Origin of the sequence: Hymenobacter lucidus, from assembly GCF_020447265.1 — a bacterium.
Taxonomy (GTDB): domain Bacteria; phylum Bacteroidota; class Bacteroidia; order Cytophagales; family Hymenobacteraceae; genus Hymenobacter; species Hymenobacter lucidus.
Map to the genome: position 1 here is coordinate 630,083 of NZ_JAJADR010000001.1, position 57,671 is coordinate 687,753.

The following is a 57,671-nucleotide window of genomic DNA, read 5'->3' on the forward strand; positions in this document are numbered from 1 at the left end:
GATGAACTCAGTTGAATGGGTTATTACAATAACCTGATTTTGCTTGTCGGGATTTATATCAACAAATTCACTTAATCTGTTGGAAATTACGCGCCTTGCTTGTGGGTGTAAATAAAGCTCTGGTTCTTCTATAGCTAATATTGTTGTGTTTTGATGAAATAGGCTGCAATAGTATGAGAACAGGCCTATAATAACTGCACTTTGGATACCTGATCCTTTGTTTTGTAGATTAGAGTTGAATCCATCATTGACAAAAACCTGTACTTGTTTGTATATTTCTTTAGTGTCATGGAAATATTGGAAATTTATAGAAGTGTCATTAAAAGCTACTTTGATCTTTTTGCTTATATCTCTAGCTAAGGCCTTGTAGACATTGTTGCCGATTGATTCGACTACGCCTAATGCTGTTTTTAATATATGTTCTAAGTTATTTTCGTTCTCCTGTTCTACTTTTTCCTCCTTCTTGTCATTCCATACTTTTTTTAGAAGCTTTCCATACCAAGACCAGTTATTGGGTTTTAGTTGATTTGCAGGCTCTCTAAATGCTGGTAAAATTGCGCTTGTTATAATAGCATCTCTGAATGCTGTGCTGGCGCCCCAAAGTACATACCAGGGGCTGTCCTTTATTTGTTCTCCTGATTCGTCAAATAAATCCTCTTGATAGAAGAATCTATATTCCTTGTCGTGTACATCTGGTTCTTCGCATATTTTTGCATAGAACAAAACTAATATGCATTTTGATTGTTTTAACGACTCAATTAAAATAGGTAAATTTGTTTTGGGTTTAAAGTATTGCTTGTCTATCCAGTTGTTGGAATAATAAGTGTCAGGATCGAATACAGAGTGCTCTGGTACAATGTCAATAATTCCACTTTTTATTTTAAAAGGCGAGGCCTTTAATTTTCCCCGATATATTCCCTTTATCTTTGATAATTCCTCTTCATTTATATTTGTTTCTCTTAATTGACTTAGTATCCAAAATTCCTCGCAATACTGACCTTCATGAGAATGAAAGTCAGTGAAATTTATATCGGCATAGGCAGGGTTTTTACTTCCAAAGCATATATCCAACGCTTTAACTATGTTGCTTTTGCCAGCATTATTTTTCCCAACAACTACATTTTTCCCTTTTGTTAACTTGAGATGTAAATAATCTATACTTCTAAAATTCTTGATGTAAAGTGATTCGATGTACATAAAAAGTAGTGTTTAACGACGTTGAAATAAGGATACAATATACTATAACTGTTCTTTTATGTATCTGTCATGCAAAAAAAAAGCCTGCCCAAACAAAGGGTAGGCTTTGAATAGGGTGTTAGTAAGTTACACCCCCACCTTCTCCTCACTCCCCAGCTCACTCAGAATCCGCTTGGCTATCTGCACGCTCTTCACGTCTTCGATGCTGATGATGAGCTGTTCCTTACGCTCCTTCATGGAGGCCGAGCGGGGGTGGGTCTGGATGTAGTTGAGGATGGTGCCGAAGGTGTCGCCCTGGAAGTAGGCCTCGTTGCCGGTGGCCGGGATGTAGCCTTTGAGCAGGTTCTTCTTGAGGGTGAGCTTCTCGAAGCCCACCTGGCAGGCCTGCCAGCGCAGGCGCACGATGTCGGCCAGCTGCTCGACCTCGGCGGGCAGGGGGCCGAACCGGTCGATGATGCCGGCCACGAGCTTGCGCAATTCCTCGGGGCCCTTTACTCTATCGAGCTTGCTGTAGAGCTGCAGGCGCTCGGAGACGTTGCTCACGTAGTGGTCGGGAATGAGGATTTGCAGGTCGGTTTCGATGTTGCACTCCTTGGGGCCGGCGGCTTTGGCGGCTTCCTGCAGGCGCTGGGTCGGGTCGCCGAGGAACAGGTCGCGGAACTCGGTTTCCTTGAGCTCGGTCACGGCCTCGTCCAAGATCTGGTGGTAGGTTTCGAAGCCCAGGTCGTTGATAAAGCCCGACTGCTCGCCGCCCAGCAGGTTGCCGGCCCCGCGAATGTCGAGGTCGCGCATGGCTACCTTGAAGCCGTCGCCGAGGTCGGAGAATTCTTCGAGGGTGCTCAGGCGCTTGCGGGCGTCGGAGGGCAGACCGGCCACGGGCGGGGTGAGCAGGTAGCAGTAGGCCTTTTTGTTGGAGCGGCCCACGCGGCCCCGCATCTGGTGCAAGTCGGATAGCCCGAAGAGGTGGGCGCGGTTGATGATGATGGTATTGGCGTTGGGAATATCCAGGCCACTCTCAATGAGGTTGGTGCTCACCAGCACGTCGTATTCGCCATCCACGAACTTCATCATGCGCTTTTCGAGCAGGTCGCCTTCCATCTGGCCGTGGATGTAGGTGATGCGGGCATCGGGCACAAGGCGCAGAATCATGTTGGCCAGCTCCTCAATGTCCTTCACGCGGTTGTGCACGAAAAACACCTGCCCGCCCCGCTTGATTTCGCGGGCCACCGCGTCGCGGATCAGCAGCTCGTCGAAGACGTGCAGCTCGGTTTGCACCGGCTGGCGGTTTGGGGGCGGGGTGGCAATGACGCTCAGGTCGCGGGCGCCCATGAGGGAGAAGTGCAGGGTGCGCGGAATGGGCGTGGCCGAGAGGGTGAGCGTGTCCACGTTCACCTTCAGCTCCTTGAGCTTGTCCTTGGTCTTGACCCCGAACTTCTGCTCCTCGTCGATGATGAGCAGGCCCAGGTCGCGGAACTTGATGTCTTTGTTGGTGAGGCGGTGAGTGCCGATGAGGATGTCGGTTTTGCCCTCGGCCACCCGGCCCAGCGTCTCCTTGATTTGCTTGGTGCTCTTGAAGCGGTTCACGTATTCCACCGTCACGGGTAGGGCCGACAGCCGCTCCCGGAAGGTTTTGTAGTGCTGCATGGCCAGAATGGTGGTGGGCACCAGCACGGCCACCTGTTTGCCATCGGCCACCGACTTAAACGCGGCACGAATGGCGACTTCGGTTTTGCCGAAGCCCACGTCGCCGCACACGAGGCGGTCCATGGGGTGGGGCTGCTCCATGTCGCGCTTCACGTCTTCGGTGGCCTTGCCCTGGTCGGGCGTGTCCTCATATATAAAGCTCGATTCGAGCTCGGCCTGCATAAACGAGTCGCGGGCGAAGGCGTGGCCAGGCGCGGTTTTGCGCTTGGCGTAGAGTCGGATCAGCTCGGCGGCAATGTCCTTGACCTTTTTCTTAACCGACTTCTTCTTGTTTTCCCACTCCGGCGAGCCCAGCTTGCTCATGGTGGGCGGCGTGCCCTCGGCCCCGCTATACTTGGCAATCTTGTGCAGGGCGTGGATGCTGACGGTCAGAATATCGTCGTCGCGGTACACGAGCCGGATGGCTTCCTGCAGGTGCCCGTTGATTTCGACCTGGGTGAGGCCGGCGAAGCGGGCAATGCCGTAGTCCTGGTGGGTCACGTAGTCGCCGGGCGAGAGGGTGCGCAGCTCCTTGAGGGTCAGGGCCTTTTTCTTGGAGAACTTGCGGCCTTCCTGGGCCCGGTAAAACCGCTCGAACAGCTGGTGGTCGGTGTACACCACGAGCTTGAGCACGTCGTCCACGTAGCCTTCGCGCAAGCCCAGCAGCAGGTGCTGAAACTGCACGTTGTTATCGAGCTCGTCGAAGATGGTGCGTAGCCGGTCGGCCTGCCGCACCGATTCGGCCGCAATGACGTTGGTAAAGCCCTTTTCCTGGTTGTCGTGCAGGTTCTTGACGAGCCGGTTGAAGTCCTTGTTGAAGCTGGGCTGGGGCTTAGAGCTGAACTGGAAATCCTCGCCGCCCTTGAAGTGGAAGCGTTTGCCGAACTCCACGATGGGGAAGTTTTCGAGCAGCTTCTTGAAGCTTTTCACGGTTTCGAAGAGGTCTTCGGGCTTGCTCACAATCTGCACGCCCCCGGCCGAGGCCAGCATTTCCTTGAAGCCCAGCTCGGCCCGGTCGAACGATTCCTCCACCACGTCCAGAATCTGGCGCATGTCCTTGGCCCAGATGGCGGTGTGGCGCGGAATGAAGTCGAGAAAAGCTTCCCGGGTTTCCTGGAGCAGCTTCGTCTGCACGTTGGGAATTATGCTCACCTGCTGCCGCTTTTCCACCGAGAGCTGTGTTTCGGGGTCGAAGGTGCGAATCGTCTCCACCTCGTCGCCGAACAGTTCGATGCGGTAGGGCAGCTCGTTGGCGTAGCTGAAGATATCCACGATGCCGCCGCGCACCGCGAATTGCCCCGCCTCGTACACAAAGTCGCTCCGCTCGAAGTCGTACTCGGCCAGCATGTCGCTGATGAAGTTCACGTCGAGCTTGTCGCCCATCTTGACGATAAACGTGTTGGCTACCAGGCTTTTCTTGTTGATAACCTTCTCAAACAGCGCCTCGGGGTAGGTCACAATCAGCGCCCCGGCCGTGTCCTTCACGCTGATTTTCTTGCCTTTGGCTTTGGCCGCGCCGTCGGGCAGCGCGTCGTTGGCGTCTTCGGCCGTCTGCTCGGCGGCGGTTTTGGGGCCCCGGTGGCTATTGAGCTTGTTGAGCACCTCGGCCCGCATCAGCACGTTGGCGTTTTCCGTCTCGTCGAAGGCGTAGGGGCGCTTGTAGGAGCTCGGAAACATCAGCGGCTCTTCGTCGGGCACCAGGTGCTGCAAGTCGGCCAGAAAATAGGCGGCCTCGTCCCGGTCGTGCAGAATAAAGAGGTGGTGCTGGTCCGGAAACTCCTGGTGCAGGGCGGCGGCCAGCACCGCGTCCTGGGAGCCGACGAGGCCACGCAGGTGCAGGCGCACGGGGGCTTCGGCCGGCTTGTCGGGCCGCAGCGAGTGGCGGGTGGCCGGGTTCAGGCGGGCCCCCACGGTCATGGCGGTGGGGTCGAGGGCGTAAAGCTGGAGGAAGTCGGTGACCTTCAAAACGGCGGGCGGCTAGGAGAAAGGCAAAAGGGAGCAGCCCGGCCGGAGACAAATCCGGTCGGGCCATACAGGGCACTGGTGGTGAATAATACCGCCCGCAAGGTCCGAAAGTTTCCGCAGCTGCCGAATGCTTGCGTTACGGCCGGGTTTCGTTACATTCGTCTTGTTACTGCCCTGATTACCCCGCTCCAATCCCCTAATTCCCCCGTTGCATATGGACCCCACCCGCAACCCCGCCGAGGATACCGATTTTGACTTTGACGCCTGGCAGCGTTGGCAAAACCTACGGCACGCCTGGGACCGGGTGCGCCAGGCCCGCCAGCAAAAGGCCCGCTACCAGCCCCTGGCCGCTCCTGAGCCCCCGGTTGAGCCCGAAATCGTATACTTGCTGCCCGTGCCGAACTAGCCGCGTACCTTCGCGCTTTAGGCTACCTGTTTTCCATTATCTGAAGTGCGCGGTTCTTCCCACCTGGCCATTGGCCTCATTACCGGCGTGGCCGTCGGCGGCCTCATTACGGGCGTACCTTTTTCGCCGGCCGGCATTGCCCTGGCCGGCTTCTCGGCCCTGGCTCCCGACCTCGACCACCCCAGCTCCCGGCTAAGTAAGAGGCTGAGCTTTTCGCAAAACTACGTGCGCTTTGCCTTTGCCCTGGTGGCGCTGGGCTTGGCTGGGTACACGCACTATATGCTGCCGCCCGGCCCCGAGCGGCGCATGGGCTTCACGGCGGCGCTGGCCTTTGGCCTTATTGGGGTGGCTATGCAGGGCGGCTCGGCCCGCAAGCTGGCCCTTATGTTTACCGGGGTGTGTACCGTGCTGGCGGGGTTGTATTTCGGGTTTCTGTGGCTGAGCCTGGTGGGAATTTTCGTGGCCCTGGCGCCCTACACCTCCCACCGCACCTGGACGCACACGCTCTGGGCCACCGCCCTCTGGACCTACATCGGCTACCTGGCCAACAACACCCTGGGCTGGCACGGCGTGGCCCACTTTGCCGGGGCCGGCTACGCGTCCCACCTCGTGGCCGACTCACTCACCAAGGCCGGCGTGAAGTGGTTTATGCCTTTGTCGGACTATGCCTTCAAGATTCCGCTGATCCGGACGGGCACCACTTCGGGCAACCTGCTGGAAGTTGGTATCTGCGTCGGTTATGCTGCCTTGGTGTTGGTACTTATAGTGGCCCGGATGAATTTCTGATAGAGGCTCCCTAGGCAATTGCGGCAGGGCGGCCACCGAAAGATATTGGCGTAGACAGGGCTGTAGAACAGTGCGCGTATCGGCCCGGAATTATGTGTAAATAGTATTTGTTGCTCAAAAAAAGCAGGAGTGCCAGGGCGAAAAGCAGATTAAAAAAAGCTGGGCGCTAAAATGGTTAAAATAGCCTTGTTTCTGTTTGTTAATTGTATTATATTGATAGGGCAACGGATAAATAAACAGAAGTTTAGGTGCAGTTGGCCTATGGATGAAAGGATAATTTTAATGCGCTTTTCAAGAACTATAGTAAGTATGCTTGCCGAGTAAAGGCGGAAAAGTTGCACTGATACGATTAAGCTATTAGCTTCGCACCTAACAGGGTGCTTCGTATGAAATTGCACTGAATGACAGGATTGAGAAAATGTATTTTCATTAATATTGATCTTGGCTTTCGTAACTTCATGGAGGGGAGACAGAATTGGATATAGGACTTTACAAGTGCCACTTTTGGCTGCCGAACTGAAACTTTTCAAACAAACTGGACTTTGCCGCCATTGCTCCATCACATGATGATGTGATCTGCGAAAGGTACCAGTCATGCGAGGGCGGACCTACGAACTCAGATTTGTATCTTTGATCATGGCTACCTTAGCACTTTCTAAATCTATTCTCACTTTCCTGCCCTGATTGCACACCTCTCGCATTAAAGCTTTTTTTGTATGAACCAGATGAATAGCCCACTGATAAGGATCGGCGTCTTCTACGACGGCAATTATTTCCTGAAGATCAGTGATTACTACTACTTCCAGCACGAGCGTAAGGCTCGCATCAGTTTAGAGGGCCTGCACGAGTATATCCGGCATCAGGTCGCCGAAGAAGAAGATGTGGACGTACGGCTGAGCCAGATTACGGACGCGCATTTCTTCCGGGGCCGCCTGTCGGCTACCGAAGCGCGCGACAAAGACCGGCTCTTCCACGACCGTCTGCTCGACGATATTCTGATGAATCTGAGCATTGCTACCCACTACATGCCGCTCAAAACGCGGGATGGGCGGTTGCAGGAGAAAGGTATCGACGTGTGGCTGGCCCTCGAAGCCCTGGAGCTAGCCCTGCACAAGAGCTTCGACGTCATCGTGCTCATCGCCGGCGACTCGGACTACGTGCCCCTGATCAAGAAGCTTAATACCATCGGCACCCGCGTGATGCTGCTGAACTGGGACTTCAAGTACGTAGATTTCAAGGGTGAAAACCGCGTAACCCGCGCCTCGCAGCAGCTGCTGGAGCACGTAACGTACCCCGTAGCGATGCACGACGTTATCGACAGCGGCCTGTCGAGCGCCGATGAGCTCATCGAGAGCCTGTTTGTAAGCCAGCCCGAGCCGGTTGCGTTTCCTTCCGTAAAGCCGGTACGCCCCACGGGCCCCACGGCGGCCGGTCCGGTGGGTACGGTGGGCATCAGCACTATCAAAAACCTCAAGAACGGCTTTGGCTTCGTGGTAATGCCACCGAACAACCTGTTCTTCAGCTACGCCGACATGGCCGAAGGCGACTTCAACGACCTGCGTGAAGGCGACTGGGTAGAGTTTACGGTAGGCCGCAACCACCGCGACGAAGACTGCGCCCGCAACGTGCGCAAAGTAGCCGCACCGGCGGAAGAAGGCGACGAGTACGAAGAGCACGAGCACGAATCGGCCTCTTCTGACCTGATATAGCCCGGCCCCAAGCCCCGCCAGCAGCTCATTGAAAAAGCCGGACCCTCCCAGTTGGAGGCGTCCGGCTTTCGTGCGTAAGGGCAGTAAGCAGCTGGGGTAATTTCTAGATGTCGAGCGGCTCGTTGTCGGCATCCGGGAAAAGCAGGCGGTGAAAGTCGCGCTTGTCGGCCGGGTAGCGGTTGAAGGTGCCCATGCCCCGGGCTACCACCAGCTCCCGGGTAGTGCAGGTGATTTCGGCGCTGGTGACGACCAGCGTTTTGCCCGAGTGGTCGACGCGGGCCCGGGCCACCAGTTGGTCGTGGAGGCGTACAGGGTGCAGGTAGTTGATCTTGAACTCGACAGTGGAAACCAGCTCGCCAGTCTGGAAGGACAGCGTAAGGGCTGCCGCACCCAGGGCCGAGTCCATGAGGCCGGCAATAACACCGCCGTGGCAGGTGCCGGGCGAGGAAAGGTGCTCGGGGCGCACACTCATGCTGTATTCTACCTGGCCGGGGCTGGCCACAGTGAGCTGCATGCCATTGGTGCGGCCGTAATGATTGATCTGGTTGTAAATACCCACCAGGGTAGCTACATCGAAGGATTGCTCCATAAGGAAAGAAAGGCTGGGCGGAAAAGCACTGGATATTGGCTGAAAAGTTAGGTTTCTTTACCCAATAACGCCACCGCTATGTCTGCCGCCCCGCTTTCCTTCGCCGAGTTTTATCCGCGCTACCTGCGTGAGCATAGCAAGCGCGGCACCCGCATTCTGCACTTCATCGGCACTACGCTATTTCTGGGGGCGGTAGGGCTGGCCGTTTTCTGGCAGCGCTTCAACCTGATTCCCTTGGGCATTGTGGCAGCTTACGGTTTTGCCTGGGTGGGGCACTTCTTTGTGGAGCGCAACCGCCCGGCCACGTTTCAGCATCCGTGGTATTCGTTGCTCGGCGACTTTCGCCTGTACTTCGACCTGCTGCGTGGCCGGGAACGGTTCTGAACCCCCGATTCGGCGGGTTTTTCGAATCAAACGGATTTGGTCGTTGGCGCCGACGCTTCCTGCTACCAAATACTACAGCTCCTTGCTCATCAGAAAGTGCGGAATGCTGCCGAAGAGCGTGTGCGACGGAGCCACGATGTGGTAGCCCTGGCGCTCATAAAACGCTACTGCTGCTGCGCGGGCGTGCAGCACGCACTCGGTGAGGTCAAGCTGGCGGGCCGCGTTTTCCAGGTATTCGAGTAACTGCCGACCCACGCCCTGGCCCTGGTAAGTCTCAGCCACGGCCATGTAGCGCACCTGCGCCTGGGCAGGGCCGGAGGGGTGCAGACGGGCCACGCCAGCTACGGTGCCATCGGGAGCGGCGAACAGGGCATGGATGGTGGTGGGCGCGTCATCATCATCGGCCCGTTCCGAGCCCAGGGGCTGCTGCCAGGGCTGGCGCAGCACCTGATAGCGAAGCTGGTAGTAGGCGGTGAAGTCAGCAGGCGAATGGGGGGCGCGAACGGGCATGGGGGAGCAGTAAGCGGGTAAGTTGGAGAATGTCGGCTGAAAATCTGCGCGGGTTGCGCCGGGCATTTGATACTTTTGCACGCCAGCGCCGTACGCAAGCTTTGGGCTCTGCCTGACCAGCCCACCGGCTGGCCAGCTGCTGCGGCCCCATTCTCACCCCAATTCAACCCCTATGCCTTCTTTCGACATTGTAAGCAAAGTAGATCCGCAAACTCTGGAAAACGCCGTGAATACGGCCAAAAAGGAGCTGCAGACGCGCTACGACCTGCGCGACACCAAGGGCGGCATGGAACTCGATAAGAAAGCCAACACGATTCTGCTCAGTTCCGAAAACTCAATGCGCGTGAAGGCGCTGGAAGATATTCTGCTGGGCCGCATCGTGAAGCAGGGCCTCGACGGTACCTGCCTCGACTTTTCGGCCGAAGAGCAGCCTTCCGGGGCTTTGGTGAAGAAAACCGTGAAAGTGCGGGCCGGTATCGACAAGGATACGAGCCGCAAAATCATGAAGCTCATCAAAGACAGCAAGATTAAGGTGGACGCCCAAACCCAGGATGAGCAAATCCGGGTGACAAGCAAGAAAATCGACGAATTGCAGCAGGTAATTGCCCTGCTGCGCCAAAATGCCACCGAAGTAGGCCAGCCCCTGCAGTTCGTGAATATGAAATGATTTTTAATGTGCTCAGGTGCTAATGTGTGGAATGTGCTAAATGCTTTACAGCACTAATTATTGGCATATTTTTCCACATTAGCACCTGAGCACATTAACCCACATTCCGGCATATTTTTCACATTAACACATTTCCCCCTGTGTTCGACTTTTCCATTTTTTCCAGCGCCCAGGCGTGGGTAAGCTTGCTTACTCTCACGTTCATGGAAATCGTGCTGGGCATCGACAATATTATCTTCATTTCCATCGTCGTCAACCGGCTGGACCCAGTGCAGCAGAAACGGGGCCGCACTATCGGCCTGATGCTGGCCCTGCTGATCCGCATTGGCCTGTTGATGAGTATTTCGTGGATTGTGGGTCTGAAGGCACCGCTCTTCACGTTGGATGTGCCGTGGGCGTCGCACGAGTTCGGCGTTACCGGCCGCGACATTATTCTGTTCCTGGGCGGCCTGTTTCTGCTGGGTAAAAGCACCACCGAAATCCACACCAAGCTACAGGGTGAGGAAGAGGATGCGGGCGGCAACAAAGTCTACAGCTCGATGGGCCGCATCATTTTCCAGATCGTGCTTATCGATATCGTGTTCAGCTTCGACTCCATCCTGACGGCTGTGGGCCTGGTCGACAGCGTGTTGATCATGATTATGGCCGTTATCCTGTCGATGGGCGTGATGCTGGCCTTCTCGGGCATGATCAGCGACTTTGTGAACCGCAACCCGACTATCAAGATGCTGGCCCTGTCGTTCCTGATCATGATTGGCGTGATGCTGGTGATGGAGGCTTTCCACAAGGAAATCGAGAAGGGCTATATCTACTTCGCCATGTTCTTCTCCCTGATTGTGGAGCTGCTCAACATGCGCCTGCGCAAAAAGACGCCGCCCGTGCAGCTGCGCGAGTCGCAGTTTGACTAAGCTGTTCTATGTCAGGTCAAACAAAGCCCGCTCAAGTAGTTGAGCGGGCTTTTTTGTGGTCGGGAAGTAGGGCTTTATACCCGGAAAATGAGCACAATGACTAACAGCGCAAACGATACAGCCAGTATGGCGGCATTCACCCGGCCGGCATCGCCCAGCAGCTTGCCCTGCGTGAGGCCCGCCGCCAACAGCAGTAGCCCGGTGAAGGTAAACAGGGCGTGATGCCTGAACAGAACGGGTAACGGCGGCCCCGAAGGTAAAATCCGGGCTTCGCGAATGAAGCGAAACAGCAGCGACACCCGCAGCTGGACCGCTTCGGTGGGGGGCGTGTGGCCACTGGTGTAGTCGCCGCTGGTCAGGAAACGACCTTTGCTGGTGCGTACAAGGTAGGTATCGGCCCCGCTGTTGTAGATGGTAGCGCTAAGGAAAGTAGCTGTGGTGGTATAGCGCGCCCCGTAGTAGTCGACCATAATCAACAGGCCCAGGAGCAGCAGCAGCTTACCCCACAACCGGATAGGCTTTTGGTATTTCCCGAAATCAATGCGCGGGGTAGTTCGGCGGCGGAAGGGGCTCCGGGCTGGCTGTCGGGCAAAGGCGGCGGGAGGAGGTGGCGCGGGTGGGGCCGGCCGCGGGGGGGTGCGGGAGGCCGCCAGCAGCGCATCGTAGCCCCGGCGGCGGGCCGGACTAATGAGCACGTCGTATGCCTCGTTGATGAGCAGAAACTGCTGGTGCGCGGCCGGGTCGGTGGTTCGGTCGGGGTGAGTGAGGAGCACCAGCTTGCGGTAGGCCCGCCGGATATCGTCGGCAGTAGCCTGCTCACTGACGCCCAGCGTGCGGTAGTGGTTTGGCATCATCAGACCGGCGCCTGAGTACCGATGTGCTCCTGCAAGGCGGGCAGCTGGCTTTGCACACGCTGGGTAGCCAGCTCCAGAATCCGCCGGTTTACCTCCGACCGGTGCTGGCGGTAAAACTGCTGCTCAGCCTGAGTAAACAGCCCGATAATGCTGCCGATAACTGTATAGCGCAGCTTCACGTTGCGGCCCAGCACTTCGGCTACAGTGCGCTGCCGGGCCGCCGCATCCTGGCCCGCAAAGGCTACGTGGTGCTCCCGCACGAAGTCGGCCACCAGCAGTAACAGCAACTCGTTTTGCAGCTTGAGTACCGGCCGCAGCGTGCGGTGCAGAAAGTCGCCGATGGTGGGCTCGGACGCAGCGGGCAAGGCCGTAGCCAGTTGGGGCCGCAGGGCCAGCAGGGCGGTATCGGGCGTAGTAGGCAGGTCGGGGAGAGTCATGAGCAAGGAAATTGGAGCCGGCAAGTAAGCGCAAAAACCCGCCCGGCGCGAGGCCAGACGGGTTTTTATATACGCAAACGGGAAGGAGCAGGACTTAGCGCTGCACACCACCTTTGGGGTAACCGTGCCTTCCGAAGTCGTCAGGCGCACTACGCAGCTACCAGAACGGGTTAGATCAAGCGTTAAGCTTATTTTCGAGCTTATTGATAAAGTCCCATAATACCACACCGGCCGCTACGCTCACGTTTAAAGAGTGCTTGGTGCCAAACTGCGGAATTTCCACGGCCGCGTCGCACAGGGCCAGCACCTCGTCGTCCACCCCAAACACCTCGTTGCCCATCACCAGGGCGTAGGGCCGGCCGGGTTCGGGCCGGAAGGCGGGCAGCAGCTGGCTGCCGTCGGTTTGCTCTACGGCCACCACCACGTAGCCGGCCGCCTTCAGCTGCTGCAAGGCCTCGATGGTAGTGGCAGCATACTCCCAGGCTACCGACTCGGTGCTGCCCAGGGCCGTCTTCGTGATTTCGCGCTGCGGGGGCCGCCCGGTTATACCGCAAAGCCAGATTTTCTCGATGGCAAAGGCGTCGGCGGTGCGGAAGGCCGAGCCCACGTTGTGCAGGCTGCGCACGTTGTCGAGCACCAGGGTAAGGGGGAATTTTTGCGTACTTTTGAAGTCTGCCACCGAGAGCCGGTTCAGCTCTTCCATTGTTCTTTTGCGCATTGCCGACGAGGTATTTTGCCCAAAGGTAGGACGCTCCGCCCGTTGCCGCATCCGGCCGCGGAACCACCGCTCCGCCCGTGCTTGTTGGCAGCTAGTCCTTTCTACTCCACACCTCCGCGCTTTCCGGCGCGCTCTATATTCAGCATTCCTTTGCGTACTGCCTCCACTCCGAAGAAGCCGGTGCCCATGCACGGCACGCTGGGGCCCGCCCCGGTGATTGATACGCCGCTGATGAAGCAGTATTATCAATTAAAAGAGCAGCACCCCGGCGCGCTGCTCCTGTTCCGCGTCGGCGACTTTTACGAAACCTTCGGCGAGGATGCCGTCACGGCTTCCCGCATTCTGGACATCACGCTCACCAAGCGCGGGGCTGGCACCAGCTCCGAAACCCCGCTGGCCGGCTTTCCCCACCATTCTCTCGATACGTATCTGCCCAAGCTGGTGCGGGCCGGGCAGCGCGTGGCCATTTGCGACCAGCTCGAAGACCCCAAGCAGGCCAAGGGCCTCGTGAAGCGCGGTATTACCGAGCTGGTCACGCCCGGCGTGTCGTTTAACGACAACGTGCTGGAGCGCCGCTCGAATAACTACCTGTCGGCCGTGCATTTCGGCAAGCAGGAGTGCGGCATTGCTTTCCTGGACATCAGCACCGGCGAATTCCTGGTAGCCCAGGGCGACCATGCCTACCTGGGCAAGCTGCTCCAGAACTTCTCCCCGGCCGAAGTGCTGTTCTGCAAGAAAAGCCGCCACGAGTTTGAGCAGCATTACGGCCCCGACTTTTGCCATTACGCCCTCGACGAGTGGGTTTTCGGGGCCGACTACACCTACGAAACCCTGACGCGCCACTTTAATACGGCTTCGCTCAAGGGCTTCGGCATCGACGGGCTGCGGGAAGGCATTACGGCCGCTGGCTGTATTATGCACTACTTGGCCGAAACCAAGCACACCGACATTGGCCACATTGCCAGCATCGGCCGCCTGGAGGAAGACAAGTACGTGTGGCTCGACCGGTTCACGGTGCGCAACCTGGAGCTGGTGCACGCCCAGCACCCGGGCGGCGTGCCCCTGATTGATATTCTGGATCAGACCGTGACGCCGATGGGAGCCCGCCTGCTGCGCAAGTGGGTGGTGCTGCCGCTCAAGGAGCCCGCCCAGATTCAGCGTCGCCTCGACACGGTAGAGGGCCTGCTCGACAATCCCGAGCTGCTGGGCGAATTGGTGCAGCATCTCAAGCAGATCAACGACCTAGAACGGTTGATTTCCAAGGTGGCCGTGCGCCGTATCAACCCCCGGGAACTGCTCCAGCTCAGCCGTGCCCTCGACGCCGTGGGGCCAATTCGGGAATTGCTGACCGGTTCGGGCATGCGGGCCTTGCAGAAGCTGGCCGAGCAGCTCAACGTGTGCGAAACCTTACGAGAGGAAATCAAGGCCAAAATCCGGCCCGACGCGCCCATTCTCACCAACCAGGGCAACGTGCTCAACGAGGGCATCGATAAGGAGCTGGATGAGTTGCGTAGCATTGCCTTTTCGGGCAAAGATTACCTGTTTCAGCTCCAGCAGCGGGAAATCCAGAACACCGGCATTTCGTCGCTGAAAGTGGCCTACAACAAGGTGTTCGGCTACTACCTCGAAGTCACCAACTCCCACAAGGACAAGGTGCCGGCCACCTGGATTCGGAAACAGACGCTGGTGAATGCCGAGCGGTATATTACTGAGGAGCTCAAAACCTACGAGGAGAAGATTCTGCACGCCGAGGAGCGTTTGTTCGTCATCGAGCAGAATATCTACAACGAGCTGGTGTTGTCGGCCATGGATTTCGTGCCCCAGATTCAGCAGAACGCCCGCGCCATTGGTATCATCGACTGCCTGGCTTCGTTTGCCGCCACGGCCCGGCAGCAGCGCTACGTGAAGCCTACAGTGAATGACTCCACGCTGCTCGATATCCGGGCGGGCCGCCACCCTGTTATCGAGCGGCAACTGCCGCCCGGTGAGTCCTACATTCCCAACGACATCCGCCTCGACCAGGACGAGCAGCAGATTGTCGTCATCACCGGGCCCAACATGGCCGGTAAGTCGGCTCTGCTGCGCCAAACGGCCCTGATTGTGCTGCTGGCCCAAATCGGCTCCTTCGTGCCCGCCGACGCGGCCACCATCGGTGTCATCGACAAGATTTTCACCCGCGTGGGTGCTTCTGATAACCTGAGTAAGGGCGAAAGTACCTTCATGGTGGAGATGACCGAAACGGCCAGCATCCTCAACAACCTCTCGGACCGCAGCCTGGTGCTGATGGATGAAATTGGGCGCGGTACCAGTACCTACGACGGCATCAGCATTGCCTGGGCTATTGTGGAACACCTGCACAACAACCCCAAGGCCCGGGCCAAAACCCTGTTTGCCACCCACTACCACGAGCTCAACCAACTGGCCGAAGACTGCCCGCGGGTGCGCAACTACAACGTGGCCGTGCGCGAAGCCGACGGCCGCATCCTGTTTATGCGCAAGCTTGTGGAAGGCGGTTCCGAGCACAGCTTTGGCATTCACGTGGCCCGCATGGCCGGTATGCCTATGGCCGTGGTGCTGCGGGCCAACGAAATCATGCACCATCTGGAGCAGGAGCGGGCCTCTACTGGCATTGAAGACGGCCCCACGGAGTTTGATGAGGTGCTGGCCGGCCTGGAAACCGCGCCCAAAAACGGCAAGGCCAACCGGGGGCCGGTGGCGCAGCCGGCTGCGGCGGTAGCCACCGCGCCCCGCCCCAGCCTGCAGCTCAGCATGTTCGAGCCCGCCGACCCGGTGCTGGAGCGCATCCGCGAGCAGCTCCAGCAGCTCGACGTGAACACGCTCACCCCCATTGATGCCCTGCTCAAGCTCAATGAGCTAAAGCTGGCACTGGGAGCCAAAGGCAAGTAAAAAGCAGGGGCAATATTTTCAGGGAGAAATATTATGAAAATTTTTCTCCCTGAAAATGAGCTAGAAAGCCCTTTTGCAGCGAAATTTTACGGATTATTTTTGGGGTAGCCCTTGACTCAAAGCAAATCAGTAGTACCTTTGTCACACCAAAACGCCACTACGGTGGCTGACTCAAGCGAGAGTAGCTCAGTTGGTAGAGCGCGACCTTGCCAAGGTCGAGGTCGCGAGTTCGAACCTCGTCTCCCGCTCAGAAAAAAGACCCTGCCCACCAGCAGGGTCTTTTTGCGTTATAGCCTATCTTCCAGCGGGGCCTGGCAGTTGGGATTTTAGCCGGCCCGCCAAGAATGAAAAGCAAGATATCAGATGAGCAGTTTGGGGTAGCCGTCGCCGGGTGCCTGTCGGTGGCGCAGGTTATCAAGCGGCTGGGCTTGGTGCCGGCGGGTGGCAACTACAAGACCGTGAAAGACCGGATTGCCGCTTTGGGCCTCGATACCAACCATTTTACCGGCAGCGGCTGGAACGTGGGTGAGCGGTACCGGAATTTCGGCCGGCAGTACCGTCTGGAAGATATTCTGATCGAAAACTCTCCCTATGCTTTCACGCATGGCTTGCGTAACCGGTTGCTGAAGGAGGGGTACAAAGCATATAAGTGCGAGCAGTGTGGCCTAACTGAGTGGCTGAGTCAGCCTATTCCGCTGGAGTTGCACCACATGAATGGCGTCAGTAATGACCACCGATTGGAAAATTTGCAGTTACTTTGCCCTAATTGCCACGCGCAGACGACTAGTTATCGGGGTAAAAACCAGTTAAGAGCCTCAGCCAGAGTGGTGTAATGGTAGCCACGAGGGACTTAAAATCCCTTGTCTTCACGGACGTACGGGTTCGAGTCCCGTCTCTGGTACAAGAAACCTCCTTTGCTGTATGCAAAGGGGGTTTTTTTCTTGGTTGCTACATTATCTTCCCTGCGTTTGGCCTTTGCTGGCTGGCACGTATGCCCCAACATATGTTTTGCGAGCCGCCGGCAGATACCAAAGCGCCGTGGCTACCGTTTAGGCACGGCCCCGTAGCGGAAAATAGCGTGCTTCGGGCTTACTTTGAGTATGGCGCCTAATTATTTGCTGCGGTTTTTGATATCGACTTTTTGCCTGCTGGGCGGTGCTGTGGCTACTGCCCAGGCGCAAGCCAGCTTGCAGGGCCGGCCGGCACAGACCACGCTGCGCGCCAGCCTGCAACGCGCCATAACGATGGCGGGCGTATGCGGCAACGCCTATGATGAGGCCCAGCGGACCCGGGATATTCAGGACCTCGACTCGGTGCAGGCCCGGTTTATTGGGCGGGCTACTGGCTGGTGGAATACTACCTACGATACACAGGAAGATTCTATTCACTTTGCCCGCACCTACCGCAACACCCACCGAATTCACACTACTGATTCGCTGGTAATCGTGCAGGGAGCTGTGTTTGAGTTTATCCGGGACCGGGGCGCCACGACCAGCAATGCCGACCGGATCCGGATTCCGGGCTGGGTGCTGCGGGCCTGGGGCGAGAAGGCCGATACCGTCCGCTACTTCGTGAGTGCCAACATTGCCTACGCTCCCGGTGACACGCTCGACCCCATCGTGCACGACAAGGCTCAGCCCTTCGAAGTACCCGACGTAACCCGCCTGGAGGCCCGCATGTGGCTCTACTACCGGGCCTGTAGCTACCTTGCCGCCGATATTGAGGCGCTGCACATGGGCCAGATGCGGCTGATAGCCAACAAGGACCGCTACAACGACTACGCCGCCACCCGGGAACTGTTCGACCGGATTCGGCACTTTGCGCAGTTTGGGGCGCCCGGTTTTGCGCAGCCCAATGGCCGGCAGGGGGCCCGGCGGCAGTGGGTGGCGCTCGACTGCCACTCCAAGCGTCTGCTCAAATCCCGGGGCCAGGATCTGTTCGATTTCTACTCGATGCCCATCAGCGCCATGAAGCTTTATACCAATGCCAATACCAAGAGCTTTTATGCTTCTGGGGTGTATGGCACCGAGCTATTGGTGAATACCTGCCAGAATCCAAACCTCAATATCTTTCAGGACCACGAGGGCCCGGGCCTGTTTCTGGTGGAGTTCGACAACAGCCGCAGCCTGAGCATAGCTCCCAATATCGGGGTTGAGCACACGATGTGGGGTTGGGACGAAATCAGCTGGTTTGGACAGCAACCGGCCGCCTACCGGGCCGACTGGCTGCGCTATGCCCACAACTGGTTGGCCTGCAACGATACCAACGTGTTTCTGCAGATGCCCGGGCAGCGGGAGCAGTCGATTGTGGACCGCAACAACCGGGAAGTAAAACCCCTGTACCGGTTCAATGACACCCAACTGGAAAAGCGGCGCATCCGCGAAATCTGGGACGGGATGTACGACAACTGGGTGCCTGCCTACGCCGTACCCGGTGCGGCCACGGCCAGCAATGTGGCCATCGAAACCGATGGGGTCGTGTACTGGGTCGATTCAACGTCGCACACCATCGTCGGGGCCCGTTGGGATGCTGCGGCCCCGGTGCCGGCCTGGGTGCGCTTTTCGGTGGGGGAGGTGCCCAATGCCGCCGGCGACCTGCGCTTCGAGTTTGCCGGCTCTTTGTTTTACCGCACCCTCGACCACCGCATCGACTACTATAAATACGAAGCCGATACCCGGCGCTGGGTGCACTACGCTACCAACGGCCCGGCCGATGTCGGCGGCAATCTGACGTTTGAAGGCTCCGGCCCGTTTCTGAATCGCCGGAACTACCCCACCATCTTCTACCGCAGCCTGAAAGGCCGGCTGGAGTGTCTGCGCTACGCAGACAGCACCGCCACCTGGACCCACGAAGCCGTGCGGCACGTGCGCGTCGATAATACTCCCGGCGCCATCGTATGCCCCACTGTTGGTCTGGTGGCCTGTATTTCGGGTGGCAACCTCAAAGCGTTTCAGCGTAATGGCTCACGCTGGCAAAATGTGTCGCCGCCGAATGGCAAAGGCGACGTGCGTAGCGACCTGATCTGGTCGAAAGCCGCCGAAGACGGCGCGCCGGACGGCTCCATTGGCCGCTTCTACTACTGTTCCTTCACAAACGACATCGGCACGACCCGCTACGACTACGCGTCGGGAAAATGGGATGATGAGGGTTTCAGCACCGTGGGAGTACGTAATGCGGCCGGCGACATTATTCTCAAAGACGCGGCCGAACTACTTTACCGCACTACCGACAAGCACATTGGCTCCATCCTCTGGGGCTGTCCGCAGGGCCCGGCCCGCCGGCAGGGCTGGCTGCAGACCGAGTATGTGGGCGTGCAGAACTGTTACCGGGGCCTAGTACGGCAGCGCGACAACAGCCTGTTCTATATTGGCCCCCAAAATACCGTGCGCTACCTGACCTGGGAAGGGCTCAAATGTATTCCGCCCGCCACCACTCTTGGCCGGCGGCCACTTCCCGAGGATGCTGCCGCTGGCCCATCACAACCGGCGCGGCAGCCAGACAAGGTGGAATAATCGGCGGAATACCAAGTAGCCCGTATACCGCGCAGATTACTGGTCGGCTCCCAAAGCCGGCCCTTCACGCCCTTCTCACTTCTCCCTATGAGCCAGCACCTGCTCTACGAAACGCCTCAGATCCGGATTTGCTACGACGAGCCGGCTGGCTGGCTGCATGCCGAATGGATTGGCAATCAGGACTATGAGTCGGTACGCTCGGGCGCAACCCGGATGCTGGAATGCCTGACGGAGTACCAGTGCCGCAAAGTGCTGAACGACAACACGCTGGTAAGCAGCATGTGGGCCGACGCGGCAGAGTGGGGCGGCAAGGAGTGGTTTCCGGCCATGCGGGCGGCCGGCTGCGAGTATTTTGCCTGGGTGTATTCGCCCAACGTCTACAGCCGCCTTTCCACCGACCTTACCCTACAGCACACGGCCGCTGGCATCGTCATCCTCACCTTCGACGACCTGGCTATTGCCCAGCTCTGGCTGCAGCAGGTGTAAAGCCTTATGACTGCCCGGCGGGCGGGGCCGGCACGTACCAGCGCAGCAGCGGCACGAGAATAATGACTGGTAGGGGCGACACGATAAAGTCGATGAGGCGGCGGGCGAGCTTGTAGGCCCAGGCGGCGTCGCCGGCCAGCTTGCCTACCACTACCAATGTGGCACAGATGACGAATACGGCGCCGTAGAGCACAAATACCAGCCGCATCCTTCTGGTGCTGCTCAGCGCCACGGTGAGTAGCAGCAAACAGGTGCTGGTGTAAATCAGCGAGTAGGTAACCACCGAAACCAAGCTGCGCTTGGTAACCAGCCCGCTGATGCCCTGCTGCACGGCGGTAGCGTGGCCGCCCAAGCCGACTAGCGTGAGCAAATGCTGCCAGAACTGGTCGATAGTGGCCAGCACCGTATCGGAGTAGATGCCGATGCAGAAAATGGCTAGTACTAACAACGCTGCGGCTGCCCCGCGGAGTAGAGTGCCCGGCCGCCAGGGCTGGGGCGCCAAAGCCGGTGGCAAGTGGGGCTGGCTAGCGGGCATCGGCAAAGACCGGAGTTGCCAGACGGCGCGCCCACAGCATCCAGAGCAGGAAAATGCAGGCGTACACGACGAAGGTGAACGTGTAGTGGTGGTTAAAATCGACGGTCTGGCGCGAGTAGAGGTGGTTCAGAGCCAGGGCGCCTACGCGCACGATGTTGATGAGGTAAATGGCCACGATGCCGAGCGGAATAAACCACAGCTTGCGCCGCCAGGGTCCGGGAAAGGCCAGCACGAAGCCCCCAAACAGCGCGTACAGTACCAAGCCATTGCAGGGGTTGCCCACGTGCACTACGGGCTGGCTGTTGAGTAGCAGTAAGTACGGGTCGAGGCCGTGCACGCTGCTGTCGAAGCCCAGCAGGCGCAGCCCGGCGGCGCTGGCCGTGGTAATGTTGGCCGACAGCGCCGCGTCGAGGCGGCCGTCGAGGGCCAGCCACTGCTCGTAGCCCACAAACCACAGCACATAGAGCCCGATGGCCAGCAAGAGAAAACGCCGCAGATCGGGCGGGAGAGCTAAGGAAGCAGCGGGCATAGCGGGGCCACGGAGAATAGAAGGTAAAAAAAGCCAACGAATATACCGGATATCTGCCAAAGCGCACGGCTGGCCCGCGGGAAAAAACCGGCGCAACGGCTCCCGAATCGACAAATGCGTTGAATGGGTCGGTAGGGTTTTACTACCTTTAACGGTGCCTACTCTACCTGCTTCTTATGTCGTTGCCTTCTTCTGACCTCGTGCCGCCGCTGCAAGCCGCTGACTATCAGCAAAAGATAAAGCAGGTTTTTGCCGAAGTGGGCAAAGTGGTGGTGGGCCAGCACTACATGGTGGGCCGCCTGCTGATCGGCCTTTGCACCGGGGGCCACATTCTGCTCGAAGGCGTGCCAGGCCTGGCCAAAACCCTGACCATTAGCACGCTCTCGAAAGTGCTGCACCTGCATTTCCAGCGCGTGCAGTTCACTCCCGACCTGCTGCCCTCCGACTTGGTGGGCACCATGATTTACAACCAGAATCAGTCGGTGTTCGAGGTGAAGAAGGGGCCGATTTTCGCCAACCTCGTGCTGGCCGACGAAATCAACCGGTCCCCGGCCAAGGTGCAGAGCGCCCTGCTCGAAGCCATGCAGGAAAAGCAAGTCACCATCGGCGAAACCACGTATCCGCTGGATCTGCCGTTTCTGGTGTTGGCCACCCAAAACCCCGTGGAGCAGGAAGGCACCTACCCGCTGCCCGAAGCCCAGGTCGACCGGTTTATGATGAAGGTGCATGTCGATTACCTCAAGAAGGCCGATGAGCTGGAGGTGATGCGCCGCATGGCCAACATGAGCTACGTGGGCGAGGTAAACCCGGTGCTGACCAAGGAAGACATCTTCGCCATCCGCTCCCTGATTAATCAGGTCCAGATTTCCGAGACGCTGGAGAAGTACATCATCGAGCTAGTATTTGCCACTCGTAAGCCCGCCGACTACGACCTAGCCGAGTTTGCCCAGTACGTGCAGTTTGGGGTGAGCCCCAGGGCCAGCATTGCCCTGCACCGCGCCGCCAAGGCCGTAGCCTTCTTCGACGACCGGGACTACGTGCTGCCCGAAGACATCAAGGACGTGGCCGGCGACGTGCTCAACCACCGCATTCTGCTCAACTACGAAGCCGAAGCTGACGGCATCCGCACCCAGGACCTGATTGATGCCATTCTGCGCAAAGTCCCGATTAGCTAACTGTGAAACTGCGAAAGGTGAAGTTGTGAGGTTGCTGTTCTGAGCGCGCCAGTCGCGCAGATAGTGCCAGCCAAACAACTCACAATCTCACAACTTCACCATCTCACCCCTCGTGTCGAAGATTTCCAAAACTCTGCGGGCGCTAGGCAGCCTCGTGCGCAATCCCTGGCTGCTGAACCACGTGCTGGCCGCCGATGAAACCACTTGGCAGGAGCGGGCCCGGGCGCATAGCCGCTTTCAACTCGGGGCGCAGGGTTTGCCGGCCGTGGCGCTGCAGCATTTCCTGTCGGCCGCCGATGATACCGTGCGGCCCTTTGCTTTCCGGGAAGGCGGCTCATTGCCCACCGATTTGCTGTTGCTGCGGGCCCTGGCCCGGCGCGTGCCCCAGGCCCGCTACTTCGAAATCGGGACGTGGCGGGGCGAAAGTGCCGCCAATGTGGCCGAGGTGGCCGCCTCAGTGCACACGCTGAATTTATCGGCCGAGGAAATGCGGCAGTTGGGGCTGTCTGAGCGCTACATTGAACTACACGGCTTCTTCTCCCGGCCCCTGCCCAACGTGACGCACCTACACGGCAACTCGGCCACCTACGACCTAGCCGGACTGCAGCAGAAGTTCGACGTGGTTTTCATCGACGGTGACCACCGCTACGAAGCCGTGCGCACCGACACGCGCCGCGTATTCGAATACTTGGTGGGTCCCGACACGGTAGTGGTGTGGCACGACGCCAGCCGACAGCCGGGGCAGCCGCGCTGGGAAGTGCTGGCCGGTATTCTGGATGGCCTGCCCGCTACGGCTCCGGGCCAGCTGGTGCAGGTCGAAAACACGCTCTGTGCCCTGTACTCGCCCCAGCCGCTGCCCGCGCACGTTCCCGATCCGCTGGCCGACCCTGCGCACTGGTTTGCCGTAACGGTGCGGCCAGTATCGTAGGCGTTAAACAGCCTTTTGCGCCAGCTGCCGGGCGTAGTCCAGATCCGCTTTGCTGGGCAGAAATGCCTCGGGGCCAGCGCCAGTAGCCCGCCGAAACCGGTGGAGCAGAAACCCGGTGGAAGCCAGATACGACAGCGAAGTAGCCACGGCCGCTCCATTGATGCCCCAGGCCGGAATCAGCAGGGAGCAGGCGGGCACGGTAACGAGCAGGCCCACGGTCGTCGCCAGGTTGTTGACGCGGTAGTGGCCCACGCCGGCGAAATAGGTACTGCAGATAACACTGACGGCAATAGCCACCACACCCGGCGCCAGCCGCAGAATAACCGGCCGGGCCGCCCCAAATTCGGCCCCGAATACGGTGGTAAGCACGGCCGGCGGCAGGGCGCACAGTACCAGCACGGCCAGCACGGTAGTGAGCAACGTGAGGCGGGCCACCCGCAGGGTAGGGGCAATCTGGGCGTGCTTGTCGGTGGCGTGCACTAAATCGACATATTGAATAAGGGCCGTGCTGCGCGGAATCAGCCAGATGGCCTCGGCCAGTGCCACGCCCACGCTGAGCACACCCACGGCGCGGGCATCGGCATAGTGGGCCACGAAATAATAGCTCAGGCGGTAGTTGGCGAAGGCCAGAATGTTGGACAAATGGGCCCCGCGGCTGTGCTGAGCCAACTCCCGCGCCGTCTCGCGCAGGCCGCGCCCGGCTTCCCACCGGTCGGGCAGGCGCAGCAGCAGCCCGAAGCTGAGCAGCAGCGGCAACCCATAAGCTACGTAGGTAGCGTAGTAGTACACCGGCACCACCCGCCATTGCAGCCCCACGAAAGCCAGCAGCAGGGTGCCCGCCAGCAGCGCCACCTGCAGCACCGTCAGGAAGTTGTAACCCGCTTCCTGCTTGCGGCCCAGCAGCAGTGAAGTATTGATGGAAAAATAAGCCTGTAACAGCGCCAGCGCCAGCAAGTGCGCCAGATACACCGGCGGCACGGCCCGTAGCGTGGCCACCACGGCCGTACCTACCACGCATACCACCGTAGCCCAGCCGTAGGCCGGCACCAGCAAATGCCACAGACTGCGTTTTGGGGCCAGGTAAATCAAAGAAGAGCCGCCCAGCAGCCCAATAAACAGCAGCAGGGCGGCGCAGTCGGTGACGAACAGGCTGACTTGCCCCCGGCCGGCGGCGCCCAGGTAGCGGGCCGTAAGCCACACAATGCCAAAGCTGAGCAGGGCCGTGAGCAGGCGGGTGGCGAAGTTCTGCAGAATGCGGCGAATCATCGGGAGCCGGGCAGCAGGATGGTAGAGTAAAGCTCCGCAAACTGCCGGCCCACTTCGGCGTAGCTGAAATGGGCCACCGCGTAGTGGCGCAACTGCTCGGCGCTGAAACGCTCCGGATGCCGCAGCACCGTTGACAAGGCCTGCTCCAAAGCCGCCTCATCCTGCGGGGCTACCAGCAGGCCGCGGGTGCCATCGGGGGGTAGCAATTCGGGCACGCCGCCCACGCTGGTAGCCACGGCCGGCAGCCCGCTGGCCTGGGCCTCGATGAGCACGCAGGGCAGGTTTTCGTAGTTGCTGAACAGCACGAAGCAGGTGGCTTGCCGCATTTGCTCGGCCACCTGCGCCTGGGTCAGCTTGCCCAGAAAAAACACGTGCGTATTCAGCAGCCCTAGCTCGGCGGCCAGCTCCTGCAGTGCGGTTTCGTGAAGGCCGTAGCCGGCAATGCGCAGCGTGAGAGCCGGCCAGCGCCCCACCAGCCGCGCCATTACCCGCAGAATCCCGCCCAGGTTTTTAGCTGGCTCGTTGAAGGCCGCCACGTGCAGCAAGTGTTGCCCCGCAGCAGTAGCTGACCTAGAAGCAGCCCGTAAAGAAGCCGGCTTGAACAGCTGAGTATCCACCACGTTCGGAATAACGACCGGCCGGGAATTTTCTAGCCCCAGCTGCTGCATGGCCTGCCGCAGGTTGTGCGACACCGTGTGCAGCGCCGCCGCCTTTCTGATAACCCGACTGCTCAGCCAGCGCCGCAGCTTGCCGATGCGGTGGGCATTCTGGGGCAGATACAGCGTCCAGTGTTCCGTAACGAGGTAGGGAATACCCCGCGTGAGTTGCAGCCACCACGCAAACAGGCCGGTGCGCAGCAGTACATGCACGTGTACCAGTTGTGGCAGAGCGCCCCAATGCCGTGCCACGCGCCGGTAGCCGCAGCCCAGGCACCAGAAGTACAGCAGCAGCTTAAGTAGCTTGTCGAGTGGGCCCAGCCCCGTGGGCCGGGCGCGGTAGTAGTAGCGCAGCGTGGGCACGGGCGCGGCCAGGTCGGCTTCGCACACGGTCAGGCTGGGCAACGGGCCCCGGGCAACGGCCGCGAAAAGCACCGCTACCTGGGCGTGCGGGGCAATGGCTGCCACGTGTCGGGCCACGAAGTCACCATCCTGGTCGTCGTAGCGGTGGGGGTACCACTTGGGCAGCATCAGCACGCGGGGCAGCTTCATAGTGGGTGCAAGCTACAGGCTTTTTTATTGGCCGCCGCACAAGCGGCGGCCAATAAAAAAGCCTGCCCCCAACCGGGAACAGGCTTTTCTCGCACACCTATTATTGTCAATAACAGTTCAATAAGTATTGGTAATGACTACTTACTTGGCTACCACGAAGCGCACCGTCCGGCTCGTTTCGTTGGTCGTAACGGTGGCCATATACACGCCGTTTTTCAGCGTAGCCGGCAAGGCCAGCTGCTGCAAGCCGGCCGTCAGCCGCCCGGCTTCGATAACGGCTACCTGCCGGCCCACCGCGTCTACGATGCGCACCGAGGCCACATCAGCCCGCTTCAGGTCGAAGGAGAGTAGGGCGCTGCCCACTACGGGGTTGGGGGCTACGCTCAGGCCCTGCAGCTGGTCGGAGGCGGGCTTGGCGGCCAGTGTCTGACCTACCAGATTGTAGCAGGTGGTCTGGGGGTTGAAGTTGGTCCAGCCGCTGGCCCAGTTGGTGTCCCCGAAAGCGCCCCGGAACGTGCCGGTTTTGTCGAAGAAGGCATCGGCCAGCTTGGCATCAGTGAAGGCGGCGCCGGTGCGCAGGGGCGAGGCGGCCGGTAGCTCGAAGCTCGGTACGCAGGCCGAGTTGGTGCACAGGCCCGTCGAGTTAAAGTTGTCGGCATTCAACCCCAGGTCCGAGGCATTGGTGTAGAGCGTGTTGGCCCGGGCAGCGGCGTTCCAGTAGCCGGCCACGTCGAAGCTGGTCACGCCGGCGGCTTCGAAGTTGGTGGTCGTCATGTTGGCCATGACGTTGTTTTTCAGCACCAGGCTGCCGTTGGTGGCGTTGGCCTGGGCCAGGGCGCCGTCCAGCGTTAGGCCCGTGGGCCAGCCCGACAGCACCGTGTTGAAGATGGAAATGGCCGTGTTGCGGCGCAGGTGCATGGCCCGCGTGAAGTTGGCCGAAGCCCCGATAGGGGTGCGCAGCAGCGCCGTCACGTTCGAAAACACCGGCGAGGTCTGGGGCGAGTTGGTCGAGCCACCCGCGTCGTTGTCCGATTCAAAGGCTGTGGAGCCCGATACGTCGCCCACGGTGGGCGTGCGCACGATCAGGCCGTACTGCACCTTGCCCGAGTAGCCGTTGTCGGTGTCGAAGTCATCGTCGGTAGCCGATACGGCCACCAGGTGCTTGGCATTCACGGTGCCGCCGAAGAACTCGAAGGAGTCGTCGCCGGAAGCATACACCTGCACGTAGTCGATGGTGGTGCCCGCACCCACGCCGCCCAGCGTCAGGCCGTTGATTTCGGAGTTAGGCTGGAAGGCAATGCCGGGAAACTCGATGCGCACGTAGCGCAGAATGCCCGAGTTGTCGTTGGCATCCGAGCCGCCGTAAGTCGAGCCCACGCCGCCTTCGATGATGGGCGTACCGCTTAGGTTCACCGGTGCCCGACCGCACAGGATCAGTCCGCCCCAGTCGCCGCGGCCCCGGCTGCCAGACGGCTCATTCGAGGTAAATACGATGGGCTGGGTGGCCGTGCCGTCGGCAATAATCCGGGCGCCCTGCTCGATGATGAGTGCGCCCTTCGACGACTTCTCGCCCTTGATAATGGTGCCGGGCTGAATGGTGAGCGTGGCACCCGCCTTCACGTACACGAAGCCCGAGAGCAGGTAGATGTTGGTGTTGCTCCAGGTGGTATTGGAGGTAATATTCCCGCTGACGGTAACGGCACTCGGGGCGGCCGGGCAGGTAGTTTGTGCCAGCACCGATACGGTGGGGGCAGCGGCCAGCGCAGCGGCCAGAAGTACGGGAAGTAGCAGCTTTTTCATAGATCAGAAAGACGGTGAAATGATGCTGCGAAGGTCCGAAACAACAACGCCCACCCGGCTAGGGTAGGCGTTATGGTTTCGTTAGCGGCGTGTTACCTTATTGTTGCTAGAAGTTATAGGTCAGGCCCAATGTGGAATAGCTGCCCCGGCGAAACTCGGCAAACGGGCCCCGTTCGTTGCTGTCGATTTTGCCGCTGCGGTCGAAGTCGTAGTACTGCCGCACTTTCTGGTTGAGCACGTCCTGCATGCCGGCCTTGATCTGCATATGCTGGCCGATGCCCTTGGTCACGGCCAGGTCAATCACGTGGCGGGGCATTTCGATAACGGAGTAGTTGAACTGCTTGTCGCCGGCGAACTGGATGCGCTGGCCCAGCACGTTGTACTGCGCCGAAATCTGCCAGTGGGTAGCATCATCCTGGTAGAATACGCCCGCATTCACCACGTAGGGCGACTGTCCCTGCAGCGCCCGGTCGGAAAGGGCAAAGTCCTTGTTTTCGCCATTCTCTTTCAGCTGCACCCGGCTCTTGATCAGCGAGGCATTCAGCACCAGCGAAAAGTGCTGCAGAAATGGGTTCTGGGTTAGCTCCACAAATGATTTGCGGGCTTCCACTTCCACGCCCACGTCATAGGCATTGTCGGCATTCTGGAAGGTCAGGTAGGTTTGCTCCGTCGATACCGACTGGGTCGACTGCTCGATGGCGTCGCGGAAGTACTTGTAGAACACGCCCACCGACAGCAGCTCCGAGCGCGAAGGGTAAAACTCGTAGCGCAGGTCGCCGTTGTAAATCGTGGCCGTCTTCAGGTCGCGGTTACCCGTAATGATGGCGTTGTTGGTGTAGTCGAAGTAAGCGTAGTTGGCCACTTCCCGGAACTCGGGGCGGTTTACGGTTACGCTACCGGCCAGGCGCAGCAAGGAGCGCTGGTTGAAGTTGAAGGTGGCGTTCAGCGAAGGCATCGGAATCACGCGCTTCTCCAGGTAAGCCGTATCAGTGGGGCTGCCGTTCACCAGCGACTTGCGGTTGTACTCCACCCGCACGCCGCCCGAAATGTTGAGCTGGTCAGATACCGTCACTACCCCGCTGATATAACCGGCTACCAGCGTATTCTGGGCCGTGTACCGGTCGCGCGGCACGGTGCCTTCGCTCAGCTTGAAGCCAGTCTGCGGGTCCAGGTTTTCCGGGGCGAAGATCTGGTCGATGGGCAACGACACCAGCCGGTTTACCCGCTCGGCATTGTCTTCGTTTTCGAAATAGGCCGAGTTGCCAATAACATAGGAGAAGTAGCGGTTCTCGAAGTTGCGTTTCTTCTGCTCGGTATAGAAGCCAACCCGGATCTTTTTCTGCGTGGCCTGGGTCGTGTCGCGGCCCATAATGCGCCGTTCCCACTGCCCGCTGGCCATGTAGGTGTTTTCCTTCAGGCTGGAGAAAAAGCGGCTGGCGTCGTAGGGGTTGCCGCCGTTGGGAATTACTACCAGAAACGGCCGGGGCGTGTCGCCTTCCCGGGGCGTAATCCGCTGGCTATTGTAACGGCTGTAGTCGGGTTCGTCTTTGTACACATAGTTGTAGCCGGCGGCCCAGGTCACGTTGGTGTGCTCACCGGCGCCCAGGTCGTGTGAGCCCTGCAGCTGCCCCGAGTAGATGGTGCGGCTCTGGTAATGCAGCGCGTTGCTTTGCCGGTCGAGGCCCTGGTCCAGGATCTGGCCCGTGCGGTGCGTTACTTCATCGGTCCCCAGTTGGTTGAGAAAATTGCGGAACTCGATGCGGTTACGGTCGTTCAGGCGGGCCTGCCAGTTGTGGATAATGCCCAGGCGGGTGCCCGTTACGGCCCGCTCGTCGTTGTAGAGGTATTGCTGGCGCGGCTGGTTGGTAGCCGGGTCGGTTTCAATCAGGTAGCGGCTGCGCGTAATGTTGGTCTGCTCGTGGGTGTTTGAGTACGAGAGCGAGGTAATGTTGCTTAGATACACGCTACCGATTTCGTAGCGCCGGCTCAGTCCCAGCGAGATGCGCAGGTCGGGGCGGGCCGTAATGCGGCTGGGCAGCCACTCGTTGCGAAACTGGGGCTGCGCCGCGTTGTCGAGCTTCTCGGGCGTGCCACCCGGCATCTGGCGCGTGCCGTTGTCGAAGCCCAGCCAGTCGGTGTTGCTGCGGCTGCTCACTTGGTAGCCACTCTTGAAGGTGGTGTTGCTGCGGGCCCAGCCCGAAACGCTCAGGCTGGTGGCGTTTTCCAGCACGCTGTTCTTGGTGTACACTTTCACCACGCCGCCGCCCATTTCGCCGGGCAGCTCCGGCGAGCCCGATTTGAAAATCAATACCCGGTCGATAACCGAGCTGGGCAGGATGTCAAACGAAAAGGAGCGGGTGTCTACTTCGGCCGAAGGCGTCAGCGCATCGTTCAGCAACACCGTGTTGTAGCGCTCGGCCAGGCCCCGGATGACGATGAAGTTGTTGCTCTGAATCGTGACGCCCGGAATGCGCTTTACTACTTCGGCCGCGTCACGGTCCAGCGTTTTCACAATCTGGTCGTTGCTCATGCCGCTCACCACCACCTCACTCTTCTTCAGGTCCTGAATCATGGCCACCTCGGTGCCCGTCTGCTTCTGGCCGGTCACGGTCACCTCTTTCAGGTTGGTCACGTTTTCTTCCATCGTGCCGTTGAGGGTGGTTTTGCCTCCACTCGTCACCACGATTCCAGCGAACGTCAGCGGCTTGTAGCCGATGTAGGTCATCGTGATATTATAGGTGCCCGGGTCGAGCTTCAGCTCGTATTTTCCCTCCACATCCACCGGGGCGGCCTGCACGGTACCCGTTACCAGCACGGTAGCACCAATCACACCTTCCCCCGTTTTCTTGTCAGTGACTTTTCCGATGATGGCTCCCTGCTGAGCGAAGGCAAAAGAGTTGACAGTCAGAAAAATAAGCAGTAGTCCTAGACGGCGCATAGAGCTGTGATTTTTTCGTTTCACAAAGCTACCGTGGCCCTATTATGCCAGTATTGCGACAACATTACCGTTATGTTATTCTCAAGGGGGTATACACATATTACCTTGGAAATCATTACTTTTGCACCCGCTTTCCTCCGACCCTCTTTTACTGCTCTCCATGCTTTTGTCCATGACCGGCTACGGAATCGCTCACCGTGAAACCGACCGTTATTCGGCCACGGTCGAAATCAAGTCCCTGAATTCCAAAACGCTGGATCTGACGTTGCGTCTGCCACGTTTCCTGCAGGATCGGGAGCTGGAACTCCGAAATCTTATAACCAAGACGCTGGTTCGGGGCAAAGTAAATCTTAGCTTCGACTTCGTGCGGCCCCGCAACAGTGTGCGTCCGGCGGCCGTGCTCAACCAGGAAGCCCTGCTGGCCTCTTACCGCGAACTGGAAAAAGCGGCCGAGTTAGTTGGGGCTCCCAAAGACCAGCTCTTTGCGCTGGCCCTGCACATGCCCGGCGTGCTACAGGCTCCTACCGAAGCGGCCGTAGCCGAGGAAGAGGAGGAAATAGGCTGGGACGAGCTGCTGCCGCTGGTAACCGAGGCCCTGGAGCGCGTCAACCAGTTTCGCAACGACGAAGGTCAGACCCTGACCACCGAAATTGTGGGCTACGTCAACCGCATTCAGGAGTTTCTGCTGGAAGTCGAGCAGCACGACCCAACGCGCATCGAGCAGGTCCGGCTCCGGCTGCAGCAGCACCTGGCCGAGCTGACCAGTCACGAGCAGTTCAACCCCATTCGCTTTGAGCAGGAGGTTCTTTACTATATTGAGAAGCTTGACATTGCCGAGGAAAAGGTTCGTTTGACCAGTCATTTGCAGTACTTCATCGAAACGGTAGGTATACCCGAGCCCAGCGGAAAGAAATTAGCGTTTATTTCGCAGGAAATTGGGCGTGAAATCAACACAATCGGTTCAAAAGCAAATGATTCCACGGTTCAGCATCTGGTCGTGGGAATGAAGGAAGAGCTGGAAAAAATCAAGGAGCAGATCAACAATATTCTTTGAGTACAAGCCTCTTCCACTAATGACTGTAAGTATGTAGAATTGAACTTTTGACATAAATTTTGGTATAGTTGATTCCCTATACCGAAGCCGGTAATTTTATGTTGACCCGGAGGACATCCAGAAATAGATATTTTTCGTAAATGCCCTCAGATAGCTTAAAACCACATTTTTCGGGTGCCCGGAGAGTGGTTTAGCCCAAGAAGCCAATTATTTTCAAACGAAAATTTGCAGCTTCAGATTTTCTGCGTAAATTGTGTTATCCGAACAGAGTGACTACTCTACATTCGGACTCTTACTTACCCTTGAATTCCACGTTTTTTTCAGCCACTACTATGAAAAAAGCCTTACTAGCTCCCGTACTCTGCCTGACGCTGTTGCTGACGGCATTCCGCCCTTTCGCCGAGGTGGAAATGATCAAAAAGCGCGTACTCAGCGAGCGGGTTGAGATCTTGATTCCCAAGGGTTTCGAGGTGATGAGCGAGCAGCAGATGGACTTCAACTATGCCAAAGCCCAGAGCCGTCCGAGCGTTATCTACACCAACAGCAAAGAGGCCAGCATCGCCTTTACCTACACCGACAACACGGCCGATCAGGATATGATCGATATGTATGCCGCCAACTTCTACAAGATGTACTCCAAGCAGTACAAGGAGGCGAAGTGGTTCAACAACGGTGTTAAAGAAATCAACGGCCGCAAAATTGGCTTCATGGAACTGATGAAGCCGGAGCTGGGCCACGAGGTGTACAACCTGGTTTTCTTCACCGATGTGGAAGGCAAACTGCTGATGTGCAACTTCACCTGCGCTGACCGTCAGAAGCCGGAGTGGGAGGCAGTAGCCAAGCAGATCATGTCTTCGTTCAAGTCGAACGGCTAAGCTTTTTCGCTACCGCAGAAGCCTAAATAATCCAACAATCCCGGAATTGTCTGCCTAATGGTAGATGATTCCGGGATTGTTTCGTTTTAGCTGGATTCAGGTGAATGCAGGTGCTAGGTCGTTTTAGTAATCGTACACGGCCGGAAGCGCAGGAGAATAACTATGTGGGTCTACTTCGTAATACTGCCGAAGAAATCGATAACCAACTGGAAGACGCCGGCAAAGGCAGTTAGGGGCAAGCCTTCGGCAACATCATGCACGTCATGGTAAGCTTTGCTACTGCCTCGGGTGTAGAAGAAGAAAGCCGGAACTCCTTGTTCAGAGAATGGGTAGTGGTCAGAATTGGCGGCCCGTCCCCGCGCCGCTATAGCAGTAACGTATTTGTGCTTGGTATTGAGCTGTTCGAGTTGCCGGAAGGGTTTCTCCAGGGTTCGGCCATTGACGACCGTAATTCCATCCTGTCCGGTACCTTCAAGATCCAGGTTTACCAAAAAATGGATGCGGGCAAGCGGAAAAAGGGGATGCTGCACAAAGTAAGAAGAACCCAGCAAGCCAGCCTCCTCCGCGCCGAAAGCCATAAACACGACAGAGTAAGCGGGCTGATTATCCGGCTTGGCATAATAGTCGGCCAGCTCTAACAGGAGGGCCGTGCCGCTGGCATTGTCGTTGGCACCCGGGAAGTAGGTGGCTTTTCCCATACGGCCCAGGTGGTCGTAGTGAGCCGAAACGACCAGGAATGAATCGGGCTGGATGCGGCCCGGCACGTAGCCAATAATGTTCTGGGCGCGGTAGCCGGCGGCCAGCCGTGCATCGACACGTAGTGTGGCTTGTTGGCTAGATAGTGGCCATCGGCTGGCCAGCACCTGCAGCCGGGGCTGCGCCTCCTGCCGATTAGCCAGTGAGGCCGTAAGCTTATCAGGTACTAGTGTAATGAGGGCCGCCGCTTTATTCAGGTGCTCGGCAAAGATGTTGGGTAGGGTGCGGATACGGTCGGCATCCCGCTGCCGCATTACCAAAACTCGTCCTTGCAGGCTTTGGCCGAGAAAATGCTGACCGGCGGCTTCATTCGTGAAAATGAGCGTGTCGAGCACGACGACGGGGCCTGTGAGGCGGCCGGGGCCGGAGGCAGGTTCCAGAATATAATCGAGGCCGGGCTGCAGGGGTTTGCCATCAACGAGCAACTCGCACGCCCGGGGAAAGGTGTTGATAGTGACCGGAAAGAACTGCGCGTATTTGGGCGTGAACGAGCGAAGGCCCAACTCCCGGAAGCGGCGGCGAATATAATCGGCAGCCTCGTCGGCACCTTTATTTACGTAACCCCGGCCGTGCATAGCTGGGCCCGCCAGGGTGGTGATGGTAGCCCGGGCCCTTCCCATATCCTGCGCGGCAGCGGCGGGCGGCAGACCAATACTGAGGCCCGCCAGCAGGCAGCTCGACAGACCGGGAAGAAGTGGGCGGAGCATAAAAATACACGTTAGGCCCACCACCGGCGGAGGGAGAAGGCAAACAGCAGACCGGTAAGAGTACCGATACCGTCACTGATGACATCGGACCATTCGCCGTGCCGGCCCAGGTCCATCGTAATCTGCATCAGCTCAATGAAAGCGCCGAGCAGCAATCCTTCAGCCAGCACCAGACCAAACGCCCACTGCTGCCGCCAGGGGTAGCGTTGTTGCCGCACGCTGGAAAAGTAGCTGAGCGCGGCCAGCACAAAGAACACGAAGGCGTGGGCGGCCGAATCGAAGGAAATGAGCTCCCATGGCGGTACGCTCGGCATCGACTTGGCCGGCGTCAGAGTCAGCACCAAAATCAGCGCCGCCCACGCCAGGGGCAGAGCTGCGAAAGCCCGGCGACGAGGCGAAGGCGGCGCGGAAGGCAGCACGATACCTACCGGAGGTTACGCACCTACCAGCTCACCGTAGCTTTCAGCCGACAGCAGAGCGTCAACTTCGGCGGGGTTGGTCAGCTTCATCTTAATGATCCAGCCGTCGCCGTAAGGGTCGGAGTTGACGGTTTCGGGGCTGGCATCAAGCTTGTCGTTGATTTCGACTACCGTACCCGTAACGGGGCTGAACAGATCGGAAACCGTTTTTACGGCTTCGACGGTGCCGAATACCTCGTTCTGGCCTACCTCTTTGTCCAGCGTATCAATATCAACATACACGATGTCGCCAAGCTCTTTCTGGGCGTGGTCGGTGATGCCGATGTAAGCAATGTCGCCTTCCACACGAAGCCATTCGTGCTCTTTGGTGTACTTCAGATTAGCGGGAAGATTCATGGAGGGTTGATTTGGGAGGGAAAATACCGGGCGGCGCGCCCGTGGCCAAAAGTACGTGTTGGCTTGCGAAATGGCTAAAAGCAAATCCAGGCAAATTGCGGGAAGGGCAAAAAAATAGCCACTGGCTCCTTAAGGGGCCAGTGGCTGTGGTTAATTGCGGCGGGGCACGGCCCCAAAACTTACTGCGACAAGCTGTAGCGTAGCTGCAGGCCGCCTTCGGTAGCGGAATTTTTGAAGGAGTTCTGCACCCGCGGCTCGGTAACGGTGCGGGAGAAGAAAAACTGCAGGTTCAGGCGCTGATTCAGCACATAGTCGATGGTGGGGCGCAGCTGGAGCTGGCGGGTGCCATTGGTGGTCAGCCCCTTGGGCTGGCCGGCATCGTCAATGGGGTTGCCATCTTCGCCAATGGTTGGCTCGATAGTGCGCTGAATCGTGGTGTTGTCCCGAATCGACAAATCGAGGCGGGCCGTCAGCTCGTTGCGCAACACGCGCTGCTCGCCGCCGATGCGGAACGGAATTTTCAGGCGGTTGGTGGCGTAGCCAAAACCGATAACCAGTTCCTGTGAGTGCAGCTCCAATACTTGCGCATTGGTCGTGCTCAGGGTAATGTTGCGCTCGGTGCGCAGCTCTACCCGGCCCGTTACCTTCTGTAGCGTCTGGAAATTGACCCCAATAAGGGGGGAGAGGCGCTCAGCAATAGTTACCTGCCCAATGAGGTAGTACGGAATAAACTGGCCGGTTTCATTGGTCAGATCCGGCAGCTTGTTCTTGGCCGGGGCCTCGTTGTAGACCGTGGACGTGGTGTAGCTGCCAATGTTGTAGGTAGAGGCGTACGCGTGATTGATGGTAATCGAGCGGAAGTAGCGCTTCACGAATGGCAACTCGGCCAGCCCGTTGTAGTCGATGCGCCAGTTGGGTATGGGCAGCATGGCAAACGGGTTCAGATTTTTGGCCTTATAACCATCTGACGAACGGCCCTGGTAAGCATCAATAAAGGCCGGAATCAATACATCCTGGGAATTGTAGCTGTAGGTACCGCTGGCTATGTTAGCCGCCGTCAGCCGCTCCCGAATGATGGCCCGATTGGTTACAAACCGGTTGAACGCCTTGGACACCTGCCCACCAGACGACCGGTCACCAAACAGCGTCTGGATGGAGATGAACGAGGTGCTGAACGTGCCGTTGGTAACAGGCAGCAGTGGAGCCAGCGTGCCGGGCCCAAAATTGCCGACTTGCTTGTTATAGGGCTCCAGCGTGGCGGTATCCACGGCCAAGCGGTAGAACGTTTCCCGGTTGCGCACCCGCTGCCAGCGACCATCCAGCTGAATGTTGAAGTCGCGGAACGGCTCCAGAGCAGTGCGCAGGGTAAGGTTTTCAGTCATCAGGGCGCTGAACGGCGTGTTCAGCAGGTCGCTGCGGTCAGTGTACCAGCCGCGGGAGCTGGCCCGGTCGTAGAGTTCCTGCAGGCTGTACTGCTGGCCCAGCACGAAAGGCAGGCCCGGCGCGTCGAAGTCGCTGTTCATGCCCAGGAAGCGGGTGCCGGGCAGGTAGCCGGGTACCAGCGTGCCACTGCTACGGGTGTAGGTGAAATTCAGGGAGCGGGCCGTCATCAGGGAGCGAAGGACGGCTTTAAGGGCACGCAGCTCGGGGCCTTTGGCCGAATCCTGGGGAGTTGCGGCTGCCGGCTGATCCTTGTCCTGCAGCTGGCCCAGAGCAGCCGGCGCGAGCGTGCCTTTGCGGCCCGGCGCGGCCCGGTTTGACTGGGTGGGCTGCGGGGTAGCGTTGTTGATGATGTTGAGGAAGCGCACTTTGTTGTAGAGCTTCACCAGATCAATCCGACCATTGGCACTGATTTCGGCGTTGTTCTGAATGGTGTTACCCAAGCTCACTTCCTTGGTAGCCGTGCTGTCGGCGATGAGCGGATACAGCGGGGCCCGCAGGGCGGTGGAAGCCGCCTGCCAGGTGTAGTTAGCCGCGTAGCGGGTATCGGCCGAAAGCCAGTCGGTAAGCGGGAACTTGTCCAGCGGCAGGCGGTAGGTCAGGGCTACGGTCTGGTTGAAGTTGGTGGTGCGGCCGCCGCGCTGAAATAGGTTGTCACGCAGCTGCTGGCGGTTGGCCCGGGCTACCGGGTCATTGCCTACCGATGGGCCCACGCCTTCGTCAATAACCGAGCGGTTATTAGCGGTATAGTCGAAGATCAGGCTCTTGGTCAAATCCCACTTCAGGTCGTAGATGCGGTTGAAGAAGAAGCTCTTCTGGTAGATCGGCGCAATACCATCGGTAGTCGGCACCTGGCCGGGTACCAGGGTGCGCTGCAGCTGCCGCTCGTTGTAGCGCCGGTCCAGGTCGGCACGGAAGGCAAAGCGGCTGGGCAGCGGCGTGAAGTTCAGATCCTGCAGAATTTTCAGGTACGGCGAGTCCAGCACCTTGATCTTGGACAGCGGCGTGTAGTTCTTCGGCGTGGTCTGGTACACGTAGGCCAGCGCGCCGGTGTAGGTCTTGGTGTAGTCCCGGTCGGTGCGGATGTCGGTGTGCAGCCGCTCGGTGAGAGCGTAGCTCACAGCGAAGTTCTCGATATCGTAGGGGCGCACCTTCTTCTCGGTGTTGGTCCGCTCTTTTCGCACGTTCAGCAAGCTGATACTCTTGCTAGTGGTCTGGTCGATAACTTCTTTTCGATACGCTGACCTCGCCTCGTTTGTCTCGAACTTCTGCAACGACTGCTCCAGCTGGGTATCGGGGTCTAGCGGGTCGTACTTGGGGCTGCGGCTTTCCTTGCCGGCCTGAACGAGCACCGGAATACGCAGGCCCAGCTTTTCGGGCAGCAGCTTATCGGCAGCTACGGCGGCATTGAAGTCGCCGCGCAGCACGTTGTCGAGTGAGCGTTGGGCTACTTTATCCTGTAGGCCGCCAAAGCCCACCGAGGTGAAGCTGCCGGTAGCCGTAATGTTGGCCAGGTCGGCGAGCTTGGTGTTGAAGCGCGCCGTGGCGGCCCAGCCATTCTCCCGGTCAAAGTCGAACACCCGAAACTCATCGGCCCAGAGGCATACCGATTTGGGCGCGTTGTTGTCTTTTGGGTTCAGCACCCCAATCATCACGCCCTGCACGGCGCTGAAGTCGGGGTTGCCCACGATGGTAATGGTGGCGCCGTTGGCCAGCTGCTTCACGTAGGGCACCAGCAGGTCGCCGCCCGATTGGTTGCGGGCGGCTTTGGCATCGATAAACTCCTGGAAGGAAATCTTGATTTCGTTGGCTTCAGGCCATATTTCCCGCTCCGTTTTAGCGCCGGGCCGGGTGATTTGCAGCGGCAGCGAGTATTCGTAGTAGTTCTGGGTGTAGTCGGTGCCGATGCGTACGAAAGCCCGCACGTCGTTGTCGGCTACGTTCTGGTCTTCACTTTCGGCGTGCAGAAACAGGCGCAGCTGCTTGTAGCGCAGCATGCTGATGTTGATGTTCTTATAAGCAGCCTTGCCGGTACCGTCGGGCATGCTTTCCACGCACAGGCGCAACGACTGCTCATTCTGCTCGCGGTTTACGGTGCTGGAGCCGTACTCCTTGTCGCGCTGAATATTGGGCGGTAGTACGTAGGGAATAGCATCGGAGCCGCTCACGCTGGCAATACCGTTTTCCTCGATGCTGACCGTGGAAATAGTGAAAGGCGTCCGGTCGTCGCCGCAGTTGGTGCAGCCCGAGCCGGGCTCCGAAATCGGGCTCAGGAAGCGACGCCACTGATTGGCCACAAACTGGGGCTGTACCAGGCGTAGCACCACCGGCTTGTCCCAGTTGGTGAGGTACATGCGCACGAAGCGGATGGACTTAAAGCCAAACTCTTTGCCATCGTTGCCACGCACGTTGGTGGGCTGCCGAATCGGAATGCGGAACTGGTACCAGGACACTTGGTCACCGTGGATAGAGTTGGTCACCTTATCGACGATGTAGTTCTGACCGACTTCCATCTGGCCTGGGTTCAGCGACATTTTCCACTCGTAGTACCGCTCCGTATCCGAAATAACGTTGTCGCGGTTCAGGTCTTCCTTATCGGGGAAGGCTGTGGAGCTGAGCTGGCTGTTCTCCCGCGAGTTGCCTTCCATGCCGTTGAACTGCTTGTAGCGGCCCAGAATCTTGGTGTTGTTGTTGGAGTAAAAGTCGTCGAGGTGGTGACGGAAGTTGTCGGCCGAGGGGTCTTCGACAGCAGCGTAGGCTCCTTTGAAGAAGGTGCGTTCCTCGTTGTCATCCAGCCCTTCGAGGCCGATATCCTGGCGGGCGCGGCCCCCGGGGGCCGTGCTGAAGGCATCGGTCAGGAACTGCTGCCGGGTTACGCGGCCCCAGTCGGTATCGCGCGTATCCTGGTTGATGGTGGCCGGATCGGTGGGCAGACCGTTTTCGAACTCGTGCTGGTTGGCATCGCGCAGCACGTCTTCCGACACCGAGCCCAGGTTCAGGTACAGGTCACCACCCTTCGTGCGGCCGTCGTTGCTGGTTATGGTGTTTTCCGAGTCATCTATTTCGCCCCGGGTGCCGGCAATGAAGGGGTCCATCATCCAGAACTCCATGTACTCGACGTTGGCATTGTCGAAGTCAGTATCGAAGGTGATTTCGCGGCTGATGCCTGCGTAATGGTCTTCCACCTTGCTGGTCAGGCGCTTGCCATCCGACGACACGTCGGGGCTATAGTTGTACTGGCCGCGCTCCTCGGGGTAATAGGCCAAGTCGAGCGAGTATTCGAAGCCGTTGCCGGAGGTGCCCACGTCGCGGTTCGGAAAAATCTCCGTCCGCTCGATACCCCGGCTGTAGTGCTTCTTCAGGTCGTTGTCGTTGATGTTGCCGGGCTTGCCGGGGCCGCCGGTGTAGTAAGTCTGGTCGATGGTATACCAGGCCAGCTTAGCGCGCTTGTAGGCATAGGCCAGGTTCGAGCCGTTCGATGGGATGAGCGGCTGAGGAGTGGCCGCCAGCCGCCAGGCCGTAGCTGCGCTGATGCCGCCCAGGGAGTAAGGCGTGCGGGCATTTTCGAAGTCGTCGATGTAAGACACGCCGTCTTCGCCACGTCCGAGCTTGGAACGGCCCGGCACGAGCTGGGCAATTTCGCCGCTGAAAGCCACCGACGACGGCTCCTTAGTCGAAATTAGGGGCAGCATGTCCAGGTACTTGGTCAGGGCCCGCGAGTCGCGCCGCATGTTCACGTCGAAGCCGTAGATGGTGTTGTTGCCGGGCTCGTCACCGATGTTGACGCGGTTGATGCCGGGCGCCTGGTTTTCGAGCAGGTGCAGCACCGTAGCCCCGAAGTTGACGTCCTGGTTGAGCCGGTAGTCGAAGCGGGCCCCGAGCAGCTTGCGGGGCTGCACCTGTACCAGGGCGTTTTTCTCGAACGACACTTTCAGTTCGTTGGCCGAGTTGAGGTAGCTCGGGTTGAGAATTTTTACCTTGGCCTGGTCGTAGAATACCTGGTAGTCGCGGCCTTCCTCTAGCAGGGTGCTGCCCGAGGTTACGCGTACTGAGCCTTCGGCAATGCCCAGGCCGGGCAGGTTGATTTCGTCGGTAGCGGTGGCCTGAAACCGGCCGCGCAGAAAGAACTTATCCTTTTCCTGCCGCTGCTGAGCGTCGCTCTGGGTCTGGGCATACAGCTCCTGATACACGTATTTGCGGGCCAGCGCCTTTTCCTGCTCACCAATGGCCACGTTGGCCGTGTCAAACTTTGAGCGCAGGTAGCTGCCGAAGGGCTCCACTACCGGGAAGATAATTTTGCCCAGGTCCGGGTCGATGGTCGTGCCGGGGAAGTAGTCGAAGTTGCCGTCCGAGTTCTGGTCGTTGTTGGGGTTCACGTTATCCAGGTTCAGCACCTCGATAAGCGGCTTGTTCGTGATTCTAGCACCCTCTTTCAACGAAATAAGGTCGACGCCGGTCTGGTCATCCTTGTAGACGATCTGGAGCTGGAAATTGTCGCGGTTGAGCTGGCTGGCGTTCAGGGAATAGATGTTTTTCATCATCAAATCCCAGGTTGGCAGGTTGCGCGTGCGCAGGTTCTCGTTGGTCGGGTTTACGTTCGGGTCGGCCAGGGCCACGCCGGGGTTGGTGGCCTTCAGCAGCTTCAGGTACAGCACTTGGTCCTGAGTCACCTGGTTGTTCTGCGTCGACAGCTCGCCTACCGTGTAGGGCTTGCCGTTATAAGTGTAAGTGTAGGCTACGGCCAGCACCTGCTCGGGCAGCAGGGGCGTGTTCAGCGAAATGTAACCCAGCTGCGCGTTGTAGGTGTATTCCCGCGCATTCAGCAGCCGGGCCCGCACCCGCTCGTAATCCACGGTTTTCACCAGCCGCTGGTCAGGGCCGCTATATCTGGCGTTTAAGTAGTTGTCGACCGACTCGTTGCTGCGGGCTATTGAGCCGCCCTGCGTTACTACTTCGCTATACTCCCGGTTGGAGCTGTTGTCGGCCGGGATGCGGCGCTGGCTGGCGGGCGGCAGCTGGTACTGCGGCCGGTATACGCGCACGGGCTCGGCCAGGTCCATCAGGCCCACTACATTGCGCAGGTTGTCGCTCTGGCGGTTGTCGTTGGTGACGTAGACCTCGATGTTGGTGATTTCGACGCCCGACTGAATCGTGGGCAGGTTGCGCAGGGCCACGTCGTACCGGTCGCGGAAAAACTGCGCCAGGAAGAAGTGCCGGTCGCGCTCATACTGGCTCGACTTGATTTCGAAGTTGCGGCTCTGGGCTCCGTTCTGCACGCTCACCGCGTCGGCAGTGCCGCGCAGGGTGCTGGCCACGGCCGTCACCGACATTTTACCGAACTGCAGCTGAGTCTTCACCCCAAACAGGTTTTGCCCGCCCTGAATCAGGGAGTTGTTCAGCGGCAGGCTCACGTTGCCCAGCTCTATTTTGCGGATGATTTCGGTTTCGTAGCCCGTGTAGTCGAGCTTCATGTTGTTCTCGAAATCGAAGGCCGCCTTGGTGTCGTAGTTGAACGTGAGCTTCAGCTTCTCCCCGATCTGGCCGGTGAGGTTGAGGTTCATGTTCTGCTCGTACTGGAAGTCGCCCACGCGCTGCTGGCGCAGGGTCAGTGTGGGGTTCAGGTTGCGGTTGAAGCGGGCTCCCATGCGCAGCGTCACGGCGCCGTTGGGCCGGATATCGACGTAGCTACCGCCAAAGAGCCGGTCGGCCATGGGGCCGAGGTAAATCTTGGGAATCAGGCGCTTGTTTTCGGGCGCGGCCGGGTCGCCCACCACGCCGCCCGCCGAGCGGGTCCGGAAATAGTCGCGCACGGCCTGGCGTTGCTGCCACTCCGAGTAATCCTCGAATGACAGGCGGCTTGGGTCCCGAAAATCAATGTCAGTCCCAACCTTTTCGCGCACATCGTAGTATTCTAAGCTGTCGTCGGGCGTTACCTGCAGGTTCACGTTCGAGGGCAGATCTAGAATCAGGGGCGACTGGCGGCGCTGCGGGCCAAAGGGCGAGCCGGGCCGATCCGCCGGATCGACCTTGGGGCGCCGGCTAGGCCGGTAGCGGCTGGTATCAGGCAGTACTACCCGAGGCGTATCGGGAGCCAATACCACACGGGCGCGCCGACTAGCCTTGGGCAGCCAGGCCCAGAGCTGACGCATGGCAAAGGAACCGTTGGCTGGTGCCGCCTGCGACCACCAGGCCAGCAGAGACGCGACAACAACTACCGTAACGGTGAAGGACTTCTTACCGGAGTTCAAGTGTAACAAGCAGACGCGGTGCGAGGTAAAATTCTAATGGGACTTAAGAGCAAACTTAATTAATTCCTCCACGCTCAGCTCGTTGCCGTGTTTGTTCTGAATCTGGTCCAGGTTTTTCTCGGCGGCGGCGCGGGCGAAGCCCAAAGTCACTAATGCGGCTAACGCTTCCGAGCGGTTCGTATTGTGCGCCCGGGCCAGCGGTACCGTATCCACGCCGGCCTTGCTCAGCAACTCATCTTTGCGCAGCTTGTCGCGCAGCTCCAGAATCACGCGCTGGGCCGTTTTGGGGCCAACGCCCTTGATGCTTTGAATGGAGCGCACATCCTCCTGCACGATGGCGTGGCGAATTTCACCCACCGACATCGACGAAACCATCATAATACCCGTGCCCGGCCCAATGCCCGACACTGAAATAAGGTGCATGAACAGCGCCTTCTCGTTGGGGTCCAGGAAGCCGTAGAGGATATTGGCGTCTTCCTTAATGTGCTGGTAGGTGTAAATTTTGGCCTTCTCGCCCTCGGCGGGCAGCTTGGAATAGGTGGCCAGAGAAATCTTGATTTCATAGCCCACGCCGCTCACGTCCATAATGGCCATCGTGGGGTCTTTGTGGGCTAGTTTTCCGTCAATGTATGCAATCATGCAGGCAAGCTAAGAAGAAGAAACTGAATGCGGCCGGGGGCTGGCCCAGGTAAAAGCAGGGCACTGCCTTACGGGTCTGGGCGTGAAGGCCGCGTGAAAAGCAACACAGTAGTCCTGTTTTTCTATCCCAAATCTACTGGCTTTTCCAGCAAAAAAGCGGGATGTTTTCGCCGGGTCTTTCCGGTGAAAACATCCCGCTTTCAGGATATTAGCACAATATGAAGCTATGCTGCGCTACAGCGGCTTGCCCTTGGTCTGGGCATCTACCACGGCAATGGCGGTCATGTTCACAATTTCGCGCACCGAAGCGCCCAGCTGCAGAATGTGCACCGGCTTGCGCATACCCATCAGTACCGGCCCAATTACCTCCGCACCCCCGATTTCCTGGAGCACTTTGTAGGCAATGTTGCCCGACACCACGTTGGGGAAAATTAGGGTGTTGGCCCCGTTTTCGGCCAGCTCCGAGAAGGGATACTGCTCGCGCAGCAGCTCGGGGTTCAGGGCGGTATTGGCCTGCATTTCGCCGTCGAGGAGCAGGTCGGGGTAGCGCTTCTTGGCCATTTCGGTGGCCTGGCGGGCTTTGTCGGGCAGGGGGCCGGGGTTCGAGCCGAAGTTGGAGTAGCTCAGCACGGCCACGCGCGGCTCGGTGTCGAAAAAGCGCACTGTGCGGGCCGAGAGGCCGATAATATCCACCATTTCCTCGGCCGTGGGGTCGATGTTCACGGTGGTATCGGCGAAGAAGAACGGGCCTTTCTTGTGCTGAATGATGTACATACCGGCCACGCGCTTCACCCCGTCTTCTACCCCGATTACCTGCAGGGAAGGCGTGATGCTCTTGCCATAGTCTTTGGTCAGACCGGTGATAAAGGCGTCGGCTTCGCCGGTTTCGAGCATCATCGAGCCGTAGTAGTTCCGCTCGCGCAGCAGGCGGCGGCCTTCATACAGTGTGAGGCCCCGGCGCTGGCGCTTGCCAAACAGCAGTTCGGCATACTCGTCGCGCTTGGCGTCCTCCTCCAGAATATCGATGATCTGGCAGCCGGTCAAATCGAGGCTGTTGGCATTGGCAATGGCTTCGAGCTTCTTGCGGTTGCCGAGCAGAATGGGCACGGCAATGCCCTCGTCGAATACAATCTGAGCTGCTTTGAGAATCTTGTAGTTGTCGGCTTCGGCAAATACCACGCGCTTGGGGTTGGCCTTGGCAGCGCTGGTAATGCGGTTCATCAGCTTCTGGTTGACGCCCAGGCGGCTACGCAACTCATCCTCGTAAGCCAGCCAGTCGGTTATTTCGCGACGGGCCACGCCGCTTTCCATGGCGGCTTTGGCCACGGCCACGCTCACGGTGGTTATCAGGCGCGGGTCGAGAGGCTTGGGAATGAGGTAGGCGCGGCCAAAGGTCAGCGTGTTGTCGCCATAGGCTTTGTTCACCATATCGGGCACGGGCTCCTTGGCCAGCTCAGCCAGGGCCTGTACGGCGGCCAGCTTCATGGCCTCGTTGATTTCGGTGGCTCGCACGTCCATAGCGCCCCGGAAGATGTAGGGGAAGCCCAGCACGTTGTTCACCTGGTTGGGGTGGTCGGAGCGGCCGGTGGCCATGATGATGTCGGGCCGGGTAGCCATAGCCAGCTCGTACACGATTTCCGGGTCGGGGTTGGCCAGGGCAAATACGATAGGGTTGTCGGCCATGCGCAGCAGCAGGTCGGGGGGCAGCACGTTGGCGGCTGAGAGGCCCAGAAACACGTCGGCGCCTTCCATAGCCTCGGCCAGGGTAGTTACCGTGCTGCTGGTGGCAAACTGCATCTGCAGCTCGGCCAGGTCGGTGCGGTGCTGGTTGATGACGCCGTCCTTGTCGAACACCGTCACGTTCTGCACGTTCAGGCCCAGCTCGCGGTACAGCCGCAGGCAGCTAATGGCCGCCGCGCCCGCGCCGCTCACCACCAGCTTGATGTCCTGGATATTTTTGCCCACTACTTCCAGCGCGTTCAGCAGCGCGGCCGACGAAATAATGGCCGTGCCGTGCTGGTCGTCGTGCATCAGGGGAATAGTCATCTGCTCGCGCAAGGCCTTTTCGATGACGAAGCACTCAGGAGCCTTGATGTCTTCGAGGTTGATGCCGCCGAAGGTCGGCTCCAGCGACTTCACGATGCGGATAAACTCGTCGGGGTCGGTGCAGTCGATTTCGATGTCGAAGCAGTCGAGGCCCGCAAATTTCTTGAACAGTACGCCCTTGCCTTCCATCACCGGCTTAGAGGCGTCGGGGCCGATGTTGCCCAGGCCCAGCACGGCCGTACCGTTGCTGATAACGCCAACCAGGTTACCCTTGGCGGTGTATTTATAAACGTCGTCCTTGTTGAGGGCAATGGCTTTGCAGGGCTCGGCCACGCCGGGGGAGTAGGCCAGGGCCAGGTCGAGCTGGGTGCTGACGGGCTTGGTGGGCACTACTTCAATCTTCCCGGCCGGACTCTGGGAGTGGTAATCGAGGGCTTCCTGTTTGTTGATTTTGAGCATAGGGGTGCGAAAAGTGGCGCTACGTGCGGGCTACGCAAGGGTAAGTTGGGGCCAAATCAGCCGGAATCAAAGTAGGAATGACTACCCGATTAAACGGCAGCGCCCCGCACCAGTCGGGAGCGGGGCACCGATAATGGCGCCGCAGCAAAGGTACAACAGCCGAGCTGGAGTAGTTCTACCCCTGCACCAGCAGCTTCTGCCCCGGCTTTACCTCATCCGATTTGAGATTATTAAGCTTGCGCAATTGCTCTACCGTGACGCCCTGGTAGCGGCGTGAGATGTTGTAGAGCGTGTCGCCGGGCTGCACCATGTGTACTTTCGGGGCGGGCAGCGCTTCAGCGCGCGGGGCTGGGGGGGCAGCGGCTGCCACGCGGCGGGCCGAGGCTTTGATGGCCGCCGATGCTTCGGCTTCGGTAGGGGCCCGCAGCAGCAGCTTCTGGCCCGGTACCACGGCTTCGGTTTCCAGACTATTCCAGGCCAGAAGCTGGGCTACGGTAACGCCCCGCTCCCGGGCCAGCCGGGTCAGGTTGTCGCCGCGCCGCACGGTGTATTCGGTGGGCAGGCTGTCATCGGGAGCTACAGCAGCTTTGGTTTTGGTTTCAGCAGCGGCCACGGTTTCCCGTACCGCCCGGGCAGCGCGGGTAGGCGCGGCTACGGCCTTTTCCGGCTCTGGTGTAACCGAGTCATCCGTATCGTTGGTAACAGCGGCGGGAGTGGCTTTGGCGGTTTTTACGGCGACTACTGCTTTTTCGGCCTTGTCGGTTTTCTCGGCTTTATCAGCAGGCAAGGGTAGCTTGGTCGGCACCGAAGCTTTGCGCACTGCCGCTACCGCCGGCGCTGGGGTTTCGGAAGCTTCCGCGGGCACGAATACCACCAACTGCTGCTTAGGCACGAGGGCCTTGCCCTGGCGCAGCTTGTTCCAGCGCCGGATAGCAGCCGGACTCACCTCATACCGCTCGGCTACGTCGGCCACGCTTTCCCCGCGCCGCACCGAATGCCGGATGCGGCGGTACTTCGGCTTCTCGGCTTCGGCTTTTTCGGTGGCAGCAATGGCCGTGGCAGTCGAGTCGGTGCCCAACAGGGTAGGGGCCAGTGGGGTAATGGGGCGAGGCGGGGGCACTACCACTTTGCAGAAATCCAGCACTGTGTTGCGGTCCAGCAGCGCCAGTTCGGTGCGCACGCAGGCCGGCACCGTGAGGCGGTAGTTGCGCACCGTTTCGGGCAGGAAGGGCTTCCGAATTTCGGGGTTATGCTTGCTGATAGCCGCAGAGTCGAGCCCGAATTGGGCCGAGAACTTGCGCAGATCCAGGCTGCGGCCCGAAATCATGAGCGTATCGATGGCCTCGGGGTAGAGGTAGTGGAGCGAGTCGTTGTGCAGACCGTGCTCTTTGGCATACTGCAGCGTGTACATGGCCGCCGTGAAAGTGGGCACGTAGTTGCGCGTTTCCTTGGGCAGTTGCGGATACAGGTCCCAGAACGTCTTTTTGCCAGTACGCTTCATGGCTCGCTGCACGTTGCCACCGCCCCAGTTGTAGGCCGCTAGCACCAGTTCCCAGTCGCCAAACATCCGGTACAAGTCGCGCAGGTATTTGCAAGCTGCTTCCGTCGACTTTTCCGGGTTCATTCGCTCGTCGATGTACTCGTTCTGCACCAGACGCATGTCGCGCCCTGTGGGACCCATAAACTGCCACAGCCCCACGGCCCCTACCCGCGAGCGGGCAGTAGGCAGCAGGGCTGATTCGACCACCGCCAGGTATTTCAGATCCTGGGGCAGGTTGTATTTGGCCAGATACTTCTCAAACAGCGGAAAATACAAATTCTGCCGCTCCAGAATGCGCTGCGTGTAGCTCCGGTTGCGCAGCGTGAAGTAGTTCACGAAGCTCATTACCGTGCCGTTGAACACGTGCGGCATATCCGTGTCGAGGCAGCCGATCCGGTCCCCAACTAAGTCGCGCAGCTCAGGCGGGGTTTGTAACCACACCAAGTGCGCCGAGTCGGCCGCGGCGGGTTCGGCCACCAGTGAGTCGAGCGGCAGCGCAAGCTGCACGCGCATCGTGTCGCTGCTGCGGGTACCGGCTGGATTCAGTTCGGGTTGTATTTGCGCCGCCACGGGGCGAGCAGCAACAGCCAACAGCAGAAACGGAGCGGCAACGCGCAACAACGACTTTTTCATCAGGGAATGGCTGGAGTGAGGGATTCCGTGAGAGAATTGGCAAATGCCAGCAGGTGCTCTTCGCGGAACGCGCCGCTGAGTACCTGCAAGCCAATTGGCAAGCCCGCTGAATCGACGCCGGCCGGCACCGAAATAGCCGGTACGCCCGCCAGGGAAGCCTGCACCGTGAAGATATCGGCCAAGTACATAGCCAACGCGTCTTTCTGGTTTTCACCAATCTTAAACGCCGTAGTCGGCGTGGTCGGCAACACCAAGAAGTCGTATTGGCGCAGCAGCTCGTCGGTGGTGTCCTTAATCATCCGCCGCACCCGCTGGGCTTTGGTATAATAGGCGTCGTAATAATCGGCCGACAGCACGAAAGTGCCCAGCAGAATGCGGCGCTGCACCTCGGGGCCGAAGCCTTGAGCACGGGTTTTCTTATACAGCGACTCCAGATCAGTAGCATCGGGCGCGCGGTAGCCGTACTTCACCCCGTCGAAGCGGCTCAGATTGGAGCTGGCTTCAGCCGTGGTCAGAATGTAGTACGACGGCACGATGTAGTCGAGGTAAGGAAACTCCACGGCATCCACTACGTGGCCCTGGCCGCGCAGTGTGTCGAGGGCTTCTTCCACCGCCGCCTTAATTTCGGGGTTCAGACCGGGCCGCTCCATCGTGTCGCGGATGTAGCCGATGCGGTAGTGGGGCGCGGGCGTGAGCAACTCGCTGTAAGCCGGCACGGGCTGCTGGCTCACGGTGCTGTCGAAGTCATCGGGGCCGGCCATTACTTCCAGCAGCAACGCCGCGTCTTCCACTGAGCGGGTAAGGGTCCCAATCTGGTCGAATGACGAGGCGTAGGCCACCAGCCCGTAGCGGGAGATGCGCGAGTACGTTGGCTTGAAGCCGACAATGCCGCAGAAAGCCGCCGGCTGCCGCACCGAGCCACCCGTGTCGGAGCCGATGGAAGCCAAGCACAAATCGGCCTGCACCGCCACAGCTGAGCCGCCCGACGAGCCACCGGAAACCCGCTCGTTATCTACCTCATTCCGTACGGGGCCGAAGTAGGAAGTCTCATTGGAAGCGCCCATCGCAAACTCGTCGCAGTTCTGGCGACCAATCACAATGGCATCGGCATCGAGCAGGCGCTGCACGGCCGTGCCAGTGTAGAGCGACTTGAAGCCGTCCAGAATGTGGCTGCTGCTTTGCAACGCGTGGTCTTTGTAGGCCAGCACGTCCTTGAGGCCGAGTACCATGCCGGCCAGCTTACCGGCGGTGCCGGCGGCGAGCTTGGCATCCACGGCATCGGCCTGGGCGCGGGCTTCTTCGGGCCACACTTCCAGAAAAGCGTTCAAATGGCTTTTCTTCTGGATGTTATCCAGATAATACTCCACGAGCTGACGGCAGGTCGTGGTGCCTGCCGTCAGCTCGTTGCGAACTTCCGTAAGAGAGGTAAAGCGTCTCAAGTGGTTGCTATCAGTTGGTCGTTTGATCGAGGCGGGGCCGCTCTTCCGTGGTCTGAATAGGCTGGGTAGTGCCGGTGTTCAGCGGAGCGTCTACCGAGGTAGCGGGAGCGGTGTAGGTAATGGCGGCGTCGGCCATGTTGGGGTGTACCGGCGTCGAGGTGGCATATTGCTCGGCGGGAGTAGGCGGAGCAGGAGCTACCGGGTACACGGGCGGCTGCTGGTAGCCGTTGTTGGCGCGGGGCTGGTCGGCGTTTTCAAACTCGCTACGGATTTCCCGCGACGCGTCTTTGAACTCGCGGATGCCTTTGCCGAGCCCACGGGCCAGCTCCGGAATCTTGTTGGCGCCGAAGAAGATCAGGATAACGACCATGATCAGCATGATTTCGCCGCCACCAAGGTCGCCTAAGATGAGAAGCATGGGAGTCTGCATAATGCTACTGGATTACAGACGGGGTTGCGTCGGGTCGTTGGGATTGGGGTTCACCGGCCGGTCCCGGAACTCGGGCTGCTCGTCTTTGGAAGCGTCTTTGAACTCACGGATGCCTTTGCCCAGCCCTTTGGCCAGCTCGGGAATGCGCTTGGCACCGAACAACAAGATAATAACAAAAAGGATCAGGAGAATTTCGGTGGTACCGAAGCTACCGATCAGGAAAAGGGAGGCAAGTGTCATGGGGCAAATGGCCAAAGGCCGTTTTGGGGTGGCAAAGCTTATTGTACGCGAATAAGAGCCGGTTAGGATTGGTAAAAGTACCCGATAATTTTCAAATGCTTTGGCAGAGGCCCGAATCTTCCCCGAGAATTCCTGCTAAAGACCAACCCTGGAGGGCGTCTTGCTGCGTATCAGCAAAGAACGTTTAGCGGCCGCAACACCGGCTTCACCGGTCTGATGCCGGAGTTTGCCCATAAAATTCGCTTTCCAGTGTTAGGAAACGGTACTTTGCCTTGAAGCTTTTTTACTCTTGCGCTGTTATGGTAGCCGCTTCTTTAGCCTTCACCTGATTGCCCGATGCCAGCAAAGACCAATCCTCCTCTTTCTCCTTACCTGCCAACCTCGTCCTTTCAGCGCCCCGACAGCGAAGCAGAGCGTCTGGAGGCACTCCGCAACTACCAGATTCTGGATACCCCGCCGGAAGCCGTTTTCGACGACTTAGCGCGTTTAGCCGCGTATATCTGCGGCACACCTATTTCGCTCGTCACGTTGCTTGATACTGACCGGCAGTGGTTCAAGGCCAACATTGGGCTGGAAGGTATTGAAGGCACTGCCCGGGAGGCTTCGTTCTGCCAGCATGCTATGTTCGACCAGGATGTGTACGAAATCGAGGATGCCGTTGAGAATCCATTGTTTCGGAGTAATCCATTGGTAGTGAATTCGCCCGGTATCCGCTTCTACGCCGGCGCGCCCCTGGTAACGCCCGAGGGCCAGCCGTTGGGTACGCTGTGCGCCATCGATACCGTGCCCCACCGCCTGAACGAGCAGCAGCGCGACGCGCTGCGGGTGCTGGCCCGGGAAGTGGTGTCGCACCTGGAGCTGCGCCGGGCCCGGCTACAGCTGGAACAGGAACAACGCAAGCTCGACGGCCTACTGCGGCTGGCTAATGATGCGGCTGAGTCGATGTACATGGCTAGTCGCAACGAGCTGTTTATCAAGCAAGACCACAAGCTGCTGCGCGTCAGTGCGGCCGATATTCGCTATGTGGAAGCCCTGGGCGACTATGTGAATATCTATGCCGGGCGCGAGCGGCACACCGTGTACAGCACCATGAAGGAGCTGGAAACCAAGCTACCACCCCGCGAGTTTGCCCGCGTGCACCGCAAGTACATCGTGCGCCTCGACCGTATTGTGGCCATTGAAACTGATGCGGCCATCGTCGACACCGGGCGGGGCGGGGAGGCAGCTACGAATCTGCTGCCGGTGCCTATCGGCAGCTCCTACAAGGGCGCTCTGCTGAACCGGCTGAACCTGGTGTAGGCATCTGCTAATTGAAAAGATATTCCTTTAGCGAGGAAAATTACAGTTTCGGCGAATTATAGTGGGATTCAAGCGTCATTCGCCTATCTTTCGTCCTGTTATCAAGGAACGCTCCGTTGGCGGCAGAGGCTGCAAAGTCTCAGCGGTGGCGAAGAGGTTTCTGGTAGCTAAGTTTGTTTTCATAGCTCAGAAAGGCACCGTGTTCTGCACGGTGTTTTTTTATGCCCAAGCTGAACCGTAGCTACTTGCGCCCGAGCCAGTTTTCGGGGTTCAGATTGGAGCTGTTGCGCCACACCTGAAACTGCAGCTCCGAGGTGCCGTCGGGGCCGGTATATACCGTCCCGATCTGCTGGCGCATATCCACTTGCTGGCCTTCCGTTACGCTCACGGTGCGCAGCTTGGCATACACCGTGAAGTACTCGCCGTGTTGAATCATGACGATGTTGTTCATGCCGGCAATGCTGGCCACGGTGAGCACCTTACCCTCGAAAATAGAGCGGACCGGCTCTCCGGCGCTGGTCTGAATATCGACGCCCCGGTTTTCGACGATGACGTTTTTGAGCACAGGATGGGCGTGCCGGCCGAAGCGCTGCGAAATAAAGCCCCGGGCCACGGGCCACAGCAGCCGGCCCCGGTTTTCGGCAAATGACGAGGAAATAACCGCCGTTTCGGGCGTCAGCGTCACTTTATCCACCCGCTCCACGGCTTCTTCCTCCGCTGCTTCAGCGGCGGCCGAAGCAGCGCGACTGGTAGTAGCGGGACTACGCGTGGCCGCCGTGCCGGAGCCGGTATTGGCCCGGGCGGCATTGGCGCGGGCCTTGGCGGCCGCCGCCCGGGCAGCAGCACGGGCGGCACGGGCAATTTCTTCCCGCACTCGTTCGGCAATCAGGTTGTCGAGGCGGCCGATGGCCTGTTGCCGCTCGGCCAGCTCCTGCCGCAGACTTTCCTCCTGTTGGCTCAGCTTAGTTACAACCTGATCCTGCTGGGTTTTGAGCGTTACCAGGTTACGGTTTTCGGAGAGTTGGGTAGTCAGCAACGAGCTTTTTTCCTGCTTTTTCACCGTCAGCCCCGTCAGCTGCTGGCTTAGGCGTTGCTTGGTGCTCGAAATTTGGGCGGCCTGGGTTTTGCGTACTTCCGAATACTGCCGGATGTAGCGCAGGCGCAGCATAAACTGGTTGAACGACTCGGCCGCAAACAGGAACATGATGCGGTTATAGCTGTTGGCTGTCTTCGAGGAAGCATAAATCATGCGCGCGTACTCGGCCCGCAGCTGCTCCAGGCTCTGCTGGGTTTGCTGCACCTGCGTCTCGGTCTGCTTCACATCCGACTCGATGTACTTGAGCTGGGAAGACGTGTTTTTGATAACCCCTTGCTGCACCGTGAGCTTTTCCTTCAGGGCATTAAGCTGGCCCACCGAAGCCTGCTTCTGCTTCTGGGTTTGTTCCAGAATGCGGCTCGTCTCCTGGATGCGCTTCAGCGTAGCCCGCCGCTCGCGCTCCAGTTGAGCCTTGCTTTTTTTAGCGGGCGTAGTGGTACGGCTGCGGGATTTGGTACTGCGCTGCGCCCACGCCGGCCCCACCTGCAGCAGCAGCAGGCTCAGCAGCAGCACGACAAACGCGGTACGCTTATTTTTTGCGAACATAGCCCTTCGGAACCGAGAACGGGAAGGACAGGCGCTCCTGGTCCACGTCCACATTCCGGTAGTTGATAGAAGCCGTGGCTAGCTTGCCGGTGGTGGGCTGACCCTGTATCAGCACCGAATAGGCAAACGGCAGGGCGTTGGGCTCCAGGGGCCGGAAATCCGAGAAGTCGACCGTAAACTTGTTCTGGGTCTGCTGCTCGGCCAGCTTGATTTGCTGTACTCGGTTGCGCGTCAGCTCGATGAGTTGAGTGATGAGCACGTTGCCTTCTTGAAACTCGACCTGCTGCATAGCCCCTTCGTCGCTGATTTTGGGTGTGGTGCTGGCTTCGGCGGGCAGGTAGTTGCCCAGCAGCAGGGCCTGCACCCGGTCGAAGGTTACGGGCACGTTCAGCAACCGGCTCAGATAGGCATAGTCGCCGGCGTAGTACTCCTTCTGCAGGTAATTGATGACCTGCACTGAGTCGCGGGTAATGTAGGCCCGCACCCCCTCAATACCGAGCGACACCGACAGCCAGATGGCGCTATCCTTGCGCACACGCAGGTTCAGGTTAGCCGTTTGCTGCAGCTGGGGCATATCAATCTTGATTTTGCCCTTGGCCTTGAGGTAGCGGAAATCCAGGTTTTTGGCCTTCACCAGCTCGGTGCCCTTGGCTGGCGCGGTAGTAGCCGACTTCGTGGGAAAAATCTTGCTGCTACAGCCACTCAGGAGCAGTCCAACCCACAGCAACACTACCGGAAAGCACTTATTCATAGAGTTTTTTGTCTTTGATCTTGCGGTCAATCAGGGCCGAAGCCCCGCCTGCCTTTTTGGCTCGTTGCCATTCGGCCATGGCCAGTTCTTTTTCGCCCAGCTGAAATAGCACGTCGCCATAATGCTCAATGATGGTGGCATCGGTGCTGGTTTTCAGAGCTTTTTCCAGGTTTTGCCGGGCCCCGGTGTAGTCCTTGAGCTTGTATAAAACCCAGGCGTACGTATCGAGGTAGGTATCGTTGGTCGGGAACTGCTTCACCAGCTTGCCCGACATTTCCTTGGCCCGCTCCAGCTTTTCGCCCCGCATCGAGAGGAAATAGCTGTAGTTGTTCAGCGCCTGGGCATTATTGGCGTCAAAGGTCAGAGCCGACTCGTAGGCTGCGTCCGACTTGGCGTATTCCTTTAGCTCGTGGTAGGCGTCGCCGAGCTGGGTGTCAATCTGAGCCAGCAACTCGGGGTTGTCGGTAGCCAGCTTGCGGCCGTATTCCAGGGCTTTCACACCTTTCACGGGCTGCTTTTTCAGCAACTGAGCCACGCCGTTGTAGTACCAGAGCGGGGCCTGGTTCGGAAACAGCTCCAAGGCCCGGTCGGTGTGGTTGAGCAGGGAGTCAATCTGATTCAGCTCGGCGTCGATAAGCACCACCTGCTGCCAGATCTGGAACTTGGAATTATCGAGTCGGATGGCTTTGAGGTAATTCTGGCGGGCCAGTTCCTTGCGTTCAGTAATAATCTGAATGTCGCCGGCCACCGAAAACGCCTTGGCTTCCTTGGGGTGCACCTTGGTGGTAATGTCGGCCAAGTCCAGCGCAATTTTCTCCAACGCCGGGTTGGGGAGCTGCTTGATGTAGTCCACCAGAATCCGCACCTTCTCGTCGATGTCGAGTCCCGGGCTTTCGAAGGCCAGCTTGATCTGCCGGTCCGACTCGGGCCGGTTGTTCTGCTGCCGGTAGATGTCAGCCAGAATCATGCGGGCCTGGGGGTTGTCGGGGTCCTGCTTCAGGGCCTTTTCCGCCACCCGAATGGCATCCGGAAACCGGTTGTTGGCCGCGTACATTTCGGCCTGCGCCAGCACGTAGCGGATTTCTTCGGGGTTGGCTGTAATCAGAGCTTCGCCTTCCTGCAGGGCCTTTTCCAGGTTGTTCTGCTTGAGGTAAATCTGCTGCTTCTTAAACGATACCTCATCGAGCGGGCCAAATTGCTTTTCGGCCTGTTCAAAGGTTGTCAGCGCCTCGTTCAGCTTGCCCTGGGCCAGGTAGAGGTCGGCCAGGTTGAAGAGGTAGTAGCCCGAGTCGGGCACGTCCTTAATCAGGCTGGTATACACCTTGGCGGCCTGGTCGTACTGCTTCTGGGAGGAGTAAATCTGGGCCAGCAACAGGTAGTAGTAGGAGTTTTTGGGGTCGAGCTTCACGGCTACCAGCGCGAAGTTGGTAGCGTCCTTAAGGTTGCCGCTGAGCAGGTTGGTTTCGGCAATCTTGTAGTTGATGGCCGCATTGGTCGGGTTCAGCGCGTAGGCTTTCAGCAGCCGCTCCAGGGCCTTGTTGTAATCTTCGAGCAGCACGTATTTCACACCGTCCACGAAAAACGACTCGCTCATCTCGCGGTCTTTCTCCGACAGCTCCCGCACCTGCTGGCGGGCCAGGTCCAGCTCGGCACGGCGGGCCAGCTCCTTGCGCTCTTTACGCGTGAGCTTGCGTGGTTTCGACTCGGCCGCGGGCGGTGTATCCTTACCCGCCGGCTGCTGGGCATAGCCCGGCCCGGCCAGCAGCAGGCCCAGCAGGAGAAGGGAAAGAGAAGCGAATCGACTCATGAGCGCAGTAGCACGGACGGCTGTTGTGGCCGGTCTGAAAAAGGAGTTACCCCAAATAAACAAATCTGCGGACAGATGCCCGCGCTACTGCTAACATCAAGAGCAACAAAAATATCACACGCGCAGTGTGTTGTAGTCACCCAGGCTCAAATCGTCGGGCGTACCGGTGATGGTAGCGAAGTTGCCGATCATCGAGTTGGTCACGTTGGCATGGAGCACCGAGGCCGACTGCTGCACGATGGAGTTGGAAAGCACCGAGCTGCGCACGTTGCTATGGTCGCCCAACGACACGTGCGGACCCACCACCGAGTCGGTAATAACGGCGTTTTCGCCGATGTACACCGGTGGAATCACCACGGAGTTGGTCAGCTTGGCCGATGCCGCCACCAGGTTTTCGCCGCGCTCCTGCAGGTATTCTAGGTAGCGCTGGTTGGTGTACACCGTCGCGTCCTTGTTGCCGCAGTCGAGCCACTCCGTAACGCGGCCGGGCACGAACGTCGTGCCTTTGTTCTTCATATTTTCCAGGGCGTTGGTGAGCTGATACTCGCCTTTGTCCTTGATGTCGTTGTCGAGCAGGAATTGCAGCTCGTCGCGCAGGTATTCGCCGTCCTGGAAGTAGTAAATACCGATAATGGCCAAGTCCGATACAAATTCCTGGGGTTTCTCCACGAAGTCCGTAATCTGGCCTTTGTCGTCGAGCTTCACCACGCCGAAGGGCTTGGGGTCGTCTACCTTCTGAACCCAGATGGTGCCTGGTACGCTCGAATCGAGGGTGAAATCGGCTTTAAACAAGGTGTCGGCAAAGGCTACTACTACCGGGCCGGTGAGGGCCTCTTTGGCGCAGAGAATAGCGTGGGCCGTGCCCAGCGGCTCGTCCTGGTACACGATAGTACCCTTGGCACCCACCGATTCAGCAATTTTCACCAGGTTTTTCTCCACCTCAGCACCAAAGCGGCCAATAATGAAGGCAACTTCGTCTACCTGCTCGCCGCATACTTTGGCAATGTCTTCTACCAAGCGTTGCACGATGGGCTTACCGGCAATTGGAATCAGGGGCTTAGGAACGGTGAGCGTGTGAGGGCGCATGCGCTTGCCCATGCCGGCCATCGGAACGATGATTTTCATAGTGGAAGGAGAATTTTTTTAGGTAGTTGAGTTAGGTGTTTTAAACGTACTGAAGACGGCTTATGTGCAACTAGTTGGTGCCCGTGCTGCCGTAGCCGCCCGCGCCCCGGTCGGTTTCGCTAAGCTCCTGCACCGGCTCCCACTCAGCGGTTTCGTGGCGGGCTACCACCAGCTGGGCTACCCGCTCACCATCCTGTACCACGAAGTCTTCGTCGGAGAGGTTGACCAGCAGTACTTTCAGCTCGCCGCGGTAGTCGGCGTCGATGGTGCCGGGGCTGTTCACGATGCCGATGCCGTGCTTGTAGGCCAGGCCGCTGCGAGGCCGCACCTGCACCTCGTAGCCTACCGGAATTTCCATGAACAGACCCGTCGGGACGAGGGCACGTTGCAGGGGCTTCAACGTAAGGGGCTCCGGGAGGTTGGCCCGCACGTCCATTCCGGCCGCGTGGGCGGTTTGGTAGGCTGGCAATGGGTGGTGGGAGCGGTTGATAACGGGAATGCGCATGAAAGGCAGGGCAAAGGTGATCTGGCGGCAAAGATAGCCCGAACCAGATATGAATAAGTTTACCGGGATTATTTGAGATTAAAAGACTTTGGCTAAAAGTACCCGAAAGTCCTCGGCTGCTACGCTTGCGCCCCAGCGCGGCGCGGCCGCTCCACGAGGTAGACCAAGGCCAGAAACAACCCGCACAAGCCCAGGTGAAACGCGTGGCGCAGCCAGAAATCGGCGATGGGCACGTACCAGCTAGCGGCTACCAGCGCGCAGGCCACCACCAGCCAGGCGGCCAGCCGGGCCACGGGATAAGGCACCGGGAAGTGCTTTTCGCCCAGCCACCAGCACACCACGGCCATCATGAAGTAGCAGGCCAGCGTGGTAAGGGCGCTGCCCATGTAGCCCAGCAGCGGAATCAGCAGGAAGTTGAGCAGCACCGTGAGGGCCGCGCCGCCCACGCTGATGTAGGTGCCGTAGTAGGTTTTGTCGGTGAGCTTAAACCACACCGAGAGGTTGTAGTACACACCCAGAAACAGGTTGGCCAGCAGCAGCACCGGCACTACCACCAGCCCCGTGCGGTATTCGGGCCCACGCAGCAGCAGGCCAAAATCCTCAATGTTGACGCTGATAAAGACGAAGATGAAGGCGCAGCTCAGCGTAAACCACTTCAGGATAAGGGCAAACGTGGCCGGGGAATTCTTGTCCGTCGACTGCGAGAAGAAGAAAGGCTCGGCCGCGTATCGGAAGGCCTGAATGACCAAGGACATGAAAATGGCCAGCTTATAGCAGGCTCCATAGATGCCCATAGCCGTCTGGTTGGTCTGGCCAGGGTAAAAGCCTTCGGGCAGCCAGTACTTGAGCAGCGGCCGGTCGAAGGTTTCGTTGATCATGCCGGTAAGCCCCATCAGCATTAGCGGGTATGCGTAGAGCAGCATGGGGCGCAGGGTCGTAAAATCCAGCCGGAACCGGAAGTCCGTCAGCTCACGCCAGAGCATCGGAATGTAAAGGGCATTGGCCAGCAGGCCCACCAGAAACACGTAGCCGACGCCGAGCGTGGGGTTGTACACGGCCCGTACCAGCGGTTGCAGGCCCGTGAGGTATTTGCCGGCCAGCACATCGGGACAGAGCACGATGAA

At 58.9% G+C, this 57,671-nt stretch carries 44 protein-coding genes and 2 tRNA genes (2 of these 46 running past the window's edge); 17 read left to right on the forward strand and 29 right to left on the reverse strand.

Annotation, left to right across the window (positions count from 1 at the left end; all coding sequences use genetic code 11):
• Positions 1 to 1,197: the 5' portion of an ATP-dependent nuclease gene (locus tag LGH74_RS02655; RefSeq protein WP_226171550.1), read on the reverse strand. It extends 1,002 nt beyond the left edge of the window; only the first 1,197 of its 2,199 coding nucleotides appear in the window; the start codon lies at positions 1,195 to 1,197; its stop codon lies beyond the left edge, outside the window.
• 126 nt (positions 1,198 to 1,323) lie between these two features.
• On the reverse strand, positions 1,324 to 4,845 hold the full coding sequence (mfd, locus tag LGH74_RS02660) for a transcription-repair coupling factor (protein ID WP_431357436.1): 3,522 nt from the start codon (positions 4,843 to 4,845) through the stop codon (positions 1,324 to 1,326).
• A 214-nt stretch (positions 4,846 to 5,059) separates the two neighbouring features.
• Between mfd and LGH74_RS02665 the strand changes: the two genes are divergently transcribed.
• From LGH74_RS02665 to LGH74_RS02675, 3 genes are all read left to right on the forward strand, one after another.
• Positions 5,060 to 5,251, forward strand: a complete 192-nt coding sequence (locus LGH74_RS02665) for a hypothetical protein (RefSeq protein WP_226171552.1) — start codon at positions 5,060 to 5,062, stop codon at positions 5,249 to 5,251.
• 45 nt (positions 5,252 to 5,296) lie between these two features.
• Positions 5,297 to 6,037 (forward strand): metal-dependent hydrolase, encoded by a 741-nt coding sequence (locus LGH74_RS02670; protein WP_226171554.1) that lies wholly within the window; start codon positions 5,297 to 5,299, stop codon positions 6,035 to 6,037.
• A 716-nt stretch (positions 6,038 to 6,753) separates the two neighbouring features.
• Complete coding sequence (locus tag LGH74_RS02675) at positions 6,754 to 7,746, forward strand: NYN domain-containing protein (RefSeq protein WP_226171556.1); 993 nt, start codon at positions 6,754 to 6,756, stop codon at positions 7,744 to 7,746.
• Between the two features lie 103 nt (positions 7,747 to 7,849).
• Here the strand turns inward: LGH74_RS02675 and LGH74_RS02680 are convergent, their stop codons facing one another.
• Positions 7,850 to 8,335, reverse strand: coding sequence for a PaaI family thioesterase (locus tag LGH74_RS02680; protein WP_226171558.1), 486 nt, complete (start codon positions 8,333 to 8,335; stop codon positions 7,850 to 7,852).
• A gap of 78 nt (positions 8,336 to 8,413) precedes the next feature.
• Between LGH74_RS02680 and LGH74_RS02685 the strand changes: the two genes are divergently transcribed.
• On the forward strand, positions 8,414 to 8,719 hold the full coding sequence (locus LGH74_RS02685) for an Mpo1-like protein (protein WP_226171560.1): 306 nt from the start codon (positions 8,414 to 8,416) through the stop codon (positions 8,717 to 8,719).
• 72 nt (positions 8,720 to 8,791) lie between these two features.
• Here LGH74_RS02685 and LGH74_RS02690 read toward each other — a convergent pair whose 3' ends face one another.
• The gene (locus LGH74_RS02690) at positions 8,792 to 9,229 is read right to left on the reverse strand and encodes a GNAT family N-acetyltransferase (protein WP_226171563.1); all 438 of its coding nucleotides are present in this window, start codon (positions 9,227 to 9,229) and stop codon (positions 8,792 to 8,794) included.
• Positions 9,230 to 9,401: 172 nt separating this feature from the next.
• Here LGH74_RS02690 and LGH74_RS02695 point away from each other — a divergent pair, with 172 nt between their 5' ends.
• Together LGH74_RS02695 and LGH74_RS02700 are read left to right on the forward strand one after the other, a co-directional pair.
• A complete protein-coding gene (locus LGH74_RS02695) occupies positions 9,402 to 9,896 on the forward strand; it encodes a YajQ family cyclic di-GMP-binding protein (RefSeq protein ID WP_226171566.1) in 495 nt (164 codons plus the stop codon).
• A gap of 140 nt (positions 9,897 to 10,036) precedes the next feature.
• Positions 10,037 to 10,804: a TerC family protein gene (locus LGH74_RS02700; protein ID WP_226171569.1), complete on the forward strand. Its 768-nt coding sequence runs from the start codon at positions 10,037 to 10,039 to the stop codon at positions 10,802 to 10,804.
• Positions 10,805 to 10,878: 74 nt separating this feature from the next.
• Here LGH74_RS02700 and LGH74_RS02705 read toward each other — a convergent pair whose 3' ends face one another.
• From LGH74_RS02705 to LGH74_RS02715, 3 genes are all read right to left on the reverse strand, one after another.
• Positions 10,879 to 11,658 (reverse strand): J domain-containing protein, encoded by a 780-nt coding sequence (locus LGH74_RS02705; protein ID WP_226171571.1) that lies wholly within the window; start codon positions 11,656 to 11,658, stop codon positions 10,879 to 10,881.
• Positions 11,658 to 12,095: a hypothetical protein gene (locus LGH74_RS02710; protein ID WP_226171573.1), complete on the reverse strand. Its 438-nt coding sequence runs from the start codon at positions 12,093 to 12,095 to the stop codon at positions 11,658 to 11,660. Before LGH74_RS02710 ends, LGH74_RS02705 begins: the two co-directional genes overlap by 1 nt.
• Positions 12,096 to 12,270: 175 nt before the next feature.
• Complete coding sequence (locus LGH74_RS02715) at positions 12,271 to 12,813, reverse strand: RNA methyltransferase (RefSeq protein WP_226171575.1); 543 nt, start codon at positions 12,811 to 12,813, stop codon at positions 12,271 to 12,273.
• Positions 12,814 to 12,999: 186 nt separating this feature from the next.
• Here LGH74_RS02715 and mutS point away from each other — a divergent pair, with 186 nt between their 5' ends.
• The 6 genes from mutS to LGH74_RS02745 all read left to right on the forward strand — a co-directional run bounded on the left by mutS (position 13,000) and on the right by LGH74_RS02745 (position 19,718).
• Positions 13,000 to 15,720, forward strand: a complete 2,721-nt coding sequence (gene mutS, locus LGH74_RS02720) for a DNA mismatch repair protein MutS (protein WP_226173732.1) — start codon at positions 13,000 to 13,002, stop codon at positions 15,718 to 15,720.
• Positions 15,721 to 15,895: 175 nt separating this feature from the next.
• A tRNA-Gly gene (locus LGH74_RS02725) sits at positions 15,896 to 15,968 on the forward strand.
• A 96-nt stretch (positions 15,969 to 16,064) separates the two neighbouring features.
• Positions 16,065 to 16,553: an HNH endonuclease gene (locus LGH74_RS02730; protein WP_226171578.1), complete on the forward strand. Its 489-nt coding sequence runs from the start codon at positions 16,065 to 16,067 to the stop codon at positions 16,551 to 16,553.
• A tRNA-Leu gene (locus LGH74_RS02735) sits at positions 16,539 to 16,621 on the forward strand. Before LGH74_RS02730 ends, LGH74_RS02735 begins: the two co-directional genes overlap by 15 nt.
• Before the next feature lie 199 nt (positions 16,622 to 16,820).
• Complete coding sequence (locus tag LGH74_RS02740) at positions 16,821 to 19,232, forward strand: hypothetical protein (protein WP_226171579.1); 2,412 nt, start codon at positions 16,821 to 16,823, stop codon at positions 19,230 to 19,232.
• An 87-nt stretch (positions 19,233 to 19,319) separates the two neighbouring features.
• Positions 19,320 to 19,718: a hypothetical protein gene (locus LGH74_RS02745; RefSeq protein ID WP_226171581.1), complete on the forward strand. Its 399-nt coding sequence runs from the start codon at positions 19,320 to 19,322 to the stop codon at positions 19,716 to 19,718.
• 4 nt (positions 19,719 to 19,722) lie between these two features.
• Here LGH74_RS02745 and LGH74_RS02750 read toward each other — a convergent pair whose 3' ends face one another.
• Positions 19,723 to 20,253 (reverse strand): XrtX-associated membrane protein, encoded by a 531-nt coding sequence (locus LGH74_RS02750; protein WP_226171583.1) that lies wholly within the window; start codon positions 20,251 to 20,253, stop codon positions 19,723 to 19,725.
• Complete coding sequence (gene xrtX, locus LGH74_RS02755) at positions 20,243 to 20,782, reverse strand: exosortase X (protein WP_226171584.1); 540 nt, start codon at positions 20,780 to 20,782, stop codon at positions 20,243 to 20,245. The genes LGH74_RS02750 and xrtX overlap by 11 nt, the downstream gene beginning before the upstream one ends.
• A 176-nt stretch (positions 20,783 to 20,958) precedes the next feature.
• Here xrtX and LGH74_RS02760 point away from each other — a divergent pair, with 176 nt between their 5' ends.
• Entirely contained in the window at positions 20,959 to 21,957 is a 999-nt protein-coding gene (locus LGH74_RS02760) for an AAA family ATPase (RefSeq protein WP_226171585.1), read from the forward strand.
• A 112-nt stretch (positions 21,958 to 22,069) separates the two neighbouring features.
• Positions 22,070 to 22,885 (forward strand): class I SAM-dependent methyltransferase, encoded by an 816-nt coding sequence (locus LGH74_RS02765; RefSeq protein ID WP_226171586.1) that lies wholly within the window; start codon positions 22,070 to 22,072, stop codon positions 22,883 to 22,885.
• 3 nt (positions 22,886 to 22,888) lie between these two features.
• On the opposite strand, the gene LGH74_RS02770 is transcribed toward LGH74_RS02765, so the two are convergent.
• The 4 genes from LGH74_RS02770 to LGH74_RS02785 form a co-directional block, all read right to left on the reverse strand.
• On the reverse strand, positions 22,889 to 24,151 hold the full coding sequence (locus LGH74_RS02770) for a lipopolysaccharide biosynthesis protein (protein WP_226171587.1): 1,263 nt from the start codon (positions 24,149 to 24,151) through the stop codon (positions 22,889 to 22,891).
• Entirely contained in the window at positions 24,148 to 25,359 is a 1,212-nt protein-coding gene (locus LGH74_RS02775) for a glycosyltransferase (RefSeq protein WP_226171589.1), read from the reverse strand. The genes LGH74_RS02770 and LGH74_RS02775 overlap by 4 nt, the downstream gene beginning before the upstream one ends.
• Before the next feature lie 141 nt (positions 25,360 to 25,500).
• On the reverse strand, positions 25,501 to 27,159 hold the full coding sequence (locus tag LGH74_RS02780; protein WP_226171590.1) for a T9SS type A sorting domain-containing protein: 1,659 nt from the start codon (positions 27,157 to 27,159) through the stop codon (positions 25,501 to 25,503).
• 106 nt (positions 27,160 to 27,265) lie between these two features.
• Positions 27,266 to 30,097: a TonB-dependent receptor gene (locus LGH74_RS02785; protein WP_226171592.1), complete on the reverse strand. Its 2,832-nt coding sequence runs from the start codon at positions 30,095 to 30,097 to the stop codon at positions 27,266 to 27,268.
• 160 nt (positions 30,098 to 30,257) lie between these two features.
• Here LGH74_RS02785 and LGH74_RS02790 point away from each other — a divergent pair, with 160 nt between their 5' ends.
• Both LGH74_RS02790 and LGH74_RS02795 read left to right on the forward strand, forming a co-directional pair.
• Positions 30,258 to 31,151: a YicC/YloC family endoribonuclease gene (locus LGH74_RS02790; RefSeq protein ID WP_226171594.1), complete on the forward strand. Its 894-nt coding sequence runs from the start codon at positions 30,258 to 30,260 to the stop codon at positions 31,149 to 31,151.
• 332 nt (positions 31,152 to 31,483) lie between these two features.
• Positions 31,484 to 32,026: a hypothetical protein gene (locus tag LGH74_RS02795; RefSeq protein WP_226171597.1), complete on the forward strand. Its 543-nt coding sequence runs from the start codon at positions 31,484 to 31,486 to the stop codon at positions 32,024 to 32,026.
• 170 nt (positions 32,027 to 32,196) lie between these two features.
• On the opposite strand, the gene LGH74_RS02800 is transcribed toward LGH74_RS02795, so the two are convergent.
• From LGH74_RS02800 to tatA, 10 genes are all read right to left on the reverse strand, one after another.
• Positions 32,197 to 33,489, reverse strand: a complete 1,293-nt coding sequence (locus LGH74_RS02800; protein WP_226171600.1) for a M28 family metallopeptidase — start codon at positions 33,487 to 33,489, stop codon at positions 32,197 to 32,199.
• Between the two features lie 11 nt (positions 33,490 to 33,500).
• Positions 33,501 to 33,908, reverse strand: a complete 408-nt coding sequence (locus tag LGH74_RS02805; RefSeq protein ID WP_226171602.1) for a VanZ family protein — start codon at positions 33,906 to 33,908, stop codon at positions 33,501 to 33,503.
• Between the two features lie 15 nt (positions 33,909 to 33,923).
• Complete coding sequence (gcvH, locus tag LGH74_RS02810; protein ID WP_226171604.1) at positions 33,924 to 34,304, reverse strand: glycine cleavage system protein GcvH; 381 nt, start codon at positions 34,302 to 34,304, stop codon at positions 33,924 to 33,926.
• A 179-nt stretch (positions 34,305 to 34,483) separates the two neighbouring features.
• Positions 34,484 to 41,992: a T9SS outer membrane translocon Sov/SprA gene (gene sov, locus LGH74_RS02815; RefSeq protein WP_226171607.1), complete on the reverse strand. Its 7,509-nt coding sequence runs from the start codon at positions 41,990 to 41,992 to the stop codon at positions 34,484 to 34,486.
• A 33-nt stretch (positions 41,993 to 42,025) separates the two neighbouring features.
• Positions 42,026 to 42,631 carry a Holliday junction branch migration protein RuvA gene (gene ruvA, locus LGH74_RS02820; RefSeq protein ID WP_226171609.1) on the reverse strand — a complete coding sequence of 202 codons (606 nt, stop codon included), beginning with the start codon at positions 42,629 to 42,631 and terminating at the stop codon, positions 42,026 to 42,028.
• Between the two features lie 234 nt (positions 42,632 to 42,865).
• The gene (locus LGH74_RS02825) at positions 42,866 to 45,136 is read right to left on the reverse strand and encodes an NADP-dependent malic enzyme (protein ID WP_226171611.1); all 2,271 of its coding nucleotides are present in this window, start codon (positions 45,134 to 45,136) and stop codon (positions 42,866 to 42,868) included.
• Positions 45,137 to 45,311: 175 nt separating this feature from the next.
• Positions 45,312 to 47,309 (reverse strand): LysM peptidoglycan-binding domain-containing protein, encoded by a 1,998-nt coding sequence (locus LGH74_RS02830; RefSeq protein ID WP_226171613.1) that lies wholly within the window; start codon positions 47,307 to 47,309, stop codon positions 45,312 to 45,314.
• Entirely contained in the window at positions 47,309 to 48,748 is a 1,440-nt protein-coding gene (gene gatA / locus LGH74_RS02835) for an Asp-tRNA(Asn)/Glu-tRNA(Gln) amidotransferase subunit GatA (protein WP_226171616.1), read from the reverse strand. The genes LGH74_RS02830 and gatA overlap by 1 nt, the downstream gene beginning before the upstream one ends.
• 10 nt (positions 48,749 to 48,758) lie before the next feature.
• Positions 48,759 to 49,166 (reverse strand): Sec-independent protein translocase subunit TatA/TatB, encoded by a 408-nt coding sequence (locus LGH74_RS25045; RefSeq protein WP_348532982.1) that lies wholly within the window; start codon positions 49,164 to 49,166, stop codon positions 48,759 to 48,761.
• 24 nt (positions 49,167 to 49,190) lie between these two features.
• On the reverse strand, positions 49,191 to 49,418 hold the full coding sequence (gene tatA / locus LGH74_RS02845; protein ID WP_226171619.1) for a twin-arginine translocase TatA/TatE family subunit: 228 nt from the start codon (positions 49,416 to 49,418) through the stop codon (positions 49,191 to 49,193).
• A gap of 336 nt (positions 49,419 to 49,754) precedes the next feature.
• On the opposite strand from tatA, the gene LGH74_RS02850 reads away from it, so the two are divergent.
• Positions 49,755 to 50,717 (forward strand): GAF domain-containing DNA-binding protein, encoded by a 963-nt coding sequence (locus LGH74_RS02850; RefSeq protein ID WP_226171622.1) that lies wholly within the window; start codon positions 49,755 to 49,757, stop codon positions 50,715 to 50,717.
• A gap of 241 nt (positions 50,718 to 50,958) precedes the next feature.
• Here the strand turns inward: LGH74_RS02850 and LGH74_RS02855 are convergent, their stop codons facing one another.
• The 6 genes from LGH74_RS02855 to LGH74_RS02880 form a co-directional block, all read right to left on the reverse strand.
• Complete coding sequence (locus LGH74_RS02855) at positions 50,959 to 52,359, reverse strand: murein hydrolase activator EnvC family protein (protein WP_226171625.1); 1,401 nt, start codon at positions 52,357 to 52,359, stop codon at positions 50,959 to 50,961.
• Positions 52,343 to 53,110, reverse strand: a complete 768-nt coding sequence (gene lolB1 / locus LGH74_RS02860) for a lipoprotein insertase outer membrane protein LolB1 (protein ID WP_226171628.1) — start codon at positions 53,108 to 53,110, stop codon at positions 52,343 to 52,345. Before lolB1 ends, LGH74_RS02855 begins: the two co-directional genes overlap by 17 nt.
• On the reverse strand, positions 53,103 to 54,917 hold the full coding sequence (locus LGH74_RS02865; RefSeq protein WP_226171632.1) for a tetratricopeptide repeat protein: 1,815 nt from the start codon (positions 54,915 to 54,917) through the stop codon (positions 53,103 to 53,105). Before LGH74_RS02865 ends, lolB1 begins: the two co-directional genes overlap by 8 nt.
• Before the next feature lie 114 nt (positions 54,918 to 55,031).
• Entirely contained in the window at positions 55,032 to 56,042 is a 1,011-nt protein-coding gene (locus tag LGH74_RS02870; protein WP_226171636.1) for a sugar nucleotidyltransferase, read from the reverse strand.
• A 70-nt stretch (positions 56,043 to 56,112) separates the two neighbouring features.
• Positions 56,113 to 56,547, reverse strand: a complete 435-nt coding sequence (dut, locus tag LGH74_RS02875; RefSeq protein ID WP_226171639.1) for a dUTP diphosphatase — start codon at positions 56,545 to 56,547, stop codon at positions 56,113 to 56,115.
• 119 nt (positions 56,548 to 56,666) lie between these two features.
• Positions 56,667 to 57,671: the 3' portion of an oligosaccharide flippase family protein gene (locus LGH74_RS02880; RefSeq protein ID WP_226171642.1), read on the reverse strand. 495 nt of this gene lie beyond the right edge of the window; the window shows 1,005 of its 1,500 coding nt (coding positions 496-1,500); its start codon lies beyond the right edge, outside the window; its stop codon occupies positions 56,667 to 56,669.

What these genes read in the sequence shown, in the direction of transcription:
- LGH74_RS02665 (WP_226171552.1), top strand. Translation starts at nt 5,060, where the DNA reads ATGGACCCCACCCGCAACCCCGCCGAGGATACCGATTTTGACTTTGAC.
- LGH74_RS02675 (WP_226171556.1), top strand. Translation starts at nt 6,754, where the DNA reads ATGAACCAGATGAATAGCCCACTGATAAGGATCGGCGTCTTCTACGAC.
- LGH74_RS02680 (WP_226171558.1), bottom strand. Translation starts at nt 8,335, where the DNA reads ATGGAGCAATCCTTCGATGTAGCTACCCTGGTGGGTATTTACAACCAG.
- LGH74_RS02685 (WP_226171560.1), top strand. Translation starts at nt 8,414, where the DNA reads ATGTCTGCCGCCCCGCTTTCCTTCGCCGAGTTTTATCCGCGCTACCTG.
- LGH74_RS02690 (WP_226171563.1), bottom strand. Translation starts at nt 9,229, where the DNA reads ATGCCCGTTCGCGCCCCCCATTCGCCTGCTGACTTCACCGCCTACTAC.
- LGH74_RS02695 (WP_226171566.1), top strand. Translation starts at nt 9,402, where the DNA reads ATGCCTTCTTTCGACATTGTAAGCAAAGTAGATCCGCAAACTCTGGAA.
- LGH74_RS02705 (WP_226171571.1), bottom strand. Translation starts at nt 11,658, where the DNA reads ATGATGCCAAACCACTACCGCACGCTGGGCGTCAGTGAGCAGGCTACT.
- LGH74_RS02710 (WP_226171573.1), bottom strand. Translation starts at nt 12,095, where the DNA reads ATGACTCTCCCCGACCTGCCTACTACGCCCGATACCGCCCTGCTGGCC.
- LGH74_RS02715 (WP_226171575.1), bottom strand. Translation starts at nt 12,813, where the DNA reads ATGCGCAAAAGAACAATGGAAGAGCTGAACCGGCTCTCGGTGGCAGAC.
- mutS (WP_226173732.1), top strand. Translation starts at nt 13,000, where the DNA reads ATGCACGGCACGCTGGGGCCCGCCCCGGTGATTGATACGCCGCTGATG.
- LGH74_RS02730 (WP_226171578.1), top strand. Translation starts at nt 16,065, where the DNA reads ATGAAAAGCAAGATATCAGATGAGCAGTTTGGGGTAGCCGTCGCCGGG.
- LGH74_RS02740 (WP_226171579.1), top strand. Translation starts at nt 16,821, where the DNA reads ATGGCGCCTAATTATTTGCTGCGGTTTTTGATATCGACTTTTTGCCTG.
- LGH74_RS02745 (WP_226171581.1), top strand. Translation starts at nt 19,320, where the DNA reads ATGAGCCAGCACCTGCTCTACGAAACGCCTCAGATCCGGATTTGCTAC.
- LGH74_RS02750 (WP_226171583.1), bottom strand. Translation starts at nt 20,253, where the DNA reads ATGCCCGCTAGCCAGCCCCACTTGCCACCGGCTTTGGCGCCCCAGCCC.
- xrtX (WP_226171584.1), bottom strand. Translation starts at nt 20,782, where the DNA reads ATGCCCGCTGCTTCCTTAGCTCTCCCGCCCGATCTGCGGCGTTTTCTC.
- LGH74_RS02760 (WP_226171585.1), top strand. Translation starts at nt 20,959, where the DNA reads ATGTCGTTGCCTTCTTCTGACCTCGTGCCGCCGCTGCAAGCCGCTGAC.
- LGH74_RS02770 (WP_226171587.1), bottom strand. Translation starts at nt 24,151, where the DNA reads ATGATTCGCCGCATTCTGCAGAACTTCGCCACCCGCCTGCTCACGGCC.
- LGH74_RS02775 (WP_226171589.1), bottom strand. Translation starts at nt 25,359, where the DNA reads ATGAAGCTGCCCCGCGTGCTGATGCTGCCCAAGTGGTACCCCCACCGC.
- LGH74_RS02780 (WP_226171590.1), bottom strand. Translation starts at nt 27,159, where the DNA reads ATGAAAAAGCTGCTACTTCCCGTACTTCTGGCCGCTGCGCTGGCCGCT.
- LGH74_RS02785 (WP_226171592.1), bottom strand. Translation starts at nt 30,097, where the DNA reads ATGCGCCGTCTAGGACTACTGCTTATTTTTCTGACTGTCAACTCTTTT.
- LGH74_RS02790 (WP_226171594.1), top strand. Translation starts at nt 30,258, where the DNA reads ATGCTTTTGTCCATGACCGGCTACGGAATCGCTCACCGTGAAACCGAC.
- LGH74_RS02795 (WP_226171597.1), top strand. Translation starts at nt 31,484, where the DNA reads ATGAAAAAAGCCTTACTAGCTCCCGTACTCTGCCTGACGCTGTTGCTG.
- LGH74_RS02800 (WP_226171600.1), bottom strand. Translation starts at nt 33,489, where the DNA reads ATGCTCCGCCCACTTCTTCCCGGTCTGTCGAGCTGCCTGCTGGCGGGC.
- gcvH (WP_226171604.1), bottom strand. Translation starts at nt 34,304, where the DNA reads ATGAATCTTCCCGCTAATCTGAAGTACACCAAAGAGCACGAATGGCTT.
- ruvA (WP_226171609.1), bottom strand. Translation starts at nt 42,631, where the DNA reads ATGATTGCATACATTGACGGAAAACTAGCCCACAAAGACCCCACGATG.
- LGH74_RS02825 (WP_226171611.1), bottom strand. Translation starts at nt 45,136, where the DNA reads ATGCTCAAAATCAACAAACAGGAAGCCCTCGATTACCACTCCCAGAGT.
- LGH74_RS02830 (WP_226171613.1), bottom strand. Translation starts at nt 47,309, where the DNA reads ATGAAAAAGTCGTTGTTGCGCGTTGCCGCTCCGTTTCTGCTGTTGGCT.
- LGH74_RS25045 (WP_348532982.1), bottom strand. Translation starts at nt 49,166, where the DNA reads ATGCTTCTCATCTTAGGCGACCTTGGTGGCGGCGAAATCATGCTGATC.
- tatA (WP_226171619.1), bottom strand. Translation starts at nt 49,418, where the DNA reads ATGACACTTGCCTCCCTTTTCCTGATCGGTAGCTTCGGTACCACCGAA.
- LGH74_RS02850 (WP_226171622.1), top strand. Translation starts at nt 49,755, where the DNA reads ATGCCAGCAAAGACCAATCCTCCTCTTTCTCCTTACCTGCCAACCTCG.
- LGH74_RS02855 (WP_226171625.1), bottom strand. Translation starts at nt 52,359, where the DNA reads ATGTTCGCAAAAAATAAGCGTACCGCGTTTGTCGTGCTGCTGCTGAGC.
- lolB1 (WP_226171628.1), bottom strand. Translation starts at nt 53,110, where the DNA reads ATGAATAAGTGCTTTCCGGTAGTGTTGCTGTGGGTTGGACTGCTCCTG.
- LGH74_RS02865 (WP_226171632.1), bottom strand. Translation starts at nt 54,917, where the DNA reads ATGAGTCGATTCGCTTCTCTTTCCCTTCTCCTGCTGGGCCTGCTGCTG.
- LGH74_RS02870 (WP_226171636.1), bottom strand. Translation starts at nt 56,042, where the DNA reads ATGAAAATCATCGTTCCGATGGCCGGCATGGGCAAGCGCATGCGCCCT.
- dut (WP_226171639.1), bottom strand. Translation starts at nt 56,547, where the DNA reads ATGCGCATTCCCGTTATCAACCGCTCCCACCACCCATTGCCAGCCTAC.